The sequence below is a fragment of the Nocardia vulneris genome (assembly GCF_001613425.1).
Taxonomy (GTDB): Bacteria; Actinomycetota; Actinomycetes; order Mycobacteriales; family Mycobacteriaceae; genus Nocardia; species Nocardia vulneris.
This window is the reverse complement of the sequence record NZ_BDCI01000018.1, coordinates 1-55,951: the sequence shown is the minus strand read 5'-3', so window position 1 is coordinate 55,951 and position 55,951 is coordinate 1. Positions and strand designations below refer to the sequence as shown.

57 protein-coding genes (1 of these 57 cut by a window edge) are annotated in these 55,951 nt (G+C 68.0%); 36 read left to right on the top strand and 21 right to left on the bottom strand.

All coding sequences use genetic code 11. The features are described 5' to 3' along the window. Both NVU01S_RS20590 and NVU01S_RS20585 read right to left on the bottom strand, forming a co-directional pair. Positions 1-670: the 5' portion of an isocitrate lyase/PEP mutase family protein gene (locus NVU01S_RS20590; protein WP_043668887.1), read on the bottom strand. Its footprint begins 104 nt before the window's first position; only the first 670 of its 774 coding nucleotides appear in the window; the start codon lies at positions 668-670; the stop codon falls past the left edge of the window. Continuing rightward, positions 667-1,356 (bottom strand): hypothetical protein, encoded by a 690-nt coding sequence (locus NVU01S_RS20585; protein ID WP_082031991.1) that lies wholly within the window; start codon positions 1,354-1,356, stop codon positions 667-669. The genes NVU01S_RS20590 and NVU01S_RS20585 overlap by 4 nt, the downstream gene beginning before the upstream one ends. Positions 1,357-1,420: 64 nt before the next feature. On the opposite strand from NVU01S_RS20585, the gene NVU01S_RS20580 reads away from it, so the two are divergent. Then, positions 1,421-2,131: an ArsR/SmtB family transcription factor gene (locus tag NVU01S_RS20580; protein WP_043669079.1), complete on the top strand. Its 711-nt coding sequence runs from the start codon at positions 1,421-1,423 to the stop codon at positions 2,129-2,131. 1 nt (position 2,132) lies between these two features. On the opposite strand, the gene NVU01S_RS20575 is transcribed toward NVU01S_RS20580, so the two are convergent. The 4 genes from NVU01S_RS20575 to NVU01S_RS20565 all read right to left on the bottom strand — a co-directional run bounded on the left by NVU01S_RS20575 (position 2,133) and on the right by NVU01S_RS20565 (position 4,355). Continuing rightward, positions 2,133-2,333, bottom strand: a complete 201-nt coding sequence (locus NVU01S_RS20575; protein WP_043668893.1) for a hypothetical protein — start codon at positions 2,331-2,333, stop codon at positions 2,133-2,135. 44 nt (positions 2,334-2,377) lie between these two features. After that, positions 2,378-3,223, bottom strand: coding sequence for a class I SAM-dependent methyltransferase (locus tag NVU01S_RS20570; RefSeq protein WP_043668895.1), 846 nt, complete (start codon positions 3,221-3,223; stop codon positions 2,378-2,380). 283 nt (positions 3,224-3,506) lie between these two features. Beyond that, positions 3,507-3,668, bottom strand: coding sequence for an SDR family oxidoreductase (locus tag NVU01S_RS44905; protein WP_244467210.1), 162 nt, complete (start codon positions 3,666-3,668; stop codon positions 3,507-3,509). A gap of 66 nt (positions 3,669-3,734) precedes the next feature. Beyond that, positions 3,735-4,355, bottom strand: coding sequence for a TetR/AcrR family transcriptional regulator (locus tag NVU01S_RS20565; protein WP_043668898.1), 621 nt, complete (start codon positions 4,353-4,355; stop codon positions 3,735-3,737). Between the two features lie 131 nt (positions 4,356-4,486). Between NVU01S_RS20565 and NVU01S_RS20560 the strand changes: the two genes are divergently transcribed. From NVU01S_RS20560 to NVU01S_RS20540, 5 genes are all read left to right on the top strand, one after another. Further along, complete coding sequence (locus tag NVU01S_RS20560) at positions 4,487-4,927, top strand: hypothetical protein (protein WP_043668901.1); 441 nt, start codon at positions 4,487-4,489, stop codon at positions 4,925-4,927. Positions 4,928-4,975: 48 nt separating this feature from the next. Next, positions 4,976-5,557, top strand: a complete 582-nt coding sequence (locus tag NVU01S_RS20555; protein ID WP_156161531.1) for a winged helix DNA-binding protein — start codon at positions 4,976-4,978, stop codon at positions 5,555-5,557. Positions 5,558-5,591: 34 nt separating this feature from the next. Continuing rightward, positions 5,592-6,485 carry a LysR family transcriptional regulator gene (locus NVU01S_RS20550; protein WP_043668906.1) on the top strand — a complete coding sequence of 298 codons (894 nt, stop codon included), beginning with the start codon at positions 5,592-5,594 and terminating at the stop codon, positions 6,483-6,485. A 120-nt stretch (positions 6,486-6,605) separates the two neighbouring features. Continuing rightward, positions 6,606-7,151, top strand: coding sequence for a dihydrofolate reductase family protein (locus NVU01S_RS20545; protein WP_043668909.1), 546 nt, complete (start codon positions 6,606-6,608; stop codon positions 7,149-7,151). Between the two features lie 492 nt (positions 7,152-7,643). Beyond that, entirely contained in the window at positions 7,644-7,940 is a 297-nt protein-coding gene (locus NVU01S_RS20540) for a DUF4189 domain-containing protein (protein ID WP_244467211.1), read from the top strand. 848 nt (positions 7,941-8,788) lie between these two features. Here NVU01S_RS20540 and NVU01S_RS20535 read toward each other — a convergent pair. Then, on the bottom strand, positions 8,789-9,361 hold the full coding sequence (locus tag NVU01S_RS20535) for a hypothetical protein (RefSeq protein WP_043668912.1): 573 nt from the start codon (positions 9,359-9,361) through the stop codon (positions 8,789-8,791). Positions 9,362-9,388: 27 nt separating this feature from the next. Then, positions 9,389-10,093, bottom strand: a complete 705-nt coding sequence (locus tag NVU01S_RS20530) for a hypothetical protein (protein WP_156161532.1) — start codon at positions 10,091-10,093, stop codon at positions 9,389-9,391. 63 nt (positions 10,094-10,156) lie between these two features. On the opposite strand from NVU01S_RS20530, the gene NVU01S_RS20525 reads away from it, so the two are divergent. The 5 genes from NVU01S_RS20525 to NVU01S_RS20505 all read left to right on the top strand — a co-directional run bounded on the left by NVU01S_RS20525 (position 10,157) and on the right by NVU01S_RS20505 (position 12,990). Further along, on the top strand, positions 10,157-10,348 hold the full coding sequence (locus NVU01S_RS20525; protein ID WP_043668917.1) for a hypothetical protein: 192 nt from the start codon (positions 10,157-10,159) through the stop codon (positions 10,346-10,348). Between the two features lie 158 nt (positions 10,349-10,506). Further along, positions 10,507-10,806, top strand: coding sequence for a hypothetical protein (locus NVU01S_RS20520; RefSeq protein ID WP_244467212.1), 300 nt, complete (start codon positions 10,507-10,509; stop codon positions 10,804-10,806). Further along, on the top strand, positions 10,803-12,200 hold the full coding sequence (locus NVU01S_RS44900; RefSeq protein WP_082031992.1) for a WXG100 family type VII secretion target: 1,398 nt from the start codon (positions 10,803-10,805) through the stop codon (positions 12,198-12,200). Before NVU01S_RS20520 ends, NVU01S_RS44900 begins: the two co-directional genes overlap by 4 nt. Continuing rightward, positions 12,187-12,738, top strand: coding sequence for a hypothetical protein (locus tag NVU01S_RS20510; protein ID WP_043668921.1), 552 nt, complete (start codon positions 12,187-12,189; stop codon positions 12,736-12,738). The genes NVU01S_RS44900 and NVU01S_RS20510 overlap by 14 nt, the downstream gene beginning before the upstream one ends. 21 nt (positions 12,739-12,759) lie before the next feature. Next, positions 12,760-12,990 (top strand): hypothetical protein, encoded by a 231-nt coding sequence (locus NVU01S_RS20505; protein WP_043668924.1) that lies wholly within the window; start codon positions 12,760-12,762, stop codon positions 12,988-12,990. 12 nt (positions 12,991-13,002) lie between these two features. Here the strand turns inward: NVU01S_RS20505 and NVU01S_RS20500 are convergent, their stop codons facing one another. Continuing rightward, a complete protein-coding gene (locus NVU01S_RS20500) occupies positions 13,003-13,947 on the bottom strand; it encodes an alpha/beta hydrolase family protein (protein ID WP_052280490.1) in 945 nt (314 codons plus the stop codon). A 129-nt stretch (positions 13,948-14,076) separates the two neighbouring features. Here NVU01S_RS20500 and NVU01S_RS20495 point away from each other — a divergent pair, with 129 nt between their 5' ends. Next, positions 14,077-14,664: a TetR/AcrR family transcriptional regulator gene (locus NVU01S_RS20495; protein WP_043668927.1), complete on the top strand. Its 588-nt coding sequence runs from the start codon at positions 14,077-14,079 to the stop codon at positions 14,662-14,664. Positions 14,665-14,680: 16 nt separating this feature from the next. On the opposite strand, the gene NVU01S_RS20490 is transcribed toward NVU01S_RS20495, so the two are convergent. After that, the gene (locus NVU01S_RS20490; RefSeq protein WP_043668930.1) at positions 14,681-15,178 is read right to left on the bottom strand and encodes a hypothetical protein; all 498 of its coding nucleotides are present in this window, start codon (positions 15,176-15,178) and stop codon (positions 14,681-14,683) included. A gap of 325 nt (positions 15,179-15,503) precedes the next feature. Between NVU01S_RS20490 and NVU01S_RS20485 the strand changes: the two genes are divergently transcribed. Next, entirely contained in the window at positions 15,504-16,739 is a 1,236-nt protein-coding gene (locus NVU01S_RS20485; protein WP_043668933.1) for a hypothetical protein, read from the top strand. A gap of 81 nt (positions 16,740-16,820) precedes the next feature. On the opposite strand, the gene NVU01S_RS20480 is transcribed toward NVU01S_RS20485, so the two are convergent. Beyond that, complete coding sequence (locus NVU01S_RS20480) at positions 16,821-17,411, bottom strand: DUF6348 family protein (protein ID WP_043668936.1); 591 nt, start codon at positions 17,409-17,411, stop codon at positions 16,821-16,823. Positions 17,412-17,924: 513 nt separating this feature from the next. Here NVU01S_RS20480 and argC point away from each other — a divergent pair. From argC to NVU01S_RS20450, 6 genes are read left to right on the top strand one after another with little or no spacing between them, the layout of a single operon-like run. Beyond that, positions 17,925-18,998, top strand: a complete 1,074-nt coding sequence (argC, locus tag NVU01S_RS20475) for an N-acetyl-gamma-glutamyl-phosphate reductase (protein ID WP_043668939.1) — start codon at positions 17,925-17,927, stop codon at positions 18,996-18,998. Next, positions 18,995-20,221 carry a bifunctional glutamate N-acetyltransferase/amino-acid acetyltransferase ArgJ gene (argJ, locus tag NVU01S_RS20470; protein ID WP_043668941.1) on the top strand — a complete coding sequence of 409 codons (1,227 nt, stop codon included), beginning with the start codon at positions 18,995-18,997 and terminating at the stop codon, positions 20,219-20,221. The genes argC and argJ overlap by 4 nt, the downstream gene beginning before the upstream one ends. Continuing rightward, a complete protein-coding gene (gene argB, locus NVU01S_RS20465) occupies positions 20,218-21,144 on the top strand; it encodes an acetylglutamate kinase (RefSeq protein ID WP_043668944.1) in 927 nt (308 codons plus the stop codon). The genes argJ and argB overlap by 4 nt, the downstream gene beginning before the upstream one ends. Beyond that, positions 21,141-22,364: an acetylornithine transaminase gene (locus NVU01S_RS20460; protein ID WP_043668947.1), complete on the top strand. Its 1,224-nt coding sequence runs from the start codon at positions 21,141-21,143 to the stop codon at positions 22,362-22,364. Before argB ends, NVU01S_RS20460 begins: the two co-directional genes overlap by 4 nt. Next, the gene (argF, locus tag NVU01S_RS20455; RefSeq protein WP_043668951.1) at positions 22,361-23,329 is read left to right on the top strand and encodes an ornithine carbamoyltransferase; all 969 of its coding nucleotides are present in this window, start codon (positions 22,361-22,363) and stop codon (positions 23,327-23,329) included. The genes NVU01S_RS20460 and argF overlap by 4 nt, the downstream gene beginning before the upstream one ends. Then, entirely contained in the window at positions 23,326-23,814 is a 489-nt protein-coding gene (locus NVU01S_RS20450; RefSeq protein WP_014983524.1) for an arginine repressor, read from the top strand. The genes argF and NVU01S_RS20450 overlap by 4 nt, the downstream gene beginning before the upstream one ends. A gap of 6 nt (positions 23,815-23,820) precedes the next feature. Here the strand turns inward: NVU01S_RS20450 and NVU01S_RS43455 are convergent, their stop codons facing one another. Then, positions 23,821-23,985 carry a hypothetical protein gene (locus NVU01S_RS43455; protein WP_156161533.1) on the bottom strand — a complete coding sequence of 55 codons (165 nt, stop codon included), beginning with the start codon at positions 23,983-23,985 and terminating at the stop codon, positions 23,821-23,823. Positions 23,986-24,258: 273 nt separating this feature from the next. Between NVU01S_RS43455 and NVU01S_RS20445 the strand changes: the two genes are divergently transcribed. The 3 genes from NVU01S_RS20445 (at position 24,259) to argH (ending at position 27,858) form a co-directional block, all read left to right on the top strand. After that, positions 24,259-25,461 (top strand): argininosuccinate synthase, encoded by a 1,203-nt coding sequence (locus NVU01S_RS20445; protein WP_014983525.1) that lies wholly within the window; start codon positions 24,259-24,261, stop codon positions 25,459-25,461. Positions 25,462-25,522: 61 nt separating this feature from the next. Continuing rightward, complete coding sequence (locus tag NVU01S_RS20440) at positions 25,523-26,422, top strand: SAM-dependent methyltransferase (RefSeq protein ID WP_052280500.1); 900 nt, start codon at positions 25,523-25,525, stop codon at positions 26,420-26,422. 14 nt (positions 26,423-26,436) lie between these two features. After that, positions 26,437-27,858 (top strand): argininosuccinate lyase, encoded by a 1,422-nt coding sequence (gene argH / locus NVU01S_RS20435; protein ID WP_043668956.1) that lies wholly within the window; start codon positions 26,437-26,439, stop codon positions 27,856-27,858. Positions 27,859-28,021: 163 nt separating this feature from the next. Here argH and NVU01S_RS20430 read toward each other — a convergent pair whose 3' ends face one another. Further along, positions 28,022-28,705, bottom strand: coding sequence for a hypothetical protein (locus NVU01S_RS20430; protein WP_156161534.1), 684 nt, complete (start codon positions 28,703-28,705; stop codon positions 28,022-28,024). A gap of 66 nt (positions 28,706-28,771) precedes the next feature. On the opposite strand from NVU01S_RS20430, the gene NVU01S_RS20425 reads away from it, so the two are divergent. The 5 genes from NVU01S_RS20425 to NVU01S_RS20405 all read left to right on the top strand — a co-directional run bounded on the left by NVU01S_RS20425 (position 28,772) and on the right by NVU01S_RS20405 (position 33,947). Beyond that, positions 28,772-29,095 carry a DMT family transporter gene (locus tag NVU01S_RS20425; protein WP_014983529.1) on the top strand — a complete coding sequence of 108 codons (324 nt, stop codon included), beginning with the start codon at positions 28,772-28,774 and terminating at the stop codon, positions 29,093-29,095. Positions 29,096-29,422: 327 nt separating this feature from the next. Further along, positions 29,423-30,229, top strand: a complete 807-nt coding sequence (locus tag NVU01S_RS20420; protein WP_052280491.1) for an ATP-binding cassette domain-containing protein — start codon at positions 29,423-29,425, stop codon at positions 30,227-30,229. Continuing rightward, a complete protein-coding gene (locus NVU01S_RS20415) occupies positions 30,226-31,296 on the top strand; it encodes an ABC transporter permease (RefSeq protein WP_043668962.1) in 1,071 nt (356 codons plus the stop codon). Before NVU01S_RS20420 ends, NVU01S_RS20415 begins: the two co-directional genes overlap by 4 nt. A gap of 34 nt (positions 31,297-31,330) precedes the next feature. After that, positions 31,331-32,305: an ABC transporter substrate-binding protein gene (locus NVU01S_RS20410; protein ID WP_043668965.1), complete on the top strand. Its 975-nt coding sequence runs from the start codon at positions 31,331-31,333 to the stop codon at positions 32,303-32,305. A gap of 169 nt (positions 32,306-32,474) precedes the next feature. Then, on the top strand, positions 32,475-33,947 hold the full coding sequence (locus NVU01S_RS20405) for a M28 family peptidase (protein ID WP_043668968.1): 1,473 nt from the start codon (positions 32,475-32,477) through the stop codon (positions 33,945-33,947). Between the two features lie 195 nt (positions 33,948-34,142). On the opposite strand, the gene ilvA is transcribed toward NVU01S_RS20405, so the two are convergent. Continuing rightward, on the bottom strand, positions 34,143-35,378 hold the full coding sequence (ilvA, locus tag NVU01S_RS20400) for a threonine ammonia-lyase (protein ID WP_043668971.1): 1,236 nt from the start codon (positions 35,376-35,378) through the stop codon (positions 34,143-34,145). A 79-nt stretch (positions 35,379-35,457) separates the two neighbouring features. Next, a complete protein-coding gene (locus tag NVU01S_RS20395; protein WP_043668974.1) occupies positions 35,458-36,624 on the bottom strand; it encodes a serine hydrolase domain-containing protein in 1,167 nt (388 codons plus the stop codon). Between the two features lie 146 nt (positions 36,625-36,770). On the opposite strand from NVU01S_RS20395, the gene NVU01S_RS20390 reads away from it, so the two are divergent. The 3 genes from NVU01S_RS20390 to NVU01S_RS20380 all read left to right on the top strand — a co-directional run bounded on the left by NVU01S_RS20390 (position 36,771) and on the right by NVU01S_RS20380 (position 39,822). Further along, positions 36,771-37,493 carry a GntR family transcriptional regulator gene (locus tag NVU01S_RS20390; protein ID WP_014983536.1) on the top strand — a complete coding sequence of 241 codons (723 nt, stop codon included), beginning with the start codon at positions 36,771-36,773 and terminating at the stop codon, positions 37,491-37,493. 83 nt (positions 37,494-37,576) lie between these two features. After that, positions 37,577-39,085: an NCS1 family nucleobase:cation symporter-1 gene (locus tag NVU01S_RS20385; RefSeq protein ID WP_043669096.1), complete on the top strand. Its 1,509-nt coding sequence runs from the start codon at positions 37,577-37,579 to the stop codon at positions 39,083-39,085. After that, entirely contained in the window at positions 39,085-39,822 is a 738-nt protein-coding gene (locus NVU01S_RS20380) for an aspartate/glutamate racemase family protein (RefSeq protein WP_043669098.1), read from the top strand. The genes NVU01S_RS20385 and NVU01S_RS20380 overlap by 1 nt, the downstream gene beginning before the upstream one ends. 61 nt (positions 39,823-39,883) lie before the next feature. On the opposite strand, the gene NVU01S_RS20375 is transcribed toward NVU01S_RS20380, so the two are convergent. Then, positions 39,884-40,234 (bottom strand): hypothetical protein, encoded by a 351-nt coding sequence (locus NVU01S_RS20375; RefSeq protein WP_043668977.1) that lies wholly within the window; start codon positions 40,232-40,234, stop codon positions 39,884-39,886. A gap of 309 nt (positions 40,235-40,543) precedes the next feature. On the opposite strand from NVU01S_RS20375, the gene NVU01S_RS20370 reads away from it, so the two are divergent. Next, positions 40,544-41,068: a hypothetical protein gene (locus tag NVU01S_RS20370; protein WP_043668980.1), complete on the top strand. Its 525-nt coding sequence runs from the start codon at positions 40,544-40,546 to the stop codon at positions 41,066-41,068. Here the strand turns inward: NVU01S_RS20370 and idi are convergent. From idi to NVU01S_RS20355, 3 genes are all read right to left on the bottom strand, one after another. Further along, entirely contained in the window at positions 41,046-41,618 is a 573-nt protein-coding gene (idi, locus tag NVU01S_RS20365) for an isopentenyl-diphosphate Delta-isomerase (protein ID WP_052280492.1), read from the bottom strand. The genes NVU01S_RS20370 and idi overlap by 23 nt on opposite strands. Further along, complete coding sequence (locus NVU01S_RS20360) at positions 41,615-42,487, bottom strand: geranyl diphosphate 2-C-methyltransferase (protein WP_043668983.1); 873 nt, start codon at positions 42,485-42,487, stop codon at positions 41,615-41,617. The genes idi and NVU01S_RS20360 overlap by 4 nt, the downstream gene beginning before the upstream one ends. Before the next feature lie 123 nt (positions 42,488-42,610). Continuing rightward, positions 42,611-44,017, bottom strand: coding sequence for a family 2B encapsulin nanocompartment shell protein (locus tag NVU01S_RS20355; protein ID WP_043668986.1), 1,407 nt, complete (start codon positions 44,015-44,017; stop codon positions 42,611-42,613). Positions 44,018-44,549: 532 nt separating this feature from the next. Here NVU01S_RS20355 and NVU01S_RS20350 point away from each other — a divergent pair. Next, positions 44,550-47,486: an acyl-CoA synthetase gene (locus NVU01S_RS20350; protein ID WP_052280501.1), complete on the top strand. Its 2,937-nt coding sequence runs from the start codon at positions 44,550-44,552 to the stop codon at positions 47,484-47,486. A 116-nt stretch (positions 47,487-47,602) separates the two neighbouring features. Next, a complete protein-coding gene (locus NVU01S_RS20345) occupies positions 47,603-48,202 on the top strand; it encodes a class I SAM-dependent methyltransferase (RefSeq protein ID WP_043669106.1) in 600 nt (199 codons plus the stop codon). Here NVU01S_RS20345 and rffA read toward each other — a convergent pair. Both rffA and NVU01S_RS20335 read right to left on the bottom strand, forming a co-directional pair. Beyond that, a complete protein-coding gene (gene rffA, locus NVU01S_RS20340; protein ID WP_043668988.1) occupies positions 48,199-49,338 on the bottom strand; it encodes a dTDP-4-amino-4,6-dideoxygalactose transaminase in 1,140 nt (379 codons plus the stop codon). The two genes, NVU01S_RS20345 and rffA, sit on opposite strands and share 4 nt — an antisense overlap. Further along, on the bottom strand, positions 49,328-50,449 hold the full coding sequence (locus NVU01S_RS20335; RefSeq protein ID WP_052280493.1) for a glycosyltransferase: 1,122 nt from the start codon (positions 50,447-50,449) through the stop codon (positions 49,328-49,330). The genes rffA and NVU01S_RS20335 overlap by 11 nt, the downstream gene beginning before the upstream one ends. A gap of 330 nt (positions 50,450-50,779) precedes the next feature. Here NVU01S_RS20335 and NVU01S_RS20330 point away from each other — a divergent pair, with 330 nt between their 5' ends. The 3 genes from NVU01S_RS20330 to NVU01S_RS20320 all read left to right on the top strand — a co-directional run. Continuing rightward, complete coding sequence (locus tag NVU01S_RS20330; protein ID WP_043668991.1) at positions 50,780-52,939, top strand: membrane protein; 2,160 nt, start codon at positions 50,780-50,782, stop codon at positions 52,937-52,939. 57 nt (positions 52,940-52,996) lie between these two features. Next, a complete protein-coding gene (locus NVU01S_RS20325; protein WP_043669111.1) occupies positions 52,997-55,198 on the top strand; it encodes a membrane protein in 2,202 nt (733 codons plus the stop codon). A gap of 318 nt (positions 55,199-55,516) precedes the next feature. After that, positions 55,517-55,951, top strand: a 435-nt coding sequence (locus NVU01S_RS20320; RefSeq protein WP_156522228.1) for a hypothetical protein, incomplete at its 3' end; no start/stop codon positions are given.

The following is a 55,951-nucleotide window of genomic DNA, read 5'->3' as shown; positions in this document are numbered from 1 at the left end:
TGCGGTACAGCAGTGAACCGGTACTGACCCGGCGTACGCCGAGGGCGGCGAGGGTCGCCAGGGAAGGTCCGGTCGGCGAATAGAGGATGTTGACGGGCAGCGGGACGGCGGCGACGAGCCGTTCGATCGCGGCGGGATCGGTGAGGCCGGGGACGAAGATGCCGTCGGCACCCGCGGCGGTATACCGCGCGGCCCGGTCGAGCGTGCTGTCGGCGTCCAGACGCAACCAGTGTGTATCGACGCGCGCGTTGACGAAGAGCTCGGGCGCGTGCGCTTTGATCGCCGCGATCACCGCGGCCTGGTGTTCCGGTGCGGCCAGCGCGTTTTCGGCGCGGCCGTCCTCCACATTGATTCCGGCGATCCCGATCTCGGCCAGTTGCGCGACGTATTCGCCCACCGCCGTGGGGCTTTCGCTGAAACCCCCTTCGATGTCGACGGTCACCGGCACCGGTAGCCGGGCGAGTAGCCGGGCGAGCGCCATGGTGGCCGCGGCGGTGACGCCGGTACCGTCCGGCAGGCCCGCCGCGACCGCGACACCGAGGCTGGTGCTGCCGATCGCCGGAAACCCTTCGGCGGCAAGCAGAGCCGCGGAACCGAAGTCCCAGGCGTTCGGCAGCACCAACGGCTCGTCGCCGTGGTGCAGTCGGTGGAAGGTCTCGGTCTTGTTCATGCGGATCCCTCGATGATGCCTGCGGCGAGTGCGACGGCGTGCGCCCGGCCCGGACAGGCGTGCGGGCCGGCGCCGAAACCCAGTCCCGGGTGGCGCATGTCGAGTTCGACCAGTTCGCCGTCGACCACCCGGCGGGTCGAACGCAGCGGCGGATGTCCGTCCATGGTGCGGGCGATGCGCTCCTCCGCGCTGCCGTGCGGGTCCAACTCCCGGACGTGGCCAATGAGGGCGGAAGTCGCGGCACAGGCCTGTACCAGCAGGCAGATTCGCGTCGCCGTCGCGTCGTCGGGCACGCCGCCGCAGGCGGCGATCAATTCCGCGACCGCCGCATCGGCGGCGGCGTCGTCCGGCTCGTGCGGTTGATAGTGGGCGGCGACCAACGCCACCGCTTCCTCTGAGATACCTTGCAGTCCAAGCGCTTCCGCCAAAGCTCGGATATGCGGCAGGGCGCCGCCCGCCGCCCGAGCTCGTGCGCGCAGGTCGGCGGGGGAGAGGCGGTCGAGCTCGGCCTCGACCAGCGCGCGCAGACGTCGATGCTCGGCACCTTCGCGGAACCGGGGCACGTGTGCGCGCAACCACGCGACACCGATCGGTGCGTCCACCTGTGGTGCGACCGGCACCGGCGCGTCGATCAAGGTCTGCCGCACCAGATCGGGGTCGGTGAGCATGGGAGGTGTCCGAATCATGGCGTGACCGTATCCCCGCGACATTTCGGTCGCCGCCGAAACGATGGCGCGCCATGATGGGGTGGTGTCATCCCGAGGAGCCGAACTGGCCGGTCTCGCCGCCTTGCTCGCCGACCGGACCCGCGCCGATATGTGCCTGGCGCTGGTCGACGGACGGGCGTGGACCGCGGGTGAGCTCGCCCGGCACACAGGAGTGGCCGCGTCCACCGCGACCGAACATTTGAACCGGCTGCTCGACGGCGGCTTGCTGGTCGAACGGCGTCAGGGCAGGCATCGCTACGTGCAATTGGCCGGGCCGCAGGTCGCCGAGCTGCTGGAGACGATGGTCACCCAGCTCGAGCCGTCGCGCCCGGCCGTGACCAATTTGCGAACCGCCACTGTCGCAACAGCTTTGGCGCGCGGCCGGACCTGCTACGACCATCTGGCCGGACGCCTCGGGGTCGCGATCACCGACGCGATGACCGAGCGCGGGCTGCTCGACCAGGACGCCGGCTTCGCCCTCACCGAAGCCGGGCTGTCCTGGCTCACCGGCCCGCTGGGCGTCGCGCCCACCGACTTGCGCGGGACGCGCCGCCCGCTCGCCCGGCCCTGTCTCGACTGGACCGAACGGCGCACCCATCTCGGTGGTACCGCGGGTGCGCAGATCTGTCGTCGCCTGCTCGAACGCGGCTGGATCACCCGCGTCGGCAGTGGTCGCGCCGTCCGCGTCACCGCCGACGGCGAAACCGCCTTACACACGCTGCTGGCGATCGATCCGCCCACATTGCGGCGGTGAATCAGATCGGTTCGCGCAACTGTCGTAACCGATACGCCACCCGTGCGATCAACCCCGCCAGCATCCGCGCGGCAGCCTCCAGTCGATCCAGCAGATCCGACAGCTCCTCCTCGCTACCCCGCGCCACATCGAGGCCCCGCAGTCCAGCCAGCGCACCCTCCAGGGCGCTGAGCTGCTCTTCGTAAGCTCCGTTCGAACGCATGTTCTAATGCTACAGCATCATCTGGTCCGGCATGCCTGGCCCGCTCAGGTGACCTGTGCGGCCACGAGTGTCTCGAAGGTATAGGGCCGCAGGCCATCGGTGCGGCCGGCGAAGTACCGCTGCAGGAGGTCCGCATGTGTGGGATGGTCCACGACCTTCAGTCCGCATCGGTCGATCAGCCGCTCGATCTCGGATACCGGCCAGCCGGGCTGCAGCGGTTCGCCGACCGAAGCCGCGATCGGCGTGTAGATACGGGCGAATTCCCTCCCCACATCGTCGAGCGCGCAGTCCTCGGCTCGATAGGAGAACACCACCTCGGACCCGGGAGCGGCCGCCGCGATCGTGCGCAACCCCGACTCGATCGCCGGTGCCGTCAGATAGGGGGCCACGCCCGTCCAGCAGAACATCGCCGGCTGCGCCCAGTCGAACCCGGCCTGTCCCAGAGCATCCTGAACCGGTCCGGCCTCGAAATCGGCCGGCACGAATACCTGGGAGTCGCTGAGCGGCAGGCCGAGTTCCCCGACCCGCTCGAGCTTCCATGCCTGGGAGGCAGGGTGATCGACCTCGAACACCGTCAGCGAGCCGAGCAGATCCGGTCGCCGCCACGCGAACGAGTCGAGCCCCGCGCCGAGAATCACGTACTGGGTGAAGGCGCCGGCCGCCAACCGGTCCTCGGCGTACCGGCTGCGGGTGCAGACAGCCGCGCGGGATTCGCGACGCACCGGGCCGGGGAACAGCGGATCGAACCGGTCTCGCAGCTGCTGCCATACCGGGCCGACAAGCACCAGGGCCAGCACATCGTCCAGCACCCACGGTGACGCCGTCTCCAGCCGAAACAATCCACGCGACACGGCCGCGAACATCGCCGTTCTGCTCGGTGCGCTTTCCATGCATTCCTCCTCGCGGGCCAGAATCCAGCATGCCGACCCCGCTCGACCACTCTGCGCACTCATAGGATGCGCGTGAAACGCGGTGACGGCCATAGCTGGATCGCCCGGCCGCCACGATCTGCTCATCAGCAGCGCAACCGCCTGCCCGCCGACGCTGCGGGTGACACCTGTGGTGGTCGGTCACAACTGTGTGCCGCCACCGTCCACCACGAGTTCGGCGTCGGTGGTGTAGGTCGCGTCGAAGGCGAGGAAACGGCGGCGTGCGCCACCTCCTCCGGGGTTCCTATGCGCCGCATCGGAATCTGTGCGGCGAAGCCCGCCAACATTTCGTCCGCCACCTCCGCGGGCAGGCGCTTGTGCAGATGCCCGTGTCGATCGGCCCCGGGCTCACCGCATTGACCCGCACGCCGCGCGGCAGTAGTTCGCGAGCCAACGTTCGCGCCATCGACCGCAGCGCTGCCCCTGCTCGCACGCCGGCCGGTTGTTTCGCAGCGGGTGAGCGACGCCAGCATCACGTGGAGAGTCGGAGTGCGCCTGGGATGGCGTCGAAGGCTTCGTGCAGGCGGTTGACGAGGTCTGCTCGGCCGTCGCCGCCGTTGGCGGCGACCCAGCCGCGGCCGGCATGGCTCCAGGCTGTGGTGGTCAGTTCGGCCAGGATGCGGGGTCGTAGATCATCCTCTGCGAGGGCGAGTTTGACGGTGAGCTGCGCGGCAACCTGATTTTCCACGCCGGAGCGGGTGTAGTCGATGTGGCCGAGCACGCTGGGAGCGGTGAGGGCCAGTCGGCGGGTGGCGATGTAGCGCTCGTCCCAGTCGTCCGGAAGGGCGACTGCGGCGGCGATGAGGACATCGCGTAGTGCGGTGAGGGCGTGCCCGGTGAGTTCGCGCTCGGCCAGGGCGTCGAGATAGCCCGTCCAGAGCTCGGTTTCGGCCGCTATGGCGACGGCCTCCTTGGTGGGGAAGGCGCGAAAGAAAGTGCTGCGAGAGACCTCCGCAGCGTCGACCAGTTCCTCGATGGTGGTGGCGGCGAAGCCTTGCTGTGCGAACAGCCGCAAGGCGGTGTCGGCGAGCGTGCGGCGGGTGCGGAGCCGCTTGCGTTCCCGCAGCGGCAGGGCGCGGTCGTCGATGGGCATATCGGAACCCTAGCGCAAGAAGAACCTCCGGCTTGAAAGATACTAAGTTTCATTTGAGACTTGCGCACGTATGGAACTTAGTGCCATTATTGGCGGCATCACCGAGTACCACCCCGAACAAGGAGATCGCAATGAGCACCACCGCCCTCGGCACTCTGAACCCGGCGATCATCGGCCAGGCCGAGAAGCATCACACCGCGATCCTGACCCGCGCCCTGTCCGGCACCACGCTCAACGAGCAGCGCTGGATCACCCTGAACCAGGCCCTGGTCGCCGGCCCGGTCGAGCGCTCTGTCCACATCGCAAAGGTCGCGGGGATGACCCAGTGGGACACCGCCACTGTCGCCGCCGCCGTCACCGCCCTGGTCGAGGGCGGGCTGCTGGCCGAATCATCCGGCGACCAGTTGGACATGACCGAGGCGGGGCGCGACACGGTCGCTCAGGTGCGCGGCGCGTCCGGCAAGATTTTGGACCCCGCCTACAGCGCGGTCTCCGCCGAGGAACTGGCGATCGCAGCCCGCGTGCTGGTGACCATCACCGCGCGCATGGCCGAGGAACTGGCCCACGTCTGAAGTTGATCGATATCTGAAGAAGCACCTGAATCAGGAATGGGTTTCAAGATGTTCAACAGAACTGCCACCTTCAGCGTCGCGGCCTCGGCCATTGGTGCGGCGCTCCTGCTCGTCGGCTGCAGCGGAGCGACCGGCGACGCCGGGACGCCATCGAACACCACGGTCGCGGCTACGAGCACGACCCAATCGGCTCCGTCCGCCCCCGCTACGCTGAGCCCTTCGATCGTCGGCCAGGCGGAGAAGCACCACGCCGCGCTCCTGGCCCGCGCACTCGCCGGCACCACCCTGGACGAGAAGCAGTGGATCGTGCTGAATCAGACATTGGCAGCAACCGAGCCGGTCGAGCGGGCCGCCCACATCACCCGGATAGCCGGTCTCACTCGGTGGAATCCCGCCGACGTCGAGACCGCCCTGCGGGCACTGCTCGATAGTGGCCTGCTGCAAGTCTTTTCGGACGGTTTGGTCGAGCCCACCGCCGTCGGCAGGACCGTCGCCGACAAGGTCCGTGCCGAATCCGGCGCGATCGTGACAGCCGCTTACGGTGCGGTCGCACCCGAGGACCTGGCAATCACGGCCCGCGTGCTGACCGTCATCACCGCCCGCATGGCCGAGGAACTGGCCCGCGGCTGAACGGGGTAAGACGCTTCACGAAGTGGGTTTGTGCATGCTGGAACGTCTCGAACTGGAGGCATTTCTCACCCTCGCCGAGGAGTTGCACTTCGGCAGAACGGCCACACGCTTGTGCGTGACGACACCGCGTATCAGCCAGGCGATCCGAAAGCTGGAGCGCCGCATAGGCGTACCGCTGTTCGAACGCAACAGCCGCACCGTTCGGCTCACGCCGCTGGGCAAGCGGCTGCGCGACGAATTGCGGCCCGCCTATGACCAGATCTCGGCCAGCGTTCTCGCGGCACGCCGGGGCGATCATGTCAAACGTGCCATCACGGTCGGATTTTCCACACCCTGGTGCGGCACTCTGATCGCACAGGCAGCGAAGGCCCACCGGATCCGATATCCGGACATCGCTGTCGGCATCGAGGAGATCCAGCTGACCGATCCACTCGGCCGCATGCGTTCGGGCGCAGTGGATTTGCAGCTCACCGAGTTCCCGATCGCCGAACCCGACATCACCACCGGCCCGATCCTCTTCTCCGAACCACGGGCGATGCTGGTGTCTCGACAACACCGGCTCGCCACCCAGGAGTCGGTGTCGCTGGAGGATCTGGCCGACACGCCACTGGTCACCATCGCCGGCGAACTCGTCCCTCGATACTGGATGGACCACCACTTTCCACGGCGCACACCCACCGGGCGACCGATACCACGGGGACCCGCAGCGAACTTCTGGGCCGAGGTGCTGGTTCACGTCAGTCAGGGCGTCGGCGTCAGTACAGCGGCGCTCGCGGCCGCGACCTTTCACGCCTGGCCGCAGACGGTCGTCGTGCCTTTCCGCGACGCGCCCCCGATCGACTACGGCCTCATGCGGCCTGCTCTGGAGCTGAACCCTCTGGTCGAGCCGTTCCTGGAAACGATCCGCGACGCCGCTGTATCGCAGTGACGCACAAGTGTGCGGTCAGCGTTACGTGTCGCTTAACGCTGCGTTGCCCGAATACCGCTTGTTGCAGGAGTTTCGGCCAGTGATGCTGAGTCTGCATTCAACAAGATCGAAAGGTTGTCCATGCGTAAGATCATCGAATCCACCTTCGTCACGACCGACGGAGTTATCGGCGAACCACACCAGTGGGGCGGGCCGTACTGGGACGACGAGCACAGCGAGTACGGAACCAACCTGCTGTTCGGTGCCGATGCGCTCCTGCTCGGCCGCGACACCTATCAAGGATTCGCGCAAGTGTGGCCGACTCGCCCCGCCGCCGATCCTTACACGGCCCGGATCAACGCCATGCCCAAATACGTCGCGTCCCGCACCCTCGCACAACAAGACGCCACCTGGAATGCCACTGTCCTGCAAGGGGATATCGTCGACGCGGTGCGCGCCCTCAAAGAACAAGACGGTCGCGATATCCTCAAATTCGGCACGGGGTCGCTGTCCCACACCCTGCTCGAAGCCAAACTTGTCGACGAGTATCACTTTTGGATCTTCCCGGCCATCGCAGGCGCTGGCGACCGGCTCTTCGACGGTTACGCCGCTGTCACTCACCTCCAGTTACTCGGGACGACCACCTTCAAATCCGGCATCGTCGTACACCGCCTCGCCCCACGCTGACGTTCGTCAGCCGTCGGCGAGTCGGGAACACCGGCCACGGTGCCTTCTCAGCCCGTCGAGGCAAGGGAGTTTCGAGCAGCGTGGCCAGGGGATGTTCGGGGTCGGTGCGCGGGGCGGCCTGCAAGGCGATGCCTGGCCAGGGGCTCGTTGTCGCGGACAAAGACGCTTTAGCCGAGCAACGCTGCGGCCTCGGCGCGAACGGAACCCGACTGTGCCCGCGTCATCACCGACTACAACGCCTCGGCAGCGGGCCGCGTGCTCGTCGACGGCGAGCGCGAACATCGCATCACGTACCGACTTATCACGCAGGGCGACAGCCAGTTCCTTGACCACGTCTCCCATCGGCGCTGATGCACGCCCATCGTCGTAGTTGACCGCGTCCGTCGCTGCGCGAGGCATGGCAGCCGACGAGGGCGTTCCCGAGCTGAGGGCGACGAGATCGGTTTCGGCGGAACCGTCACGAACACCGCGGTCCGTGACGGTCTTTGCCGTGTGGGCAACGTCTACGCGTTTTCGGTCGACCACCCGACGGAAGCCGACGCCATCCGCGCCGCCGACCGCGCATGCAAGGGTCGAGGCATTATCGACTGCCGGATGATGGTGACGTTCGCGAACGGCTGTGGTGCAGTCGTCACGAGCCCGCTCTCGATCGTCGCAGGGTTCCCGATCGTGGGCTTCGGTAAGGGAACGACGCCGGGTGAGGCATACGCAGACGCCACCCGCAACCTCCCCACCGGCACCGGAAGCGTCGGCGCGTTCAATCGCGAACATGCCTGCACCCAGCCTTGATCTGGTTCCAGCACGATCCTCGGTATTTGCGCGTTGGGAAGTGCTGTCAGCCAACTGATTTGGGCGAATTACCGATGCGTGCCCAGTGGCTTGCGCGGATGCTTGCCTGGGTGCGGGGCATCCCGGTTTCATCGGCAGTCAGGGCAGCTTCGCCGAGTCGAGCATGCCCTCGGTGACTCACACCGGCACCCAATGCCGCGTCGGCGCACGCTTGGCCTGAGCGGAGCCCGGGCCGGGGCCTGCTGTCTACTCGGTCGGAGCCGGGCGGGCCGGTTTCGGCACGGGGACTCGACCGCCGATCGTTGCATAGACGACACGGCGGCGACCAGAGCGAGGAAGCCGAGGGGCAGGCCGACCATGCCGAATCCCTGGGCATACTGCAAGTATTCGGGGGAATGGCTGCCGGCGCCGTCTACGCCGAGTAGGCGGCCGGCCGGAGACTGCCAGGTGCGGGTGTCACCGCCGTCTGCTGCGAACCAGCAGAAGAGCGTCGAGCCCAGAGCGTACGCCCACAGCAGCAGCAAGATGCCGACTCGGGTGAATTGCTGCGCTTCGGCGAAAGTACTTGTGGGGGGAGAGTATTCCGCGTGCCATCCAGACCAGCAGGCCGACCCACCTTCTCATTCGATCCATCACCGCAGCCCTTTCGGATTTCGACTCGCGGTTTCGAGTGTTGATCGGATCGAGGTGCGGATCATGAGTATCCCTACCCGGAAGACCGAGTGGTTCCATGGAATCGCCTGGTCAGCTGCGCGGGGTGTTTCGGGCGGTGCCTCGCGAGCCTGTCAGTTCTAGCCCCCGCGAGCCATGCCTCGGCTCGCTCCGGCCGAGATCAGGTAACTCGTCCGCTATTCAGGCCGTCCCGGCCAGCTGTAGTCGTATGTCCGGGAGAACGTGCGGGTGATCCAGTCCCCGGTCGATTCCCCTGGCGCGGGCTTGGCGGCCGTCGTGATGATCTCTGCCCTTGTCGCGGCCACCGCCGCCGAGCAGTCCTGGGCGGTCAGTAGTTCCCCGGCGCGCAAGGTGAGTTCGTAGACCTGCTCGAACAACCAGGCCGGAGGAAATCCCATGTTCAGATACGGGCGGTTCGGGATGACGTCGGCCCCGATGAGCAGGCGGCCGGTGAAGGCCACTGGAATATCCAGCCCACGGTAATGGCAACTCGAGCCGTCTTTGTCCTGCTGTGGTGGTACACCCTCTAGCCGAGGTGGTTCATCCTCCGTCCTGATGTGGTGTTCCCGCAAGACCAACCGCTGCTCGACGACGGCGTAGTGGCAGATATATCCGCGGTAGCAGCCGGTATGGATCCACTTCGGCTCGAGACCGTGCGCGCCCGGGTCGAACAATCCCGTGCCGTCGATCGCGGTCACATCGAACGAATCCCCTTGGAACAGAATCGAATCGGGGAACTGCGCTGTCATAGTGCAAATACTGGACAAGAGTCGGCATCAGCGGGTTTTCGGCGGCAAAGTCTGCGCGACTTCCAGTCGGTCGCGATCGAAGGTCGTCGTCATGGGCGCACCGTCCTTCCATTCGGTGATGCTGATCGTGTTGTTGCCCGGGAAGTACACGCGCACTGGGCAATTCCCTTCGATGCGCTCCCATGCCAGGGTTTGTCTGCTGAACAATCCGTCGCGTTCGCGCAACAGCACGCGGCAGCACGGTTCGAAACCGTCCGAGAAGGCCTGGCTGACAAGTTCGTAGCGTCCATCCGGACTCACCTCGACGGCTTTGACGGTGCCGAGGCGGCTGCCGGCCGCGGAGGACAAGACGATCGAGATCGGCCATGAGATCAACGCCACCAGTACCAGGACGGCCCCGATCGTCAGGCGCAACCACTGCCTGTAGGGGAACAACCGCAAGGCAAAGTTGCTGTAGAGCCCCCACCCCAGCGTCCAGCAGAGTGGCAGGGCCATGACGAACACCTTGGTGGGAATACTGTCGACGCGATAGAACCGGGGAGGCGAGGTAGCTTCGAACCATGCCGCCACTCCTGCCGCGAACAACGCGACGACTGTGAGCGCCCACCCGATCTGTCGTAGCCGAAACGCGCGATCCGTCTCGCCCGGTTCCACTGCTCTGTCGTCAGTTACCTTGTTGTTCAACGCAATTCCTGCTCGCTCGAGGCGTGCCCGACCCTCCCGATCGAACACGCCGTCAGCATAGCCGGGGACGTGCGGCAGATTCTGGATGATTCGGCCGTAAGGTGTGGCCTCATGGAGCCGGACAGCGAACTGGAGGACTTGCGGTCGATGCTCTCCTGCGTTTTCGAGAAACTCGGCGCCGAGAGCCTCACCGAACCCGATCGGGTCGAATTGGAGGCGCGCGCCGAGGTGGTGCAGGACCAGATCGACGCGATCCAGTACTCCGTCGCCGCTGCCGATCTCGAGGGTGACGGTCACCGCTGAGCCGTAGCGTGGCGGTTCATTGTCTGGAAGTGGTTGCGCCACTGCGTTTTCTGTCGATCGCGGGGAATTTCGACCGTCGGCGGGCGACCCGGCCCCCGGAACCGGGGGCAAGATCGACAACCTGCCGGGCGATAGCATTGGCGGCATTTCAGGGATAGGTGGCACGGGCTGTGGGCGGGTTCGAGGTCGAAATCGGTCAGTTGCGGACGGCGGGCAACGCGGCGGGATCCGCGGCGAATCAAGCCCGGGAAGTGGGCCCGGGTACCGGGTTGGCGGCGATCGCGAGCGCTCTGCCCGGTGGGGACGCGGCCAAGCGCGCACCCACTCTGGCGTCCACGTTCAACGATCGCGCGCAGGGCTGGGCCGAGGAGATCGGCCGGTGGAACGATTCGGTGCAGGCGGCCGTGAAGTTGTACACCGAGAACGAGGCAGAGGCCGAAAGGGCTTTCCGGCGATGAGTGTCGGCTACGACGACGTCCGCAAATGGGACGCCACGGCGCTCGACACCGCGGCCACCAATCTGCGTGGGCGGCGCGACAAACTCATCGGGCTCCAAGACGAACTCGACGATGCCAGGCGATTACCGAGCTGGTACGGCCCCGCGAGCGAACGCGCCCGCAATTCGCTCGGCGATACCCGCAACAACGCCGAGATCCTGATCGCGGAATTGTCCGCGGTGGAACGCGCGCTGCACAACGCGTCGGATGACGTGTCCGCCTTGAAGACCCGGGTCGCCAACAATGACGCGCTCGCCGACTCCTACCTTTTCGGCATCACCGCCGACGGCGGGATCGTCGACAACAAGCCGCCCGACCCGCCGCCGAGGTCGCGCGTCGAGGCCGAAGATCGGGCCGAGGCCCGGCGGCACCGCGAAACCATCAGGCAGCAGCTGGTGCGGGAAACCAGGGCGATACTCACCACCGCGAAAAATATCGACGCTGCCATTGCCCTGGTCCTGCAACTCGCCCAGGATCGCAAGGTCAGTGACCACGGCGCGACCACCCTGGCAGGTGCGCAAAAGGGCGGGGAACTCGACGCCGAAGTGGCCGAGATGGAGCAGGCGCTGCGCGATGCCGGGCTGCTGACGGGGCCGCCCGTCTCCGGCTATTACCGGCAGTGGCTCGAGAACGCGGTGCGCCGGGGTGTTTCGATCGACACGATCAAGCAGATCGTCGCCGACCACCACATCACCCCGGCGGACTTCAAGATCCTGGAAAGACTGCAGGAAATCCGGGAGGACGAAGACGGCGACGGTATCTTCAAGTCGTATTTCCTGTTGCCGACCGATATCAGCGCGGCCGATGCCGCGAAGGCGGTGCGGATGACCTACATCTTGAACGCGGGCACCGACTACGGCACCGAAGGCGAGAGAACCGATTTCGAACCGACCCCGTACAGTTCCGACGAAGTCCGTCGAATCACCGACCGGCAACGCCAGAACTCGTGGAGCTACGACGAAGATGTGGCATTCGTGCACAACAACGGCGGCCGGTTGGCGACCACGCCGAACGGCATGATGATGGGCTTGGGCGGGAACGTCGTCCAGGACCGGTTCAGCACGAACGCGGGCACGACCTGGGGCGATACCTTCATGGTCGACATCGACGACCCGCAGGATCCGGCGCAGCAGATTCGCGAGATGGCGAGTTCGGGCCACGCCTGGTTCGAGGGCGACAACGGCCCGTACCGCGGACGGCTGGACCTGGACCGGCTGCTGCACCACGAGGAGCGCCACTCCCAGCAGTGGGCGCGCGAGGGGCACACCGGCTTCGTCGCCTCCTATATATGGGAGCAGGTCACCGGCGGTGACGAGACCGAGAAAGACGCGGGACTGTCCGATGGCGGGTACTAGCTGGCCGCGTGTCGTCTGCGCCGTGCTGCTCATGGCGGCGGCCACCGCGGCGTGCGACACCAGGGCGCAGTACGCGCCGTCGCTGCCGCCGGCCGCCGGGTTCCGCGTCGACGACGGTGTGCTGAAACTCTGGACGGGCACGCCGTGCACCGGCGTTACGGCACTGACCTTGACGTTCGACTCCGGTACCGGCAAAAGCACCGAGCAGGTGTGGACCGCGCCGCGGCCCGGCGTGCTCGTAGAGCACATGGACCTGCTGGGCTCCGCCGGGCGACCGGCCCCCGACACCGGCCCGCTGCAGGTCCGCACACCGCTGCCCGCCGACTACGACTGGACCACAGCGGGTTCGCTGCATTTCGCTGTCGACGGGCCACCGTCCTACGGGGCCAGGGTCGAGATCGACCGGCTGCTGCGCGAATCGACCCAGCACCCGTCCGCGAGTTACCTTTTCGGCGGGCGTGGGTGGATGGACGCCGCGGCGGTCCAGCGCGAGAATCGGAAATCGTTTCTGACCGTCTGCACGCCCGACCCGGAGTGACGCCGACCCCGCGGAGCGAACATGGAAAGAACGACCCGCTGGCGGACCGTGCTGCGCCGCCTCGTGCTGGGCGCGTTCGCCTGCACGGTCGCGGCGATCGCGGTGCTCGTCGGCGAAGTGGTGCTCAGTGTCACCGGGGTGCGCTTCGATCCGCACGGCTACGGGATGTACGGGGGCATCCTGTTCACGGCGGTCCTGACGCCGATCGCCTTGCTGCTGTGGTCGCTGTATGTGGCACTGCGCGAACCCTGATCGACGGTCCGGCTATTTGTTGTCGATGCGGCCGATCGGGTCGGCGGCTCGGGCGAGGTCGGACTGGATCTCGTGCCACGCGGTGGAATCGAGGGCCAGGGCGTCGCGCAGGTAGGCCCAGGCGGCCGTGCGGACCAGGGCGACACGTGCCGGGTGCTCGTCGGTGGTGTCGGCGGCGTGGTAGTTGTGGATGCCGCCCAGCATGTGTTCGCCGCCGAAGAGCGTGAGCAGGCTTCGGGCGCCGGGGCTGTAGGTGTACACGTCGGTGAACCAGTCGGGGCCGCGGGTCGAGAGAGCGGATTGGTCGTGGTCGCCCGCGATGACCAGAGTGGGTGTGCGCAAGTGGTCGAAGTCGGGGCTCATGAACGGGAAATTCTCGGCGGCGAACGGCGACAGGTCCGCGCCGCCCAGTCCGGTAGTAGCAAGCAGCACACCAGCTTTCACGCGTCGGTCGGTCAGGTCGGGGCCCGGGTTCCCGTCCGCGCCGATGACGCGGGCGCCGAGCAGCATGCCGACGGTCTGGCCACCCCACGAGTGCCCTGCGACGGCGATCCGCTCGGGATCGATGCGCGCGCCGAGCCCCGGCACGGCGGCGAGGACGCGGTCGAGGTCATCGAGCACGCGCCGCACATCCTGCACCCGGATCTCCCAGATGTGCTGGTAGCGCGCGTCTTCCGGGATGAGGCCGAGCGTGCGGGAGTCGAGGAATGTGGGCTGGACGACCACGAATCCGTGGGCCGCCCAGAAGTCCACCAGTGGGTCGTAGGAGGACATCGACTTGCCGAAGCCGTGCGCGAGCAGCAAGACCGGGAGGTCGGTGCCCTCGATGGGGGCGCTGATCCGTACCTGGAGGTCGTCGCCGCGGTCCGGTGCCGGCAGGACGACCGGCTTCACGCTGATGATCGGCGTGCTCAGCGCGGGGACGGCACTCGGAGTGGCCAGAGCTGGGGTGGGCATGGGGGTTCCCTTCGAACGTGTTGAGCCGCGTGCCCCGTGGCAGCCGATAGACTGGCGAAGCGGAGCACTGTTCCGAATATACGGAGCAATGTTCCGCTTTACAACTGCTGTCCTGGAGAGGTGCGTCGCGTGAGTGCTGGCGAGGAGACATTGCCGACCGAGACTTCGGCGAAACGTGCGGATGCACGGCGCAACGAGGGGGCGCTGCTGGACGCCGCGGCCGCGGTGTTCGTCGCCGACGGGGTGAATGCGCCGGTGCGCCGGATCGCGGCGGCGGCCGGGGTCGGCGTGGGCACGATCTACCGGCATTTCCCCACCCGCGCGGACTTGGTCGCCGCCGTCTATCGGCACCAGATCGACGCGTGCGCCGAAGCCGGGCCCGCGTTGCTCGCGAGCGTCACCTCACCGTTCGAGGCGCTGCGCCGATGGGTGGACTTGTTCGTGGACTTCCTGGTGACCAAGCATGGACTCGCCGCGGCACTGCGCAACGATCCCGACGGGTTCACCGCCCTGCACGCGTTGTTCCTGGACCGGCTCGTCCCGGTGTTCGACGAAATCCTCTGTGCGGCAAAAGACATGGATGAGGTAGCGGTCGACGTGAGCGCCTATCAGCTGCTGCGCGCCATCGGGGACATCTGCGCGGGTGCGGAGCGAGAAGATCCGAACTATGACGCCCGCATCACCATCGGACTGCTGCTCGAGGGATGTGGGCGGTGAACGCCGCCGGTCGCGGTCAGGCGGATTCGTCCAGCAGGTGGGCGTGCCAGACCGCCGCGGCCTGTTGATGGGAATCGACACCCGCGTAGAACGAGTCCGCCAGATCGCTGTAGTCAGGATCGTTAAATCCTTGGGTATCAATGAATTTCGGTCGGTACACGGCGAACTTGCCGGTGGGTGACTGGGGCCGGTACGGCACGGCCATGCGCAGGGATCGTGGTTGCGGGGTGTACTCGACCGCATCGATGATCAGTGCGTCGGTGCGTCCGCGTGGCAGGTGCAGGAAGGCGTCGACGATCAGAACCGCGCGCACCCAGTTCGGCCGGCCCGTCTGTAATCGCTCGCCGCCGATGCGGGCCGCCTCGGCAGCGTCGTCGGAGTGCAGGCGCTCCAGGCCTTCCGTTCCGTCGGTAGCCGCGTAACCGAGCAGCGGAGTGAGCATATCGCCGTCGGAAACACTCCAGATACCGTGCGCCGCATAGAAACCGGCACTTTTGGCAATCGCGTACACCATTGGCAGACAATATCCGGAACTACGCCGATCGGAGTGCGAAACGGCCACGCTCTCGTGTCTCAATCTCCGTGCCGTTGGAGTCTGAGACACGCTGCGCCACAAGACATCCGATGTCTCCTGATCCTTGACGTGTGCGGCAACGAATCCCCGCTGCTGACCAGGCATGTCGACCTTACCGATGCATTAACGGTCGGGTGAATAACCAGCGCTACAACTTTCGACTACTTGACACGGAAGATGTTGGCGGACACCGTATAAACCGAACCTCCGATGCTTCCCGGAACGCTCGCGCCGAACCCACCCATCGCCCACTATCGTTTGTCCCATGCCGATCTCTGTGCGCGCCTGGGCGGCGCACTTCGCCGCCCGGACCCACGTAGCTTGGATGGGGTTCTTCGGTGTCGCAGTGCTCGGTGTGTTCGGGCCGCTGGTGGTGTATACGAAAGCTTGCTTCGCTCTGGAATGCCGAGAAGCCGTGGCGCCGTTCGCACTCGGGGTGACGTGGGTCGGCGTCGGCATTTCGTTGCTGGTCGCCGGAATCATGCTCTACGTCGACGGGCGCGACGGCGGACCTTGGCTCGGCTGGGCGGGCATCGCGTTGATCGGTGTCCTCGTGTCGACTGTTCTGGGCTGGGGCGCCCAGCACGTGACCATGGACGACCGGCCGGTGCTGTCGCACGAGTCGCGGGATATCAAGACCGTGCTCGACGCCATGCCGGGGGTCGAGCGGGTCGGCACCGAGGCCGGCCGGACCTTCGCCACGCTGGTCGTGCTGACCGCCGACGCGACGGCCGAGCAGGCCGAAGCGGTGGTCGCGGCCTTCCGAAACCAAGTGCACCGGCCCGACTTCGACCGCTGGGAACTCGATCTGGAAGTCCGTCGTGGTGACACCGCGAGCTCAATCAAGGTGGGCAAGAGCGGCTTGGACGCAGCGTCGCCCCTCGTGGCGCGGTGGCTCGCGCTGCGCGACGCTTTTCCGGAGGACGAGGTGACGTGGACCTCGCGCACCTGGCGGTATTACGAGTACGGGTCCAGTGACAGCTCGAAGAACGCCGATGACGGGATCGGCGAGATCGCGGTGCGGTTGCGGCCCACCGCGGGTGCCGACGCGGTCGGCGCGGCATACCGAAAAGTGCGGCAGGAGTTCCCCGACCTCGAAGCCGCGCGGTGGTCGATCCGGACCACCGCGCCACGTGGTGCAGCGCTGGTCATGCTCAACCGGTATCCCACCGAGGCCGAGCTGGCGCTGTGGGATCGGTTGCACGACAACCTGTTGCCACCCCACGCGCTCGTGTTGCACTCCGTGGAGGGGATCACCGTGCAACCCCATTCGGACATCCGGGAGAACGGAAAAGTGCTCGCCGAACGTCACCTCCCGACCATCGAGCAATCGGGCCTCCGCATCCGGCACACGGTGGCCGATATCCGCGGTGACGACCCCTACTTCAAGTACTCGACCGAATATCGGCTGCTGCAGATCACCGCCGGTGCCTGCACCGCTCGGGGCAACATCCCCGGCCTAGTAGAGCGCCCCCTCGTGCTCCGCTATGAGAAGTGCTGAGCAAAGCCACCGCTGGACAAGCGATCACCAGGTAATGATGGCGGCGGCTACTCGGCCGATGCCGCGACCATTACCTGGTGATCATGCGACCAGATGGTCCGGGTGCGCGAGGAGGAAGGCGCGGGCGTACGCGGACCGGCCGAGTCGGGGCCAGTCCAGGGCGCCGAGGGCTTGTGACGCCGCGACGGCGACCGTCTCGTTGACTTGGACTTCGGCGATCTCTTCGCCCGCCGTGCCGCCGAACAGTAGCCGGATGCCGTTCCAGTTCGGCAGGGTGAGCGCAGGCGTGAGCGCGGCGGCGAGCGCGGGCAGGACCGGATGGTCGATCAGCCAGTGCTGGAGCGGGTCGGCGGCAATGCGGCCGAAGCCGATGGCGGGGCCGTGCACCAGATGAAACCCTGGCAGGCCGTCCGGATCGTCCGCGCCGTAGTGCGCGCCGAATTCATTACTCCGCATGAACATTTCGATGACCGTCGCGCCGACGGTCTGCGCCCAGGTGGTCGCGGCACGCTCGACCGCCTGCTCCACCGAGGTGCCGATACCGTGCACGTGGTCCCAGATCACCTCGGCGTCGGGTTCGGGGTCCAGGGTGAAGCCGATCCGCAGGATCTCCGGGCTGGCCTCGGCGTAACTCTCGTCGAGGATCACGGTGGTCCCGCCCGGTCCTTGCACGCCACTCGCGGTGACGGTCCATGGGCTACAAATCGGTCAGTTCCCGGGCGATCGTTCGAAGGGCGCGGTCCCGCAATGAGCTCACGCTGCGGAGGGTAGGGCTGTGTGACCGGATTGGGGAGACCGCATTCTCGGGGTCTGTGGGCGCGGCGGGGATGGTTCGGTCGATAGGTGCTGATTCGAGGGTTCGCATAGCTGGTCGCCGTCAGGCGGCTACTCGATCCGATCGCCGCAGTGCGGGTGGCGGTCGAGGCTGGGGTCGGCGTGCAGCCGCCGAGCCGCCTGTGTTCCGGTGGTTCGGGTCACACCCCTTCTTGCGGCGGGGCAGAACTTGCTGTTCAACGGGGGTCTTTCGGTGTAGAGGGCGGTGTTGCCGAGGTGGGCGGGCCCCGAGCTGGGCGGCGAATCGTTACGGTGGATGTGGTGCCACGCCGGGGGCTGTGATGACGGGCGGGTGGTGGGAAACCCGGCCCTGCCTATGAATGAGCTTGCATGGTCGTGCATAATCATCACATGGTTGATTCGGTGCACGCGCCGGCGTCGACCGCGCCCGCGCTGCGGGTGGCGGTGGCCGGGGCGAGTGGATACGCGGGTGGCGAAGTGCTACGCCTGTTGCTGGGGCACCCGGCATACCGCGACGGGCGCCTGGCGATCGGCGCGCTGACGGCGGGGGCGAATGCCGGGACGGCGCTGGGGGAGTTGCAGCCGCATCTGCTACCGCTGGCGGACCGGGTGCTCGGCCCGACGAGCGTCGACGAACTGGCCGGCCACGACATCGTGTTCCTCGGCCTGCCGCACGGCCAGTCCGCGGCGATCGCCGCCCAGCTGCCCGACTCGACGGTGATCATCGACTGCGGCGCCGACTTCCGTTTGACGGACGCGCAGGCGTGGGAGAAGTACTACGGCAGCCCGCACGCGGGCAGCTGGCCCTATGGCCTGCCCGAACTGCCCGGCGGCCGGGAGCGGCTGCGCGGCGCGCGCCGGATCGCGGTGCCGGGCTGCTATCCGACCGTGGCCAGCCTCGCGCTGGCGCCCGCGGTCGCGGCGGGCATCGTCGCGCCGCAGGTGAATGTCGTTGCGGTGAGCGGAACTTCGGGCGCGGGCCGCAAACTCGACGTGGGTCTGCTCGGCTCCGAGGTGATGGGATCGGCGCGCGCCTACGGCATCGCCGGGGCGCACCGGCACACACCGGAGATCGCGCAGAACCTGACGGCGGCGGGCGGCACCGATATCGCGGTGTCGTTCACTCCGGTGCTCGCGCCGATGCCGCGCGGCATCCTCGCGACCTGCACCGCGCCGACCACGGTGGATCTCGCGCAGGCGCGCGCCGTCTACGAAAAGGCTTACGCCGACGAACCTTTCGTCCATCTGCTGCCCGAAGGCGTACTGCCGCAGACCGGTGCGGTGCTGGGCGCGAATGCCGTCACCCTGCAGGTGGCGGTGGACACCGACGCGGGCCTGCTCGTGGTGATCGGTGCGATCGACAATTTGACCAAGGGCACCGCGGGCGCCGCGGTGCAATCCATGAATCTGGCCGTCGGATTCGACGAGACCGCAGGACTTTCCACCGTAGGAGTGGCACCGTGACGACATTCGCCGCAGCATCGAACGCGAACGGCAGGCTGGTACGCAACCAGGGCGTGACCGGACCGCTCGGCTTCCGTGCGGCCGGTATCGCGGCGGGCATCAAGGCGAGCGGAAAGCCGGACCTGGCCCTGGTTTTCAACGAGGGGCCCGAGTACGCGGCGGCGGGCGTGTTCACCAGCAACAAGGTGAAGGCCGCGCCGGTGCTGTGGTCGCAGCAGGTGCTCACCGGTAAGCGACTGCGCGCGGTGATCCTGAATTCCGGCGGCGCGAACGCTTGCACCGGCCCGGGCGGCTTCCAGGACACGCACCAGACCGCCGAGGAACTCGCTGCCGCCCTGAGCAATTGGGGTACCGAGACCGGTGCGGGGGAGATCGCGGTCTGTTCGACCGGCCTGATCGGTGACCGGCTGCCGATGGACAAGGTGATTCCCGCGATCACCGAGATCGTGCACGAGATGGGCGGCGGCCTGTCCGGCGGCCTGGACGCGGCGCACGCCATCATGACCACCGACACCGTGCCCAAGGAAGCGGCCTTCCATCACCGCGACAAATGGAACGTGGGCGGGATGGCCAAGGGCGCGGGCATGCTGGCACCCTCGCTGGCGACCATGCTCGTGGTGCTGACCACCGACGCCGCCGTCAGCGCCGACCAGCTGGATCAGGCGCTGCGCAACGCGACCGCGCGCACCTTCGACCGGCTCGACGTGGACGGCTCCTGCTCCACCAACGACACGGTGCTGCTGCTCGCCAACGGCGCGAGCGAGGTGAGCCCGAGCCAGGCCGATCTCGACGCTGCCGTGCTCGCCGTGTGCGACGACCTGGCCGCGCAGCTGATGGCCGATGCCGAGGGCGTCACCAAGCGGGTGCTGGTGACGGTGGCGGGCGCGGTGAGCGAGGACGAGGCGGTCGCCGCGGCCCGCACGGTCGCCCGCGACAGCCTGGTCAAGACCGCGCTGTTCGGCTCGGACCCGAACTGGGGCCGGGTACTCGCCGCGGTCGGCATGGCGCCGGTCACCCTCGATCCGAACCGGATCTCGGTGTCGTTCAACGGGAATCCGGTCTGCGTCGACGGTGCCGGCGCGCCCGGCGCCCGCGACGTCGACCTGTCCGGGATGGACATCGAGGTGCGCATCGAGCTGAATGTCGGTGACGCACAGGCGACTATCCGCACCACCGACCTCTCGCACGGGTACGTCGAAGAGAATTCGGCCTACAGCTCATGACCGGCCAACTGCACCATGAGCTTTCGGCGCTGGACAAGGCGCACGTGCTGGCCGACGCGCTGCCCTGGCTGCAGAAGTTCCGCGACAAGATCGTGGTGGTGAAGTTCGGCGGCAACGCGATGGTCGACGCCGAGCTCGAGCGGGCCTTCGCCGCGGACATGGCCTTCCTGCGCACTGTCGGCGTGCATCCGGTGGTGGTGCACGGCGGCGGGCCGCAGATCAGCGCGATGCTGAAAAAGCTCGGCCTGCAGGGCGAATTCCGCGGCGGTTTCCGGGTGACCACGCCCGAGGTGATGGACGTCGTGCGCATGGTGCTGTTCGGGCAGGTCGGGCGCGAGCTGGTCGGGTTGATCAACGCGCACGGTCCGTACGCGGTCGGCATCTCGGGGGAGGACGCGGGCCTGTTCACCGCGACCCGCCGCACCGTCGACGTCGAGGGCGTGCCGACCGATATCGGTCTGGTCGGTGACGTCAGCGAGGTGAATCCGGACGCGGTGCTCGACCTGATCGACGCGGGCCGCATCCCGGTGGTCTCCACCATCGCGCCGGACGCCGACGGCGTGGTGCACAACATCAACGCCGATACCGCCGCGGCGGCGCTCGCCGAGGGCATCGGCGCGGAGAAGCTCGTGGTGCTGACCGATGTCGAAGGCCTGTACACCGAGTGGCCGGACCGCTCGTCGCTGATCACCCGGATCGACACCGCGGCGCTGGCCGAGTTGCTGCCCCGCCTCGACGCGGGCATGGTGCCGAAGATGGAAGCCTGCCTGCGCGCCGTGCACGGCGGCGTGCCGACCGCCCATGTCATCGACGGTCGGGTCCCGCACTCCGTGCTGCTGGAACTGTTCACCGGAGAAGGAATCGGAACGATGGTGACGCCCGCCCCGGCCGGGGCCGGCTCACCGGACGGAACGAAACAATGAGCAAAGACCAGGAATTCCAACAGCGGTGGTCCGCCGCGATGATGAACAACTACGGCACCCCGAAGCTCACGCTGGTGCGTGGCGCGGGTGCGGTGGTCTACGACGCGGACGGCAACCGCTATGTCGATTTCCTCGGCGGCATCGCGGTCAACAGTCTCGGCCACGCGCATCCGGCGATCCTCGCCGCGGTCACCCAGCAGCTGGGCACGCTCGGTCATGTCTCGAATATCTATGCGAACGAGCCGGTCATCGAATTGGCGGAGCGGTTGCTCGCGCACTTCGGCGACGGCGCCACCGACGACGGGCACGCCGGACGTGCATTCTTCTGCAATTCGGGGACCGAGGCGAACGAGGCGGCGTTCAAGATCGCGCGGCTGACCGGCCGGTCCAAGATCGTCGCCTGCGAGGAGGCGTTCCACGGCCGCACCATGGGCGCGCTCGCGCTCACCGGGCAGCCGGCCAAGCGCACGCCGTTCGAGCCGATGCCCGCGGGCGTGGTGCACGTGCCCTACGGTGACGCCGCCGCGCTCGAGGCCGCCGTCGACGACGACACCGCCGCGGTGTTCCTCGAGCCGATGATGGGGGAGAGCGGCGTGGTGGTGCCGCCGTTCGACTACCTCGGCAAGGCACGGGAGATCACCGCGCGCCACGGCGCGCTGCTCATCCTCGACGAGGTGCAGACCGGCATCGGCCGGACCGGAAAGTTCTACGCGCACCAGGCCGTCGGCATCGTGCCCGACGTGATCACGCTGGCGAAGGGACTCGGCGGCGGACTGCCGATCGGCGCGGTGCTGGCCACCGGCCGGGCGGCGGAGCTGCTCACTCCGGGCCTGCACGGCACCACTTTCGGCGGCAACCCGGTCTGCGCGGCGGCGGCGCTCGCGGTGCTGCGCACCATCGACGAGGAGGGTCTGCTCGCGCACGTCGAGTCGGTCGGCAAGCGGCTCAGCGACGGCATCGAACTGCTGGAGCATCCGCTGATCGATCAGGTGCGTGGCGCGGGACTGCTGCTCGGCATCGTGCTCACCGACGCGATCTCGGCGCAGGTCGAGGCGCGGGCGCGGGCGGCGGGCTATCTGGTGAATCCGGCCAAGCCCGACGTCATCCGGCTCGCCCCGCCGCTGATCCTGACCGAAACCCAAGCCGACAACTTCGTCGCCGATCTGCCCGGGATCCTCGACGCCGCCACCCAAGACGCAAAGGAGGCTGCGGCGCAATGACTGCCACAGCTGCGGGGACCTCGGCCCCGATCCGGCACTTCCTCCGCGACGACGACGTGAGCCCGGCCGAGCAGGCCGAAATCCTCGCCCTCGCCGCCGAACTCAAGCAGGCGCCGTTCTCGCAACGGCCGCTGGAGGGGCCGCGCGGGGTCGGAGTGATCTTCGAGAAGAACTCCACCCGCACCCGGTTCTCGTTCGAGGTGGGCATCGCTCAGCTCGGCGGGCACGCGGTGGTGGTGGACGGGCGCGACACCCAGCTCGGTCGCGAGGAGACGCTCGGCGACACCGGTCGCGTGCTGTCGCGCTATGTCGACGCGATCGTCTGGCGCACCTTCGAGCAGGTCCGGCTCGACGAAATGGCCGCGACCGCAACGGTTCCGGTGGTGAACGCGCTGTCCAACGAATTCCACCCCTGCCAGGTGCTCGCCGATCTGCAGACCCTGGCCGAGCGCAAGGGCACCCTGGTGGGCCGCAATCTGGCCTACTTCGGTGACGGCGCCAACAACATGGCGCACTCGCTGCTGCTCGGCGGCGTCACCGCCGGATTGAACGTCACCATCGCGGCGCCCACCGGGTTCGAACCGCTGCCGTGGATCGTGGAGGCGGCGCGCAAGCGGGCCGCCGAGACCGGCGCCACCATCACGCTCACCGACGATCCGCAGGCGGCGGCCGACGGCGCGGACGCGCTGGTGACCGACGCCTGGACCTCGATGGGACAGGAGAACGACGGACTCGACCGCGTCGGTCCGTTCCGGCCGTTCCAGGTGAACTCCGCATTGCTCGGACGCGCCGACGCCGATGCCGTGGTGCTGCACTGCCTGCCCGCGCATCGGGGCGAGGAGGTCACCGACGAGGTGCTCGACGGTCCGCACAGCGTGGTGTGGGACGAGGCCGAGAACCGGCTGCACGCGCAGAAGGCGCTGCTGGTCTGGTTGCTGGCCAAGCGAAGTGACGGTGGGGCGTGACCGGTCCGGAGATCGCGCGGACCCGCGCCGGGCGCCAGTCGCGCATCGTCGAGCTGCTGACCGCGCACGCGGTCCGCAGCCAGACCGAACTGGCCGCGCTGCTCTCGGCCGAGGGCATCGAGACCACCCAGGCCACGCTTTCGCGGGATCTGGACGAACTGGGCGCGGTCAAACTGCGCGCGGCCGACGGCGGCGCGGGGGTCTACGTGGTGCCCGAGGACGGCAGTCCCATCCGCGGGGTCACCGGCGGCACCGACCGGCTGGCGAAGCTGCTCGGTGATCTGCTGGTCTCCACCGACCACAGCGGCAACATCGCGGTGCTGCGTACCCCGCCGGGCGCGGCGCACTACCTGGCCAGCGCGCTGGACCGGGCGGCGCTGCCCTATATCGTCGGCACCATCGCGGGTGACGACACCATCGCCGTCATCGCCCGCGAACCGTTCACCGGCGCCGAACTGGCGGCGAAGATCGAGGAGATCGCCTGAGCGGCGTCAGCTGAACGGGTATTGGCCACCGCCGCCGCTGCGCGGGGTGCCGCCGTGGTCGGGGGTGGCCACGTTGATGATGTCCTGGATGAGGTCGACCACCGCGCGCCCGACGTCGAGGACGCCGTTGCCGAGGGTGCTGAATTCTTGCCCGATGAGATGCAGCAGCATGACGTTCTTCCTTCTGCCTGGCCGAACGTTTCCGCCCCCAAGGGTCGCACAGGATCGGGCTCGCCCGCGGGGATTCGCTTGATGGGCAGAGACTTTCACCGCCGCGATGATGCGGTTCGGTAGCTGGGGCACCCCCGGTTATGCATGGGCTTGCATCATCATGCATAATCATTTGTAGAACGTGCGGGCCCCCGTGATCCCGAGGCGAACACCCGGGGCGGGCAGCCGCTCGCACTTCGCACACACGTACCGAAACCGAGGAGCACACAGACCATGTCCGAACGCGTCGTACTCGCCTACTCCGGTGGGCTGGACACCTCCGTCGCGATCAGCTGGATCGGCAAGGAGACCGGTGCCGAGGTGGTGGCCGTGGCCATCGACCTGGGCCAGGGTGGCGAGGACATGAACGTGGTGCGCCAGCGAGCGCTCGACTGCGGCGCGGTCGAGGCCATCGTGGTGGACGCCCGCGACGAATTCGCCGACGAGTACTGCCTGCCCACCATCCAGGCCAACGCGATGTACATGGGTCAGTACCCGCTGGTCTCCGCGATCAGCCGGCCGCTCATCGTCAAGCATCTGGTGGAGGCGGCCAAATTCCACGGCGCGAGCACCGTCGCGCACGGCTGCACCGGCAAGGGCAACGACCAGGTCCGCTTCGAGGTCGGCATCGGCGCGCTCGCGCCCGACCTGAACGTGATCGCCCCGGTCCGCGACTACGCCTGGACCCGGGAGAAGGCCATCGCCTTCGCCGAGGAGAACGCGCTGCCGATCAACGTCACCAAGAAGTCGCCCTTCTCGATCGACCAGAACGTGTGGGGCCGGGCCGTCGAGACCGGCTTCCTCGAAGACCTGTGGAACGCGCCGACCAAGGACGTCTACGACTACACCGCCGACCCGACCGTCAACTTCGAGGCGCCGGACGAGCTGATCGTGTCCTTCGAACGCGGTGTCCCGGTCGCTATCGACGGCCGCCCGGTCAGCGTGCTGGAAGCCATCGTCGAACTGAACCACCGGGCCGGACGGCAGGGTGTCGGCCGGCTCGACATGGTCGAGGACCGGCTCGTCGGCATCAAGAGCCGCGAGATCTACGAGGCCCCCGGCGCGATCGCGTTGATCACCGCGCACCAGGCGCTGGAGAACGTCACCATCGAGCGTGAGCTGGGCCGGTACAAGCGTCAGGTCGAGCAGCGCTGGGGCGAGCTGGCCTACGACGGCCTGTGGTTCTCCCCGCTGAAGCGGGCGCTGGACGCCTTCATCGGCGACACCCAGCAGGCCGTGACTGGTGATATTCGGATGGTGCTGCACGGCGGCAGCGCGGTGGTCAACGGGCGCCGCTCGGACCAGTCGCTGTACGACTTCAACCTGGCCACCTACGACGAGGGCGACACCTTCGACCAGTCGCTGGCCAAGGGCTTCGTGCAGATCCACGGCCTGTCCTCCAAGGTCGCCGCGCGCCGGGACCTGAACCAGAAGTAGGCGGCGCGCGCAGTAGCCTCGGACGGGTCGGCCCTGACCGGCCGGCCCGAAGGGAGCGATGATGCGGACCGACGACGACAGCTGGGACATCGTGACGAGCGTCGGCGCGACGGCGCTCGGCGTCGCCGCGGTGCGCGCGGGCGAGTCCCGGCGGCCGGACGCGCTGTTCCGTGATCCGTACGCCGAGGTGCTGGTGGACGCGGTCGATCCGGCCGCCTGGGCCCGGCTGAGTCAAGGCTTCGGTAAGGCCGACCCGGCCGCGACGCGTTCCTACGGGCTGCTCGCCGACCTCATCGTCGCGCGCACCTGCTACTTCGACGACTTCTTCGCCGCCGTGGTGGCCGCGGGCATCCGGCAGGTCGTGGTCGTCGCCGCCGGGCTCGACGCCAGGTCCTACCGGCTCGAATGGGCCGGCGGCAGTACGGTGTACGAGCTGGATCAGCCGAAAGTGTTGCAGTTCAAGGCTTCCGCGTTCGCGGCGCAGGGCATCGAACCGGCGGTCGAGCGCCGTGAGGTCCCGGTGGATCTGCGCGAAGATTGGCCTGCGGCCTTGCGGGACAAGGGTTTCGACCCGGCCGTGCCGACCGCGTGGCTCGTCGAGGGACTGCTGCGCTACCTGCCGGCCGACGCCCAGGACCGGCTGCTGACGGCCGTGACGGAACTCAGCGCGCCGGGCAGCCGGGTCGCGCTCAACATGACGCTGGCCGAAGCGCCCGACGCGGTGCACAGCGACGACGCCAGGGCGCGGATGCGGGCCGCGTTCGACGTCGATGTCGACGTGGGCACGCTGTGGTATCCGGCCGAAGGCCGCAGCGATCCGGTCGCCTGGTTCACCGCACAGGGCTGGTCCGCCACGCGGGCCGACCCGGCGACCGTGCTGGTCGAACACGGCCGCCCGGTCGCCGCGGAGCTTGCCGCGCACATGAGAACCCATCTACTGATGACCGCCATCCGACCCTGAGGAGACAGCACACCATGACGCAGAGCGGCAGCACGAACACCGGTGCGCTCTGGGGCGGGCGATTCGCGTCCGGACCGGCCGAGGCGATGGCCGCGCTGAGCAAGTCGACACAGTTCGACTGGGTCTTGGCGCCGTACGACATTCGCGCGTCCAAGGCGCACGCCCGCGTGCTGCACAAGGCCGGCCTGCTGTCCGAGAGCGACCTCGCCGGCATGCTGGCCGGGCTGGATCAGCTTGCCGCGGACGTGGATTCGGGCGCGTTCGGCCCCGCCGACTCGGACGAGGACGTGCACGGCGCCCTGGAACGCGGGCTGATCGAACGGGTCGGCGCCGAACTCGGCGGCCGGCTGCGGGCCGGGCGATCCCGCAACGATCAGGTGGCCACGCTGTTCCGGATGTGGTTGCGCGACGCGGTCCGCCGGGTCGCGGCCGGGCTGCTCGACGTCGTCGACGCGCTGGTGACGCAGGCCGGCGCGCACCCGGACGCGGTGATGCCGGGCAAGACGCACCTGCAGGCCGCACAGCCGGTGCTGCTCGCACATCACCTGCTCGCACACGCCCATCCGCTGCTGCGCGATATCGATCGGCTGCGCGACTTCGACAAGCGGGCCGCGGTGTCGCCGTACGGTTCCGGCGCGCTGGCCGGTTCCTCGCTCGGCCTCGACCCCGAGGCGATCGCCGCCGAACTGGATTTCGATGCGGCGGCGGCCAATTCGATCGACGCCACGTCGTCGCGCGACTTCGCCGCCGAGGCCGCGTTCGTGCTCGCCCTGATCGGGGTCGACCTCAGCCGCATGGCCGAAGAGGTGATCCTGTGGAGCACACCGGAATTCGGGTACATCACGCTGGCCGACGCCTGGTCCACCGGCTCCTCGATCATGCCGCAGAAGAAGAACCCGGACGTCTCCGAACTCGCCCGGGGCAAGGCGGGCCGGCTCATCGGCAACCTCACCGGGCTGCTGGCCACGCTGAAGGCGCAACCGCTGGCCTACAACCGGGATCTGCAGGAGGACAAGGAACCCCTGTTCGATTCGGTGGCGCAGCTGGAACTGCTGCTCCCGGCCATCGCGGGCCTGGTCTCGACCCTCACCTTCCACACGGAGCGGATGGCCGAGCTCGCGCCCGCCGGTTTCACCCTGGCCACCGATATCGCGGAATGGCTGGTCCGGCAAGGTGTTCCGTTCCGGGTCGCGCACGAGGCGGCCGGTGCCTGCGTGCGCGCCGCGGAAGCGCGCGGCGTGGGACTCGACGAACTCACCGACGCCGAATTCGCCGCTGTCGACCCCGCGCTCACCCCCCAGGTCCGCGAAGTACTCACTGTCGAAGGCTCCATCGCCTCCCGCAACGCCCGCGGCGGCACCGCGGGCACCCAGGTCACCCGCCAACTCGACGAAATCCGCACGGCCACCGCAGAAGTCCGCACCTGGCTGAGCTGATCCCGCAGGTCGCAGCGCCCGCGCCGGTCCCGCTGCGGCCCGTGCCGCGCCATCAGCGATCGGCGCTCGTTGAGTGTGCTGCGGCCATGACGCTGTGTCATTCGTGTTGGTGTCTACTGCGTTTCCGGTTGACGTGCGCGGACGGTCGACTGTGCGACGGGGTTCAGCGGGGGAACAGGGCTGCTACATGTAGAAGCGGGGCGGCCAGGGCGGGGATGGCGTTCGGGTCTTTCAGGCGGCCGGCACGGTAGGTGACCAGGTCGTGGTTGCCGACGCTCCAGTGCGGGACGGTGTTGTGCAGGTGGGCGGCGATCAGGTCCTTGCCGACGAGCCAGTGGGCGTATCGGGGGTCGGGCGAGACGATGCGGAAGCGGGAATCGAAGTCCGGATTGCCGGTGGCGGTGGGTTTGTCGCCGAACAGGGTGCGGCCGAGCTGGGAGAACAGGCCGCGGGTCAGCACGGCGACCGGTCGGTGCGGCTGGGGCAGGTGCACGACGATGACGATGTAGTAGTGCGTCGTCGTGCTGGTCGTGCTGTGCGAGGTCGAGGAGAAGTTGCTGGACGAGGTGGTCTCGTACGAATAGTCCGCGACGGTCACCCAGCGGCCGTCGAGCTGCCCCGTCAGCGTCACGCCCAGGCCGCGCTTGTTGCGCCCGGGCAGGCGCCCGGTCCAGTCCGCCCGGACCCGTTCCGCGTAGGACCAGCCGTGTGCGTGCGCCCAACCGGCCAGCGCGGCCTTGCGCCTGCGCTCGGCGCGAATCGACAGCGGGACAACCACAACGAGCACGAGCACGACGGCCACCACGATCGCGCCGATGATCAGCACCATCACGTCCACGCTGATCACCACATCTCGTCGCCGTTCGCCCCCCGCACCGCCTTGCCATTGTCCGATACTCGCTACGCTGCCGCCATGACCATGCTGCTGCTGGCCTTGGCCATCGCGTCCGAGGTGACCGCCACCGTTTCTCTGAAGCTGTCCGAGGGGTTCACCAAACTGGTCCCCTCGATCGTCGTGGTCATCGGTTACGGCGCCGCCTTCTGGTTCCTGTCCCAGTCGCTGAAGCGCGGCATGCAGATCGGTGTCGCCTACGGCATCTGGTCGGCCGTCGGCGTAGCCGCCATCGCCGTCATCGGCGTCCTCTTCCTGGACGAACGCCTCACCCTCATCCAGGTAGGCGGCATCGCCCTCGTCATCCTCGGCGTCCTCGCCCTGGAACTCGGTGGCCAGCACTGAACCCACGGCGGACTGCTTTCGGGACCGAACTGGTTCGTTTCACACGGTGACGACAGGAAAGGGTTGCGTCTTGTTCGACGCGGGGTCCGGTCGGGCGGTTCCGGTGAAACGGGGGATTTTCGGGGCGGGTGTCTGAGGCAATTGTTGGTGCACTACTCCATAGCTTGTTCGTATGGAACATTGAGTGCATTGTTTTCGGGGGTGGAAATATGGGATTGCGTTGGGGCGGACGCATTTTGTCGAAATCGTCCCATGAGATCGGGGGCGGTCGTAGCATCGGGCGATGGACTGGACGTTTGCTCAGCTGTGCGTGCGCGGATGTAGCCGATGACCTCGGATGATGCGGCGAAAACGGCCGATGAGTCCGCGGAATCGGCGGTCGCGTTGCGGGCCGAGGGACTGGTGAAGCGGTACGGCGGTGTCGAGGCGCTGCGCGGCGCCAACTTTCAGGTGAGCGCGGGCGAAGTCGTCGCGTTGATCGGGGACAACGGCGCGGGCAAATCGACGCTCGTGAAATGCCTTTCCGGCGCCGAACAGCCCGATTCCGGGCAGATTCTGCTGGACGGCAAGCCGGTGGTGCTGAATACCCCGACGGCGGCCCGCAAACTCGGCGTGGAAACCGTGTATCAGGATCTCGCGGTGGCCCCGGACCTGGATCCGGCGGCGAATCTGTTTCTCGGCCGGGAGTTGGTGCGCAAAGGCTTACCCGGCAAGCTCGGCATGCTCGATCGCACCGCGATGAGAGTCCAAGCGGTCGAACACTTCCGGCGGCTCGGCGTGACCCTGCAGAGCACCGACGTGCCGATCGGTTCGCTCTCGGGCGGTCAGCGGCAGAGCGTCGCGGTCGCCAGGGCGGTGATGTGGGCGAGCAAAGTGGTGTTCATGGACGAGCCGACCGCCGCGCTCGGCGTGGTGCAGCGGGAGCGGGTGCTCGACGTGATCCGCCGGGTCCGCGATCAGGGCATCGCCGTGGTGTTGATCAGTCACAACATGCCGGAGGTGCTGGCGGTCGCCGACCGCATCGAGGTGCTCCGGCTGGGCAAGCGGGTGGCGCGGTTCACCGCGGCCGACGCCACGCTCGAACAATTGGTGGGCGCCATGACCGGCGCGCTGTCACAGGAGGAAGCGGCATGACGCGCCCCGGCGGTTCCCAGGACGTCGCAGGCGAGGCGACCGGCAACGGCAACGGCGCGGTCGAGCTGCCGCAACGCACTGTCCTGCAACGGCTCATGGGCGCGAGCACGGTGTGGATCGGCGTGGTGCTGGTCGTGCTGTGCATCGTGTTCAGCGTGCTGCGCCCCGATGCGTTCCCCACCCGCTTCACCTTTCAGACGCTGCTCATCGAAACCTCGGTGCTGCTGGTGCTTTCGGTGGGCATGACGTTCGTGATCATCACGTCGGGCATCGATCTCTCGGTGGGCATGGTGCTGATCTTCGCCGGCGTGATCGGCGCGAAGGCGATGGAGGCGCTCAGCCCGGACCAGGACGCCACCAACGCGGGTTGGGGCATCATCGGCATCGGCTTCCTGCTTTCCGTTGTGGGCGGCGGGGTCTGGGGCCTGGTCAACGGAGTTCTGGTGGCCAAGGCCAAGATTCCGCCGCTGATCGTCACGCTCGGTTCGTTCGGCGCCGCGCTCGGTGCGGCGCAGCTGATCACCGGTGGCGTCGACACCCGCACGGTGCCCGAAAAGCTGCGCAACACATTGGGTTTCGGTACCACCCTGGGCGGTGTGCCGAATCTGGTCCTGGTCGCCACCGTGGTGACCGTGCTGGCCGCCTGGGTACTGCACACCACCCGTTTCGGTCGCTACACCTACGCCATCGGCTCCAACGAGGAGGCCGCCCGCCGCTCCGGCATCGCGGTCACCCGGCACCTGATCACCGTCTACCTGCTCACCGGGGTGCTGGCCGGGCTGGCCGGTTTCATGAACCTGGCCTACTTCGGCACCACCACGATCGGCGGCCACACCACCGACAATCTGGACGCCATCGCGGGTGTGGTGATCGGCGGCACCAGCCTGTTCGGCGGTGTCGGGTCGATCGTCGGCACGGTGATCGGCGTGTTCATCCCGTCGGTGCTGAAGAAGGGGTTCGTCATCGCGCAGGTGCCGGTGTTCTGGCAGCCGATCGCGGTGAGCGTGGTCCTTGTCGCGGCGGTCTGGTTCGACCAGCTCCGGCGCCGGGCCCGGGATCGGAAATAGGTATGGCAACAACAGAAATGGCGGAGGTAGCCGAATGAGGGTGGCGAAGCGGACCGCGGTGGTGATCGGCGCGATGGTGTCGGTCGGCGCGCTGCTGGCGGGTTGCAGTGGGCAGGTGAGTAATTCGGGCAGTGGCGACAGCAAGAAGCTGGTGCTGATCCCGGGCGTCGCGGACGAGCCGTTCTACATTTCGATGCAGTGCGGCGCGCAGGACGAGGCCTCGAAGCTCGGCTACAAGCTGGACACGCAGGCGCCGACCAAGTTCGACGCGGGCTCCCAGACCCCGGTGCTGACCGGCGTGGTGGCGAACAAGCCGGGCGGCATCCTGATCGCGCCGACGCACGCCACCGCCATGGCCAATCCGATCAAGCAGGCCAAGGACGCGGGCATCAAGATCGTCGAGGTGGACACCGCGCTGGACGACACTTCCGTTGCGCTGTCGTCGATTTCGTCGGACAACAAGAAGGGCGGCGCGCTCGCGGCGCAGACCCTGGCCAAGCTGGTGGGGGACAAGGGCCCGGTGCTGGTGATCAACACCAAGGCGGGCACGTCCACCACCGACGCCCGCGCGCAGGGCTTCGAGGAGGCGGTCAAGAGCTTCCCCGGTATCACCTCGCTCGGCGTGCAGTACAACAACAACGAAGCGGCACAGGCGGCTTCGATCGTCACCGCGACGCTGGCGGCGCATCCCGATCTCGCCGGTATCTTCGCCACCAACCTGAGCTCCGCCGAAGGCGCGGCCACCGGCCTGCGCAACGCGAACAAGCTCGGCCAGGTCAAGCTGGTCGGCTTCGACGCCAGCCCGAAGCAGGTCGAGGACCTGAAAGCCGGTACGGTGCAAGCCCTTATCGCCCAGGATCCCGCGGGCATCGGGGCGAAGGGCGTCGATCAGGCGGTCGCCGCGATCGAAGGCAAGCCGGTGACCCGGACGATCCAGACGGACATGATCGCCATCACCCAGGCCGATATGGAGGCCAACTCGAAGTACTTCTACAAGCGCAAGTGCTGACCACTGCCCGATGAGGGGCCGACCGGGCGCGCACGCGTCCGGTCGGCACGGGCGGGACAACCTGGCACACAGCCGCTTTCCCCACTATCAACTGGGGTTTCATCACAGTGACGCATCGGCTTAATCTCCGACCATCCGGGATTCATCCATCCCTTCTGGAGGAGCCGATATGCCCCGCATCTTCCCCCGAGACAGGGCCGGCCGCGTTATCGCCGCAGCCACCGCTCTGCCCGTCGTTTTCTCGCTCGCGCTGATGGGTTCCGCGTACGCGGAACCCGGCGCACCGCCCGAGCGGCAGCTGGCCGACTCGATCAAGGCACCCGCCGTGAAGCAGCACCTCGACCGGTTCCAGGCCATCGCCAACGCCAACGGCCGCACCCGCGCCGCGGGCACCGCCGGCTACGACGCTTCGCGCGACTACGTGGCCGGCGCACTGCGCCAGGCCGGATACCAGGTGACCTTGCAGCCGTTCACCTTCCAGTCGTTCCGGGAGCGGACGACGGCGGTCATGGAACGGGTCTCCGGCGGTGCTACCAGCTATAAGGCGACCCCGGCGGACCGCAGCCAGCTCGGTGATTTCGCCACCCTGACCTACTCGGGCTCGGGCGAGACGAAGGCCACGGTCCAGGGCGTCGACCTGGCCTTGTCGCCGCGCGGCGAGGCGAACGCCTCGAACTCCGGTTGCGAGGCAACGGACTTCGCGAAGTTCACCCGCGGCAATATCGCGCTGCTGCAGCGCGGCACCTGCACCGCGGCGGACAAGGCGCGAAACGCCCAGGCCGCAGGCGCTTCCGGCGTGATCATCTTCAACGAGGGGCAGCCGGGCCGCACCGACGCGTTCACCGAGGCGCTCGACGAAAAGGGCATCACCGTGCCGGTCGTCGCCACCAGCTACGCCGTCGGCAAAGACCTTGCCGGCCAGGCGAACTCGGTGGTCCGGCTCAAGACCGACACCGAGGCGCTGCCCGCCACGACGCACAACGTGATCGCCGAGTCCCCGCAGGGTAACGCGGAGAAGGTCGTGATGGCCGGTGCGCACCTCGATTCCGTGCGCGCGGGCGCCGGTATCAACGACAACGGTTCCGGCAGTGCGGCTTTGCTCGAGATCGCGCTGCAGATGGCCACGTCCACGCCGAAGAACAAGGTCCGCTTCGCCTGGTGGGGCGCCGAGGAACTCGGCCTGGTCGGCTCGAAGTTCTACGTGAACAACCTGTCTCAGGCCAATCGCAACCGGATCGCGCTCTACCTGAACTTCGACATGATCGGTTCGATCAACTACGCCTACAAGATCTATGACGGCAGGCAGGGGCCCGCGGGTTCGGCGGAGATCGAGCAGAACTTCGCTCGCTACTTCACCTCGAAGGGGCTGCCGTACGGGCGCACCGCGCTGGACGGACGGTCGGACTACGGCCCGTTCATGCGGGTGGGCATCTCGGTCGGCGGCCTGTTCACCGGTGCCGAAGGCATCAAGACCGCGCAGGAGCAGCGGCAGTTCGGCGGTCAGGCCGGACGGCCGTACGACCCCTGCTACCACCGTTCCTGCGACACGACCACCAACATCAGTGACAAGGCGTTGACCGACAACGCGGGCGCGATCGCCGACGCGATGCAGACGTACGCCGCAGCCGACGTGCTCCCCTGAACGAATATTGTTCGGTAACAGCTTGATTCGTTGGTACCAACCCGTGTCGCCGTCCTCGGCCGAGGACGGCGACACGGCTGCGGGCGGTACCCGAGCCGCCCCGCCGCGCACGTTTTGTCACCGCGCGTGCGTGTCCGTCGACCAACACGCGCGCGGGGGTGGCAAAAGGTGCGCGCCGGTGCGCCGGTCGGCTATCTAGTCCTCGACGCGCACGGAGTAGCCCGCGTTGGTCAATGCGGTGAGGACGTCGTCGCGGTGCGTGTGGCCGCGGGTCTCCAGGGTGAGCGAGACCTCGACCTCGTTGAGCGCCAACCAGGTACCGGTCCGTGAGTGCGCGACGTCGACCACGCTGGCACCGGTCTTGCCGACCACCGCGAGCAGCGCGCTGAGCCCACCGGGCCGGTCCGCGATCGTCACGCGCAGCGCGAGATAGCGGCCCGCGGCGCTCAAACCGTGGCCGATCAGCCGGGTGAGCAGCAGCGGATCGATATTGCCGCCGGACAGGATCGCGCACACCGGCCGGCTCAGGTCCAGATCCAGATCGGCTGCGGCGCAACTCATCAGGGCCGCGACCGCCGCCGCGCCCGCGGGTTCCACGATCAGCTTCGCGCGTTCCAGGCAGAGCAGCAGCGCTTTGGACAGCGAGTCCTCGTCGACCGTCAGCATCGTCGAAACATGCGCGGCGACATGGGCGAACGGCACCTGGCCCGGCTGGCCGACCGCGATGCCGTCGGCCATCGTCGACATCCGCCCGACCCGCACCGGCTTGCCCGCGGCCAGCGACCCCGGCCAGGCCGCCGCCTCGGCCGCCTGCACACCGATCACGCGCACCTGCGGCGCCAGCTTGTGCAGGGCCACCGCGACCCCGGCGATCAGCCCGCCCCCGCCGGTCGGCACGAGCACCGCGCCCAGGTCGGGGACCTGCTCCAGGATCTCCAGCGCCACCGTCGCCTGCCCGGCCACGATGTCCGGGTGATCGAACGGATGGATCAGCGTGGCGCCGGTGCGTTCGGCGAACTCCCTCGCGGCGTCCAGGGAATCCTCGATGGTCTCGCCGACCTGCCGCACCTCGGCCCCGTAGGCCTTGGTCGCCGCCAGCTTCGGCAGCGACGCGCCGACCGGCATGAACACCGTCGAGGTGAGGCCCAGCGAGGCGGCCGCCCAGGCCACGCCCTGCGCGTGATTGCCCGCGCTCGCCGCGACCACGCCGCGCGCCCGGTCCTCGGCGGGCAGATTGGCGATCCGGTTGTACGCGCCGCGCGGTTTGAACGATCCGGTGCGCTGCAAGTTCTCACACTTGAGCAGCACCTCGGTGCCGACCCGCTCCGAGAGCACCCGCGAGGTGACCATCGGCGTCCTGCGCATCACCGGCGCGAGCAAGGCCGCGGCGGCCTCGATCCGTTCCATACCGACCAACTCCATGCCGCACATGCTGCCACCTCGGCCGCCATTGCTCCCACGAATCTTCGGCCATTTCTCCTTTACACCGAACGAAGGACAACAGCGCGGGTCACCGTTTGGCGAGATTGTGCGCGAGCGCGCCGAGCCGGGCCAGCCGCGCGTCGCCGAGCGGGGTAATCCGGCTGCCGAGCCGGTTGGTGACGAAGGCGAGCCCCACTCCGGTGGCGGGGTCGGCGAAGGCACCGGAGCCGCCGAGCCCGAAATGGCCGAACGCCGAGATGGGTTCGGCCTTGGACGGCTTCATCGGCACGCCGTGGAAGCCGAGCGCCCACGGGATGCGCAGGGCGAGAACATAATCGGGGGTGAAGATCTGGCGTTCGGTCATCGCCGTGATGGTCTCCGGGCGCAGCAGCTGGAAGCCGTCGAGCGTGCCGTCGTTGGCGAGCGCGCCGTAGAGCCGCGCGAGGGCGCGGGCGCCGAAGACGCCGTTGACGCCGGGCATCACCGAATCATGCAGGCGCGGATCGGCGATCAGGTCCGCGAAGCCGGTCGGGGTGGTGTCCATGGCGGCGGCGAATCTGGTCCTGCGGGTGAGCCGGCGGCTGTTCTCCCAGCTCATTCCCGCCACGGTCAGCCGAGGGAAGTTGGTCGCGATGCGCCCGCGCTCGGCTTCGGGCACCCGGAACCAGAGTTCTTCGGCGCCGAGCGGTTCGGCGATCTCGGTGCGCAGCACGTCGGTGAACTTCGCCCCGCTCACCCGGCGCACCAGTTCGGCCACCAAATGCCCGAACGTGATGCCGTGATAGCCGCTGGTGACCAGCCGGCGCGGATCCGGCGTCCCCGCGGCCAGGGCCTCGGTCACCGCGACATCATCGAAGAAGCGTTCCACCGGCCCGGGCAGCAGGTCCCGCAGCCGATGCAAACCCGCTCGGTGCGTGAGCAATTCGCGCACAGTGATCCGATCCTTGCCCGCCGCACCGAATTCGGGCCAGTAGGTGGTGACCAGCTCGTCGTAGTCCAGCAGGCCGCGCTCGGCGAACCGGTGCAGCAGCGTGCTCGCGACACCCTTGCCGGTGGAGAACGCCATGGCCACCGTGTCCTGCGCCCACGGCACGCCGGGCCGCGCGAACCCGGCCCAGACATCGACCACGGGCTCGCCGTGCTGATAGACCGCCAGCGCACCGCCGCCGTCGGCGGGCCGGCGGAACAGCCGGTCGAACTCGGCGACCAGGGTGGCGAACCGGCGATCTACGAACTGTGCTGCCGAAACCGTCATCGCGAAACTCTCTGTCGTACGGATCGATTCCAGGATGGCATGCCCGATCGCAGCGCCCGCACACCCGTCGGGGTCCGCGGGGCAGACGTTTCCTGAGCGTCACAATGCCGACCGAGATCGCAACATGCCTGGTCTAGCGTGTTCGCATGCCCCCGAGACGACGTTCGGCGCTGCTCGCGCGGCTGGTCGCCGACACCCCGGGCCGCCCGCAGATCATCCTCGGCGAGCTACGCCGGGTGATCCTGGACGGTGCGGTGCCGCCGCGCACCGTCATCCCGCTGCGCGAGGTGGCGGAGCTGTTCGGCGTGAGTCATATCCCGGTCCGGGAGGCGCTCAAGACGTTGATCGGGGAGGGGTTGGTCACCCATCAGCCGCACGGCGGCTATGCCGTGGCCCAGCTCACCGCCACCGAGCTGCGCGAAATGTACATCGTGCGCGAGACCCTGGAGAGCGCCGCGCTAGCGGCCGCGGCGCGGCACGCGGACGCGGCCGACCGCGCCGAGTTGATCGCGGTCAACGTCGCGCTGGAACAGGCGATCCGGGACGACGATCCGGCCGCCTATCACCGCCGGTCCCGCGATTTCCATGTCGCGCTGACCCGGCCCTCACGCATGTTCCGGCTGTTGCAGATGCTCGAATCGGCGTGGAATGTCACCGAGCCGGTGCAGTCCATGGTGCACATCGGCCGCGCCGATCGGATCCGGCTGCACACCGACCACGCCCTGCTGCTCGACGCATTCCTGGCCCGCGATGTGGACCGTCTGCTCGGCCTGGCCGAACGGCATCACCGCAGGCTGGAGACCGTGCTCGCGACACTGCCGACCGATACCGGCCTGCTCGCACCGGAAGATATATCTGCCGCGCAATAGCCGGGAAATAACAACGCAACGGCCGGGCAATCGCGGCTTCCTACCGTCGGTGCGATCACAGATCCACCCGGATGGGAAACCTCATGACCGACGCACTCGTCCCGGCGGCGCCACTGTTCGCGCCGCCCGCTCGTCCCGCACCGGCGGGCAGCACACTGCCCGCCGAGTATCACCCCCGATTGACCAATGCCGATCTGGCGCCGCTGCGCGAGCAGAAATGGGGCGCCTACAACATCTTCGCGTTCTGGATGTCGGACGTGCACAGCGTCGGCGGCTACGTCACCGCGGGCAGCCTGTTCGCGCTCGGCCTGGCCGGCTGGCAGGTGCTCGCGGCACTGCTGATCGGGATCGGCGTCGTGTACCTGTTCTGCAACCTGGTGGCGAAGCCGAGTCAGGTGACCGGCGTGCCGTATCCGGTCATGTGCCGCAGCGCCTTCGGGGTGCTGGGCGCGAACATACCCGCGATCATCCGCGGCCTGATCGCGGTGGCCTGGTACGGGATTCAGACGTTCCTGGCGTCGGCTGCCCTGGATGTCGTTCTGGTGAAACTCTTTCCAGGCTTGGCACCCTTCGCCGTCACCGAAGACCACGGCTTTCTCGGCCTTTCGCTGCTCGGCTGGGGGAGTTTCCTGACGCTGTGGGTGGTGCAGGCGGCGGTGTTCTGGCGGGGGATGGAAGCCATCCGCAGGTTCATAGACTTCTGCGGACCCGCCGTCTACGTGGTGATGTTCCTGCTGTGCGGCTACCTGATCGCCGAAGCCGGTTGGGGCGCCATCGATTTGAACCTCGGCGCGGTGACCTACACCGGCTGGGACGCGGTGCCGGTGCTGCTCGGCGCCATCGCGCTCGTGGTGTCCTATTTCTCCGGCCCGATGCTGAACTTCGGTGACTTCTCCCGCTACGGCCGGACTTTCGCGGCGGTGCGCCGCGGCAATTTACTCGGTCTCCCGCTCAACTTCCTGGTCTTCGCGCTACTGGTGGTGATCACCGCCTCGCTGACCGTGCCGGTCTACGGTGAGCTGATCACCGACCCGGTGGCGACGGTCGCGCGGATCGACAGCACATTCGCGATCGTGCTGGGCGCGGTGACCTTCACCGTCGCCACGATCGGCATCAATATCGTCGCGAACTTCATCTCGCCCGCCTTCGACTTCTCGCACGTGCACCCGCAGCGGATCAGCTGGCGGGCCGGCGGCATGATCGCCGCCGTGGGCTCGGTGCTGATCACCCCGTGGAACCTGTACAACAACCCGGAGGTGATCCACTACACGCTCGAGGTGCTCGGCGCGTTCATCGGACCGCTGTTCGGCGTGCTGATCGCCGACTACTACCTGGTGCGCAAACAGCACGTGGTGGTGGACGACCTGTTCTCCATGGCGGAGTCCGGAAGATATTGGTACCGCAGGGGATACAACCCTGCCGCGGTGCTCGCCACCGTGTTGGGCGCGCTGGCGGCGGTGCTCCCGGTACTGGCCGGGGACGTCACCGGGATGTCCACGGCCGCACAGTACAGCTGGTTCATCGGCTGCGGATTGGGCTTCGCCGTCTACTACGTGCTGGCCACTCGAACGAAATGGGCGGTGCGGGCCTGATGTGGATCCGGGTGATCAACCCGAACACGACGCGGGCGATGACCGACGCGATCGAGCCGTGCGCGCGCGCCGTGGTCGCGCCCGGCACCCGGCTCGACGCGGTGACCGCCGAGCTCGGTCCCGCGTCGATCGAGAGCCATTACGACGAAGCCCTCAGCGTCCCTGGGGTTCTCGCCGCCATCCGACTCGGCGAGGCGGAGGGAGTGGACGGCTACGTGCTTGCTTGCTTCGGTGATCCGGGCTTGGACGCCGCCCGGGAACTGGCCCGCGGACCGGTGATCGGTCTCGCCGAGGCGGCCATGGCCACGGCGAGTCACCTCGGCGGTGGTTTCAGCGTGGTCACCACGCTGAGCCGAACCGTCGGCCGGGCCGCCGATCTGGTGGAACGCTATGGGTGGCACCGATTCTGCCGTGGTATCCACGCCTGTGAGCTGCCGGTGCTCGCGCTGGAGACCGACCCGGACGCGCGCAAGCTCGTCATCGAGGCCTGTCGCACGGCGGTCGACACCGACGGCTGCGATGCCATCGTGCTCGGCTGCGCAGGTATGGCGCGGCTGTGCGCGGATATCAGTGCCGAGATCGGGGTGCCGGTCGTGGACGGCGTCGCGGCGGCGACGCTGACCGTGCAGTCGCTGCTCACCCTGGGAGTGCGCAAGTCGGGGCGGGGCGAGTTCGCCACGCCGCCACCCAAACCCTATGCGGGACTGCTCCGTTCGTTCGGCAGTCCCGCGGGCTGACCGGGCCGGAGCATGCCGATGCCCCGCACGCGTGGGGCGTGCGGGGCATCGGGGGGAGGGGTTATGCGGCTACCGCGGTGTGCAGCAGGTGGAGTGCGGTGTCCGGGTCGTCCACGTCGACGACGAGACGGGTGAACGCGGCGCCGGAGAGTTCGATGCGCAGTGCGCGGCCGTCGAACCTGGTGTCCCAGAATTCTTTTCGGCCTTTGCCGCGGAAGGTGCCCGCGGCGATCACGCCGGGGAAGAAGGTGCCGGGCGTACGCAGCCACGGCGGGCGCAGGTCCACCTCGGCCTTGGTCACCGCGGTGATATCGGCTAGATCGAAGGTGATCTGCTCACGTAGCGCGAGGACCTGATGCCCACCGAGCACCTGGATCGTCACGGTCGTACCGGTGACCTCGACTTCAACCATTGCGCACCTCACTTAGCCGACAACTTGCTACGGCTCCCAGGATGCAAGACCGACCTGGTCGTAGCCTGTGCCGTTCCTATGATTTCTCTCAGGATTGTGAACATGCTCCTACGTAGATATGCGCATCTAGACATTTGATCCGTTGTGGGCGGCCGATCGCCAATGCCCGTGTGGCGGGATAAAAACCGCAAGGGCGGTATGAGATTCTCGTCATGCTCGTGCTCCACCCGCTCCGCGAAAGGTCCAGCCCGATCGGCGACCGGTGGGTAGGTCGGTGCTCGGGGTCCGCCCGCGAGAAGAGGTGCCGCGGTGTTGCTGCTCAGCAAGTTCACCCTGACGGCGGCGGTATCCGCCACGTTGCTCGGCCCGTTCTGCCCGGGCCCGGCGTCCGCGCTGCCCCCGGCGGGCACCTGCGCGGGCGGCGATTTTCGCTGGACCGCCGTCGACGGTGCGATCGATATGTCGCCGAACACGCTGACGTTCACCTCGGTCGGCGTGCTGCGGGACTGTTCCGGCGGCCCCGAGGGCATCACCGGCGGCACGTTCACAGGCACGCACATCGCGACCTCGGACTGCATGCATCCGGCGGACGGGCCGATCACCGTCGACGTGCTGTGGTCGAACGGGGAGACGAGCAGGCTCTGGGGCCAATGGCCGGTCACCATGCAGCAGCCGACCGTCGGGCCGCTGGCGGTGGTGGCCGGACTCGGCCAGGGCAGCACGGTCCGGATCACCGCCGACTACGAGATGATGACCCCCGAGATGATCGGCGGCTGCCTCGGCCCGGGCCTGCGCACCGGCGTCGGCCGGCTCAGCGCGGCGACGTTCCAGTGACCGCCTGCTCGGCGACATCGAGGACGCCCGCGAGCCACGGCGTGTAACTGCCGGGGTCGGCGATCAGTTTCTCGCGCAATGCCTCCGGGTGGATCCACGCGTAGTCGGCGACCTCGGCCGGGTCCGGGCGGGGCGCCCCGGCGGTGAGCTTGCCGACCAGCACGTGGTCCCATTCGAATTCGACGCGTCCGGTGGCCGAGTCCTCGGCGTGGTAGCGATAGACGCCCACCTCGGTGAGCGCGGTGGCCAAGCCCATCTCCTCGGCGAGGCGCACCGCGGCTCCGGCCTCGACCGGTTCACCCGGGGCGGGATGCCCGCAGCAGGTGTTCGCCCACTGGGCCGGGAAGCGGGTCTTGACCGCCGCCCGCTGCTGCAACAGCACCCGCCCGTCCGCGTCGTAGAGCAGCACCGAGAACGCGCGGTGCAGCCGGCCGGGCGCCTGGTGCGCCAGCGCGACCGAGCACGTCCCGACCGCGTGACCCGAGTCGTCGACGAGCTCGACGAGTAGGGCCTCGCGGTCGGTCAGCGGCTGGTCGGCAGAGTTGGTCACCTGCCTACCTTATCGGCGGCGATCAGCAGGTACTGGAAGCTGCCCTCCTTGTACGCGGTCAGGAACGGCTTCTCCACGCCGGTCGCGAGCTCGGATTTGGTGCGCAGTTCCCAGTAGGGGATGGTCGCCGCGGTGAGATCGGTGACCCCGATCGGCACCAGGCCGTTGTCGGCCATGGCCCGGAAGTATTCGCTGCGCGGATGGATCATGCAGCCGTAGTGCGCGTCGATCCAGCTGACCGACGACGATCGCCCGCCGGTGAGGTCGTTGGAGCAGCCGGTGATGCAGACATAGCGGCCGCCCGGTTCCAGCAGGCGGGCGAATTCGCGGAACAGATCGAACAGGTCGACGTACATCGTCGTCTCGTTCGTCCAGATGGCGCGCCTGGACCACGGCTCGAATCCGGTTTCCAGCATGTTCCGGAAGTGGAACTGCACCTTGTCGGCGACGCCGCGTTCGGCGGCCTGCTCGTTGGCGAAGCGCACCTGATATTCGGAGATGGTGACGCCGTCGACCGCGCAGCCGAACCGCTGGTTGGCCATGAAACTCGTCCCGCCGCGGCCCGATCCACCGTCCATCAGCCGGTCTCCGGGCCGGACGTCACCGAGGTGGTCGAGCAGTAACTCGGCCTGCGCGGTCTCCAACCGGTGCAGTTCCTTGACGATGCGTTCCTGCCGGGTCTCCTCGGGCCCGGTCAGGACCGACAGATCAGGTGCGCCGATACCGTAGTGATGGTGGTAGAGCCCGTCCACCTCACCGAGTTTCGTGTTCACCCGGTCGTCGTTCGGGTTGTTGTTCCAGTAGTCGGCGACCGACTTCTGGTAGCTGGTGCGGAGCACGGTGTCGGTGTGCGGGTTCAGCGTGGTCATGCGAGATCATCCCCTTTGGTCACGGTAGGGCTCACATTGCGGGACTGCGTCTTTCGGGTTGTCGGGGCGGTGGTCAGGTGTTGCGGTAGCGGCTGCCGCCGGTCGGCGTGGCGGCGCACCCCATCAGTCGGCCTGGCGGGCGACCAGGACGTTGTCGAGCACGCCGAGCGCGTCCGGGACCAGCACGGCGGCGGAGTAGTAGCAGCTGACCAGGTAGGAGATGATCGACTGGTCATCGATGCCCTTGAACCGCACATTGAGGCTGGGCTCGTACTCGTCCGGGATGCCGATCTGATGCAGGCCGATCACACCCTGATCTTTTTCGCCGGTGCGCATGGCCAGGATCGAGGTGGTCGCGGTATCGCTGACCGGAATCTTGCCGCACGGGAAGATCGGCACCCCGCGCCAAGCGGGCACGCGGTGGCCGTCCACGTCCACCGGATCCGGATACAAGCCGCGCTTGCTGCATTCGCGCCCGAAGGCGGCGATGGCTTTCGGGTGTGCGAGAAAGAGTTTCGTGCTGCGGCGCATGCTGAGCAGTTCGTCCATGTCGTCCGGCGTGGGCGGGCCCGACTCGGTGGCGATGCGCTGTTTGAGATCGCAATTGTGCAGCAGGCCGAAATCGGGATTGTTGACGAGGTCGTTCTCCCGGCGTTCGTAGAGCGCCTCGACGGTCAGGCGCAGCTGCTGTTCGACCTGGTTCATCGGATCGTTGAACAGGTCCGCGACCCTGGTGTGCACCCGCAGCACGCTCTGCGCCAGGCTGAGCTCGTACTGTCGCGGCGCCGAGTCGTAGTCGACGAAGGTGCCGGTGAGCATCGGCTCCCCGGCGTGCCCGGACGCGACTTCGATATCGGCCTCGCCCTTGTGATTCTGCGGCTGGGTGGACACCGCGGCGACGCGTGAGAGTTGCTCGCGTAGCGCGGGTGCGTTCTCGGTCACTTCGTCGAGGGCTTGCCTGGGCAGCACGAGAACCGTTGTCCGCGTGACGGTTTTGACGGTGGCCGGCCAAATGGCGTCCGGATCGGTGAGCGTTTGTTCGCCGAAGAAATCGCCGCCCGCCAACATGCCGAGTTTGGTCTGTTCACCGTATTCGCCGGAGCCGAGTTTGCTCAGTTTTCCGTGCACGATGAGGACGACCTGATGCATCGGATTCCCGAATTCGGCGACCACGGTGCCCGGTTCCAGATCGCGCTGCTCGAAACGGTCGGACAGCGCGCGCAGCACTTCTTCGTCGTCGAAACCGCGCAGCGGCGGAAGTTCTTGGAGTTCCAAAGGAATGACGCGCGCCTGTGACCCGTCGACGATGAATTCCACCTCGCCGTTGCCGACGGTGTGCGTGAGGCGGCGGTTCACCCGGTACACACCGCCGTTGACCTGGGTCCATGGCAGCATGCGGGTGAGCCAGCGCGAGCTGATGCCCTGCATCTGCGGTTCGGATTTGGTGGTGTGCGCCAGTTTGGCGGCGGCGGAGGTACTGAGGCTCTTGCGGACATTGTTTTCCGTGTGGACTGGCATTTCGATGGTCATGCGTGGTCCTCCCCTCGAGATAGGGCACCGAGACGATCAGATCGAAGACGGCTTTACTGCACCACGAATAAGCGGGCAGGAAACCCGCGAAAGCTACGGTGGACGAACGAAATGTCTTACACGACAGTGTGTTCCAGACGGCCCGAGTTTAGTCCGGGCGGTCGGGCCCGCGCAGCGGAATATCGCAGATGCCCGTGCCGTGATTCGGATGGTCACGACACGCGACCGATCGAAACAACGCCGGATAACGTTGTGTACACGAACGGTGATTCGGCGTACAGATCGCGCAGCGATAGCTACCCTCGCGCGCCGCGAACGGCGCGCGACCGGCATGGATCGGGTCACAGCAGCCACATAATGGACACTTGGTGTGGGAAGCTCGACGGAACATGTAGTCGGCGTACTTCTCGGGGACCGGAAGGGACTCCTTTTCGGCGGAGTGCGCCGGTCATGTGTGCCACGTTCTAGGGTAGGGCCAGGAGCGATTGTGAAGTTCAGCGCGAAGGATTTGGTCGGGTCGGTGCAGCGGTTGATGGCAACCGCGCAGAACGGCCTCGAGGTCATCCGCTTCGGCGGGTTGACCCATGATGTCGAGTCGTCCCCGTTCGAGGTGGTCGAGCGCCGGCGCATGTACCGGCTGCGGCACTACTTCCCGGACGACACGACGCCGAACCGGCCGGTCGTCCTGCTCGTGCCGCCCTTGATGGTGAATGCCGACATCTGGGACGTGAACGCCGAGGACGGCGCCGTCGGCATCCTGCATCGCGGCGGAATCGACTGCTGGGTGGTGGATTTCGGCTCGCCCGCGAAAGAAGAGGGCGGCTGGGAACGCGACCTGGCCGATCACGTGCTCGCGGTGAGCAGCGCGATCGACGCGGTGACCGAGGCGACCGGCAGCAGTGTGCACCTGATGGGGTACTCGCAGGGTGGCATGTTCGCTTACCAGGTCGCCGCCTACCGATATGGCAAGGGCGTGCAGAGCATCGTGACGTTCGGCAGCCCCGTCGACATCGTCGCGGGCATGCCGTTCGGCCTGCCCTACGGCATGGTCTCCGATGTCGCCGATTTCCTGGCCGACCACGTGGTGACCCGGCTGCCGATCACCGATTCGATGGTGCGGATCGGTTTCCAGATGCTGGATCCGATGAAGACCGCGAAGGCCAGGCTCGACTTCCTGCGCCAGCTGCACGACCGCGAGGCATTGCTGCCCAAGGAGCGCCAGCGCCGGTTCCTGAACAGTGACGGCTGGGTCGGTTATGCCGGTCCGGCCGCCGCCGATCTGCTCAAGCAGTTCGTCGCGCACAACCGTTTGATGTTGGGCGGCTTCGTGATTCGCGATCACCCGGTCTCGCTCGCGGAGCTGAAGTGCCCGATCCTCGCGTTCGTCGGCGAGGTGGACGACATCGGTCAGCCCGGCGCGGTGCGGGGCATCGTGCGCGCCGCGCCGAACGCGGAGGTCTACGAGGCGACCCTGGTCGCCGGGCATTTCGGTCTGGTCGCGGGCAGCACCGCGACCAACCACACCTGGCCACTGGTGCGTCAGTGGGTCGATTGGCTGGAACGCGACACCCTGCTGCCGCCGCAGATCCATCCGATGGTCGATCAGGTCGAGGCGAACCGGCCGCGTTCGGCGGCCACCCGCGTGGTGCACACCGCGGCCTCGCTGGCCGAGGCGGGCGCGGGCGTCGGCAAGGCGCTGGAGGGCATCGCGAACAACACCGTGCGCGGCTCGGTGGAGCTGGCGGGGGAGGCCGCGCGGGCACTGCCCCGGCTGACCCGGCTCGGCATGATCCAGCCGCACACCCGGATCTCGCTCGGCAGGCTGATCGCCGAACAGGGCCGGCGCGCCCCGCTGAAGGATCTGTTCCTCTTCGATGACCGGGTGCACACCAACGCCGCGGTCAACGTGCGCATCGACAACGTGGTGCGCGGGCTGATCTCGGTCGGCATCCGCCCGGCGATGCGGGTGGGCGTGATCATGGAAACCCGGCCGAGCGCGTTGGCGACGGTCGCCGCGCTGTCCCGGCTCGGCGCGGTGGCGGTGCTGCTCGCGCCCGGCAGCGAACTCGTCCGCGCGCTGGAACTGACCCACGTCGACACGGTGGTCGCGGACCCGGAGAACCTGCGGCACGCGGCGGGCACCGGGGCGCGGGTGCTGGTGCTCGGCGGCGGGGACAGCAGGCAGCTCGATCTGCCCGCCGACGGCCAGGTGATCGATCTCGAGCAGATCGATCCCGCGCAGGTGAAGCTGCCCGGCTGGTATCGGCCCGACCCCGGGCTCGCCCGGGAGCTGGCGTTCGTGCTCGTTACCGGCACCGGCGACCGGCTCGAGACCAAATACATCACCAACCATCGCTGGGCGCTGTCGGCCTTCGGCACCGCGACCACCGCCGACCTGAACCGCAGGGATACGGTGTACTGCCTTGCGCCGCTGCATCATTCGTCGGGCCTGCTGGTCAGTCTGGGCGGTGCGATCGCGGGCGGCAGCCGGATCGCGCTGGCTCGCTCACTGGATCCGGCCCGGTTCGCCGAAGAGGTGCACCGCTACGGCGTCACGGTGGTCACCTACACCTGGACGATGATGCGCGACATCCTCGACGCCGAGGTGTTCCCGGCCGGCCCGTATGCACCCGGCCCGAATGCCAACCACCACTGGCATCCGATCCGGCTGTTCATCGGCTCCGGCATGCCCGCGGGGCTGTGGCGGCGCACCACCGAACAGTTCGATCCGGCGCGGGTGGTCGAGTTCTACGCCTCCATCGAGGGTGATGTGGTGCTGGCCAATGTGCAGGGTGCCAAGCGCGGGTGCAAGGGCAGGCCGGTCCCCGGCACCGCCCGGGTGGAACTGGTCGCCTACGACCCGGTCACCGAAAAGATCCTGACCGACGAGGCCGGTTACGCCCGGCGCTGCGCGGACAACGAGGTCGGTCTGCTGATCGGCAAAGCGTCCGAGGGCATCGACATCTCCGCGGGCGGGCTGCGCGGCGTCTTCGCGCCCGGCGATTCGTGGATGCCGACGGAGAATCTGTTCCGCCGCGACAGCGACGGCGACTACTGGCTGATCGACCGCACGGACACCGTCATCCACACCGCGCGCGGACCGGTGTTCGGCCAGCCGATCGTCGACGTGCTCAACGATGTCACCGCGATTGATATGGAGGTCGCGTACGGGCTGGAGACGGGCAAGAACTGCATCGCGGTCGCCGCGGTGTGCGTGCGCAAGGGATTCCGGTTGGAGCCCAAGGACGTGACCGAGGCGTTGCGTGCGCTCGATCCGGACCAGCGGCCCGACGTGGTCCACGTGGTGGCCGAGATCCCGCGCAGTGCCTCCTACCGTCCGTCCACCCGCGCGGTGCAGGCGGCGGGCCGCCCCGAGCCGGGGCCGGACACCTGGTGGTACAACCGGGCCTCGGACGCCTACGAAATCCTCACCGAGGAAGACGCGGCCGCCGTGCTCGGCGACCGATAGCCGTTCGCGCGCCGCCGAATTCACCGGCTCGAGCCGCCCGCATGTGCGGGCGGCGGCCGCGCGCCGTAGCATCCCACGCTGACGTTGCTGTCCGATTCTGTTCACAGGGGTATTTGGTGCGATCGAGCCTGATCTACCGCAACGCCACCGTCTACGAGCTGCTGATGCGTGCGCTGTACGGCCGGCACTACGCGGCCCGGTACCGCGCCGTCGAGGCGCTGGTGCCGGCGGGCGCGAGCGTGGTCGATCTGTGCTGCGGTCCGGCGACCCTGTACACCCGGTATCTGCGGCAGAAGTCGGTCGACTACACGGGATTGGATCGCAACGACGGCTTCGTCGCGAAGCTCACCGCGGCGGGCGGGCAGGGGCGAGTCTGGAATCTGAATTCCGACACACCGCTGCCTGCGGCGGACTATGTGCTGATGCAGGCCAGCCTCTATCACTTCCTGCCCGATCCCGCGCCGGTGCTGGACCGGATGCTGGCCGCGGCGCGCAAACAGGTCATCATCGCCGAACCCGTGCGCAATCTGGCCAGCAGCGACAACCGGGTGCTCGCGCTGCTCGGCCAGCGTTTCACCGATGCCGGCGACGGCGCACAGGCACACCGCTTCACCGAGGCGACGCTGGACGAGTTCTTCCGGCGCTACGCGGCCCGCATCGACCGGCAGTCACTCATCGCGGGCGGCCGCGAAAAGCTCTACGTCCTCGACGCTTAGACGATGAACTCCGTGACCGCCGCGACCACGCGGCCGATCTGATCGTCGGTGAGGTCCGGCCAAAGCGGCAGGCGCACAACGGTTCCGGAGAACTGCGCGGTGCGCACGCAGGGCTGCGGGGTGCGGCCGAGTTTCAGCCCGGCCGGGCTGGAATCCAGTGGCACATAGTGGAACGGCGCCACGATGCCCTGGCCGCGCAGATGGGTGATCAGGTCGTCGCGGCGGTCCTCGTCGGGCACGCGCAGGTAGTAGAGGTGCGCGGTGTGCTCGCGATCGCCGGGCACGGTCATCAGCCGAACATCGTTGCGGGCGGCCCAGTCCGGCAGCGCGGCGGCGTAGGCGTCCCACACCCGGTGCCGTCCGGCCTGGATGGTGGCGAACTCGTCGAGCTGCGCGTCGAGCACGGCGGCGTTCAGTTCGCTGGGCAGGTAGCTCGAGCCGATGTCCTGCCAGGAGTACTTGTCCACCGCGCCGCGCAGGAAGCGGGCGCGGTCGGTGCCCTTCTCCCGGATGATCTCCGCGCGCGCCATCAGGATCTCGTCGGTGAGCAGCAGCGCACCGCCCTCACCGCAGTGCACGTTCTTGGTGTCGTGGAAGCTGAGCGTGCCGAGCGCGCCGAGGGTGCCCAGCGCGCGTCCGCGCCAGCGGCCGCCGAGCCCGTGCGCGTTGTCCTCGACGATGGCGAAGCCGTGCGCGTTGGACAGTTCGAGCAGCCGCTCCATGTCCGCGGCGACACCGCCGTAGTGGATGACGACGACGGCCTTGGTGCGGTCGGTGAGCGCGGCCGCCACCGATTCCGGATCGATGTTGCCGGTCTCCGGATCGATATCGGCGAACACACAGGTCGCGCCGCGCAGGGCCATCGCGGTCGCGGTGGAGGTGAAGGCGAAGCTCGGCACGATGACCTCGTCGTCCGGGCCCAGCTCCAGCAGCAGACCCGCCATCTCCAGCGCGGAGGTGCACGAGGTGGTGAGCAGCGCGTGCGGCGCCTCGGTGATGGTCTTCAGCTTCGCGGTCGCCGACGCGGTGAACGGTCCGTCGCCGTGACTGTGATCCGAGCCGAGCACCGCCGCCAGATTGGCCAGTTCGCGCTCGGCCCGGAACGGGCGGCTGAAGATGATGCGGTCAGTGGTCAACCCGGTCGTTCCCCCTGTTGGCAGTGGTGGTCAAGGTCCGCAGTTCGGCGGTCGCGGCGGCGGGGTCCTCGACTGCGGAGGGTAGTGCCTGCGGCCGCGGTGTCGGTGAATCGACGGTCAGGTAGAGCGGTTTACCGACCAGAATGTGCAGCGCCACGCCGAGATACTCGGCGATGAGCCCGAGCGAGAACAGGATGGCGCCGGACACGAGCAGCAGCACGACGATCATCGACGCCCAGCCCTCGGGCGCCCAGTTGTCGGTGGTGAGCGCCTCGTAGACGATGAACGCGGCGAGCAGCCCGCCGCCGAGCGCCAGCGTTACGCCGAGCATGCTGACCAGGCGCAGGCCGCGAGTTCCGCTGCACAGCACCATCTTCCAGAACAACGAGAACAGCCGGCGGTAGTTGTAGCCGGACTCCTCGCGGCCCTCGGCCCGCAGCACCACCGGCACCTGCGCGACCTTGCCGACCACCCAGGTGAGCGCGACATCGAGATACACCCCGTTGGACGCGACCTCGGCGAGCTGACGGCCGATGGCGCCACGGATCAGCCGGTAGCTCTCGAACCGGGTGGAGTCGGGGAACGCGAACAGCGTCGCCAGCACCAGCTTCGCGCCGCGCGAGGTGAGGTTGCGCAGGAAGCCGTGCGGGCGGGTGTTGCTCGGCTTGGAGTAGACCAGTTCGGCGCGTTCGGTCAGCGCGGCATCGAGGAAGGTGCCGATGAACCGCGGATCGTGCTGGCCGTCCTCGTCCATGGTGACGATCCAGTCGCCGTTCGCCGCGGACATGCCCGCGATGGTCGCGGCGTCCTGGCCGAAATTGCGGCTGAGCCAGATGGTGCGCACCTCGGGGTAGGCCCGCTCGAGTTCTTGCAGCACCACATCGGAGCGATCGGGTCCGTGGTCGTGCACGAGGATGATCTCGTCGATCTGGAAGGTGACCCCACCCGCGGTGGTGCTGGGGCGGGTGAGTTCGTGGAGTTCGGCGACCAACTCGCCGACGGTGTCCTCACCCCGGTAGATCGGCACGACGACGGAGATGCCGTGCGATCGGGCGGACCGGCCGTTCGGTACGACGGCGGAACGGGGCGTCTGATTGGACGGAATCGGCATCAGCTTGATCGACTTTCGATGACGGTGCGTGCCGGTAGCTCCCGCGGGACAGCAGGGCCCGAGCCGTCCAGAACTCTAGCATGGTGCGGGTTTCCGATTCCGGGGCAGCACATCCCCCCATCATCATCGCGGCGGCGGGCTGATGCCAAGTGCCACACCGCTGTGTAGGGTTTGGAACTCGTGACGGAAAGCGCAGTGTCGAGGGTGGTGCTCCCCGGGTCCGCCGAGGTCAACACGGCTACTTCTGCCGAGCCGCCTGCGCCTGCCGGATCGGACGCGGCCGCGTCGGCACCCGAGCCCGCGGCAGACGATCGTTCCGCTCGTCGCGAGGTGTACCGCTGGGGCGCGAGCACGGTCGCCGGCGTGATCCTCGGCTATGTCGCGGTGTTGCTCGCCAACGCCAGGCACTTCTATACCGACGACACCGAATCCCAGTACACCGGACTGTGGATCGGGCTCGGGCGCGCGTTACGCGACGGCACCTTCCCGGTGCTGGTGCCCGAGCGGTGGATGTCGGGCAACAACACGATGGACGACGCGGGTCTGTTCAACCCGCCGCAGTTGCTGATCGATCTGATCGCGCCGTCGGTGGACAATATGGCGCTCTACGCCACCGTCGTGAAACTGATCTTCGCGATCATCTCCGCGCTCGGCGTCTACCGGATCTGCCTGGCCTACGGCGGCCGGCCCGCCTGGTCGGCGGTGGCGGGCATCGCGTTCCCGCTCTCGGGCTTCTTCCTGTTCTTCGACGAGGCCAGCTGGATGACCGCGCTCACCGGCACGGCCTGGCTGGTGCACGCCTGGGCGTCCTCGGTGCGCTACACCCGCGGGCAGGGCGGGCCGATCCCGGTGTTCGTCTATCTCTATCTGACGATCTCCACCCAGTACATCTTCCCGGCGGTCGAGGCGGCGCTGATGCTGCTCGCGGTCGCGGTGGGCGAGCTTGTGTACCAACGGAAATGGCTGCCCGTGCTGCGGCTGGCGATCGTCGGCGGCTGTGCCGGACTGGCCGGGCTGCTGACCTTCCTGCCGAGCATGCTCTCGGCCAAGGTCACCTGGCGCGGCACCATGGAGATCAACAACGACCAGTTCCTGACCGTGCCGTGGTCGGAGTCGCTCAACGCCAGCCTGCCGAGTTCGATGCCGGCCTTCACCTCGTGGTGGGGCTATGTGCAGCCGATGCCGGTCACCTACATCGCCTGGTTCCTGATTCCGGCGCTGGCGTTCATCGACTGGCAGCGAGCCCGGCAAGCCTGGCGGGAGCTCACCGGCGTCGCGTTCTTCGCGGTCGTGATGCTGATGTGGGCGGCCGGGCCGGGATCCATCGGTCCGCTGCGCTGGCCGGTGCGGGTGCTGCCGATGCTGGCCATCGGGCTGCTGGTGCTGGTGTGCGTGCTGCTCGGGCGCTATGCGACCACGCGGGATCTGAAGCACCGGACGATCGCCGCGGGCGTGCTGATCTTCCTGCTGTTCGTGCGGACCTTCTCCGCCGATCCGCATCAGGTCGGCTGGCATGTGCTCGCGGTCGCGGCGGTGGTCGTGCTCGGTGCCGGCGTGCTCTGGCTGGATCGGACCAAGGGCACGGCCATGGCCTGCGCGCTGGCGATCGTCGCGATGTTCCCCATCGCCTACCTGCAGGTGAACGCCGCGCAGCCGACGCCGATGACGTGGAACCTGCCGACCAACCGCTCCGAGGCCCAGGCCGCCTTCCCGGATTTCCCCGGCACCACCCTCCAGCTCGCCGAGCGCGGTTTGGTGCAGCCGGGGGACAAGAGCCTCGAAGGTGCCTACGGTTCCCTGGTTTTCGGTAACTACGCCAAGTCACTGGACCTGAGCTACGTCAACGGCTACACCCCGACCGGCCACTTCTATTTCGGTGAGCTGCTGTGCATGCGCTGGGACAGCAGCGTGTGCCCGGACGCGTTCCGGCGCATGTTCGCCCCCGAACCGACCACCGGGCGCAACCTCGCCGACCTGATGAAGATCGACCGGGTGGTGTTGCAGCGGGCACTGTTCCCGGACGCGCGCAATCAGCCCGCACCGGACGGCTGGAAGTGGGTGGACTACCCGGGACACGAGCAGTTCATCTCGGTGCTCGAACGCGTCGACGGGCCGATCTCGACGGTGAACGGACGGGTCTCGGCCACCAAGAACGCGACGGCGACGTCGATCTCGGAGACCGACACCACCAGCCGGGTCCGGGTGAGCGCGCCCGCGGGCGGCAAGGTGGTGTTCGCGCGCCTGGGCTGGCCCGGCTATCGCGTGACGCTGGACGGCAAACAGATTCCGATCACCACCGTGGCGAAATCGTTTGTCGCCGTAGACCTTCCCGCGGGCACCCAGAACGCCGAACTGGTGCTGACCTGGCGTCCGCCGGGCTGGAAGATCGGCATCGCCGCGCTGGCCGCCGGTATCGTCGGCACCGGTGTGCTGCAGTGGCTGTACGTGCGCTCGCGGCGACGGACAGGGGAGCAGCCCGCCGCGGTGTGATGCCTGTAGGGTCTGGGACTCGTGGTGGAAAGCAGCAGCGCGCTCGCCCGGCGGGACGTGTACAAGTGGGGTCTGATAACCGCACTCGGCGTGATCGCCGGATACGGCGCCGTCCTGCTGGCCAACGTCCGGCACTTCTACACCGACGACACCGAGTCGCAGTACGCCCCGCTGTGGGTGATGCTAGGAAATCGCCTGCGCGACGGGCAATTTCCCATGCTGGTCCCCGAACACTGGATGGCGGGCAACTACACCATCGAAGAGGCGGGCCTGCTGAATCCGCCGCAGCTGCTGATCGATCTGATCGCGCCCTCGGTGGACAACGTCGCGCTCTACGCCACCGTGGTGAAACTGCTCTTCGCGATCGTGCTCGGCCTCGGCGTGTACCGGATCTGCCTCGCCTACGGCGCGAAAGCCCCGTGGGCGGCGGTCGCCGGCGTCACCATGCCGTTCACCGGCTGGCTGCTGTTCTTCGACGAAGCCAGTTGGTACACCGCGTTCGTCGGCACGGCGTGGCTGACGCACGCGTGGGCGTCCGGGGTCCGCTACGCGCGCGGGCTCGGCGGCAGCGGTCGGTCCGGATCCAGCGGGCCGATCCCCACTTTCGTGTTCCTGTACCTGGCGATCTCGGTGCAGTACATCTTCCCGGCCGTGGAAGCCGGGCTGATGATCGGCGCGGTCGCCGTCGGTGAGGTTGTCTACCAACGCAAATGGCGTCCGTCGCTGTGGCTGCTCGCCACCGCCGGCTGCGCGGCACTGGTCGGGCTGGCCACTTACCTGCCGAGCATGCTCTCGGCCAAGGTGACCTGGCGCGGTACCGCTCAGATCAACAACGACCAGTTCCTCACCGTGCCCTGGTCCGAATCGCTGAACGCCAGCCTGCCCAGCACGCTGCCCGCCTACAACTCCTGGTGGGGTTACGTGCAGCCGATGCCGGTCGTCTACATCGCGTGGTTCCTGATCCCGGCGCTGGCCTTCATCGACTGGCGCAAAGCCCGGGAGAACTGGCGGGAATTCACCGCGATCGCGTTGTTCGCGATCATGGCACTGATGTGGACCGCCGGACCCGGCGCCATCGGCCCGCTGCGCTGGCCCGCGCGAGTGCTGCCGATGGTGGCGCTCGGGCTGCTGGTGCTGGTGTGCGTGCTGCTCGGGCGCTACGCCACCTTCGACGGCTGGCGGCGGCGCGGTATCGCCGCGGGCGTGCTGATCGGGTTGCTGTTCGTGCGGTCGTTCTCTGCCGCCCCCCGCGAACTGGGCGGGCATGTGGTCGCGGTGCTCGCGGTGACCGCGCTCGGGGCGGCCGTGGTCTGGCTCGGACGCAACAAAGGCACGGTCGCCGCCTGCGCGCTCACGCTCGTCGCCGTGTTCCCCATCGCCTACGTCCAGGTGTGGGCCGCGCAGCCGACCCCGATGGGCTGGAACCTGCCGACCAACCGCTCCGCGATGAAAGCCGCGTTCCCCGACTTCACCGGCACCACCCTGCAATTGGCCGATCGCGGACCCATCACGCCCGGCGAGCGAAACCTGAAGGGCGCCTACGGGTCTCTCGTCTTCGGCAACTACGCCAAAGATCTCGAACTCACCTACGTCAGCGGGTACACGCCGAACGGCCACTACTGGTTCGGCGAGCTGCTCTGCATGCGCTGGGACACCAGCGTGTGCCCCGATGCCTTCCGGCGTGCGTTCGACATCGAACCCGGCACCGGACGCACCATCGTCGACCTCATGAAGGTCGACCGGGTCGTGCTGCAACGCGCGATGTACCCCGACGCCCGCAACCAGCCCGCGCCGCCCGGCTGGAAATGGGTCGACTACCCCGGCCACGAGCAGTACATCTCCGTGCTGGAACGCGTCGACGGCTTGCTCTCCACCCGCAACGGGCGCGTCGCGGCCGCTCTCGGCGTCACCGCCACCTCGGTCGCCGAATCCGACCGCACCAGCAAGGTACGGGTCAGCTCCGACACCGGCGGCCAGGTCGTCCTCGCCCGCCTCGGCTGGCCCGGCTACCACGCCACCCTCGACGGCAAAGACCTCCCCACCCACCTCGTCGCCAAAACCTTCCTCGCCGTAGACATCCCGGCCGGCACCAAAAACGGCGACCTCGAACTGACCTGGCGACCCCCCGGCTGGCAAATCGGCGCCGCCGCCATCGCCCTCGGCCTCGTCGGCGCCGGCATACTCCAGTGGCTGTACACCCGCCGCCGCCCCGAAGAACTCGCCGAACCGTCCCCCGAACGCGACCTCGCTGCGGTGTGAGGTTGTGCGCATGTCGGTGGTATCAGCGGGTCGCTGCCGGTTCGGGTGAGCCGGGCCTGAGGAGGGTGGCAAGGAGCGGGTCTCCCCGCGCAGTGTGGGGCGTGCCTGATGCTGGGCGGATGGTCGCCGCGGTCCTCAGTGAACTGCCGGCGTCGGCTTGCCAGCTGGGGCGGCCGGCGTGCTTACGGCAGAGTTCCGTGCGGTTCGCACCCGGTTTCGGGGGTGGATGGGCGGGGAGTTGGCGCGCGGGCCGGGGTGGTCGTCGAGGAATCGTGCGGTGGCGACTAGAGTGCCCAGCGCGACAGGAGGTGCCGCCTGGTGGATTTCGACGATGACCGGAGCGTGGCTTCCGCACGCACCGAGGAGGTGATCCGCGCGGTGCCCCGAGGCCCTGTCCGCGACAACTACGACCTGCGGCCCGACGCCGCGAACCACCAGGTGCCGCCCGCGTCGCCTACCGAGACAGATCTAGGTCTTGCACAGCAGTCGGGCGATTCGCCGCAGAGCGCAGCGCAGTTCGCGCCCGACGGAGAGAAGTTCCCGACTGCTGGTGGCACGGGCGCGACAGCCCCAGACCTGGGTCAGGGCGAATACGCGGCGGCCGACATAACCCGTAATGCCTTGGGGGACAAGGATGTTTCGCCGTCCGGGCCAAGCGCGCTGGGGTCGGAAGCAGTCGCCGCTGCAGGCGGTGCAGTTTTGACCGGTGCCGCCGATGACGTGGTGGCTGGCGCGGGCGCTGAGGGTCTGGCC

Coding starts and splice junctions, on each gene's coding strand:
- NVU01S_RS20445 (WP_014983525.1), top strand. CDS start 24,259: ATGTCCGAACGCGTCGTACTCGCCTACTCCGGTGGGCTGGACACCTCC.
- NVU01S_RS20500 (WP_052280490.1), bottom strand. CDS start 13,947: ATGCCCACCCCAGCTCTGGCCACTCCGAGTGCCGTCCCCGCGCTGAGC.
- NVU01S_RS20420 (WP_052280491.1), top strand. CDS start 29,423: ATGACCTCGGATGATGCGGCGAAAACGGCCGATGAGTCCGCGGAATCG.
- NVU01S_RS44900 (WP_082031992.1), top strand. CDS start 10,803: ATGAGTGTCGGCTACGACGACGTCCGCAAATGGGACGCCACGGCGCTC.
- NVU01S_RS20395 (WP_043668974.1), bottom strand. CDS start 36,624: ATGACGGTTTCGGCAGCACAGTTCGTAGATCGCCGGTTCGCCACCCTG.
- NVU01S_RS20390 (WP_014983536.1), top strand. CDS start 36,771: ATGCCCCCGAGACGACGTTCGGCGCTGCTCGCGCGGCTGGTCGCCGAC.
- NVU01S_RS20360 (WP_043668983.1), bottom strand. CDS start 42,487: ATGACCACGCTGAACCCGCACACCGACACCGTGCTCCGCACCAGCTAC.
- NVU01S_RS20375 (WP_043668977.1), bottom strand. CDS start 40,234: ATGGTTGAAGTCGAGGTCACCGGTACGACCGTGACGATCCAGGTGCTC.
- NVU01S_RS20380 (WP_043669098.1), top strand. CDS start 39,085: ATGTGGATCCGGGTGATCAACCCGAACACGACGCGGGCGATGACCGAC.
- NVU01S_RS20560 (WP_043668901.1), top strand. CDS start 4,487: ATGAGCACCACCGCCCTCGGCACTCTGAACCCGGCGATCATCGGCCAG.
- ilvA (WP_043668971.1), bottom strand. CDS start 35,378: ATGTGCGGCATGGAGTTGGTCGGTATGGAACGGATCGAGGCCGCCGCG.
- NVU01S_RS20535 (WP_043668912.1), bottom strand. CDS start 9,361: ATGACAGCGCAGTTCCCCGATTCGATTCTGTTCCAAGGGGATTCGTTC.
- NVU01S_RS20525 (WP_043668917.1), top strand. CDS start 10,157: ATGGAGCCGGACAGCGAACTGGAGGACTTGCGGTCGATGCTCTCCTGC.
- NVU01S_RS20355 (WP_043668986.1), bottom strand. CDS start 44,017: ATGACCATCGAAATGCCAGTCCACACGGAAAACAATGTCCGCAAGAGC.
- NVU01S_RS20385 (WP_043669096.1), top strand. CDS start 37,577: ATGACCGACGCACTCGTCCCGGCGGCGCCACTGTTCGCGCCGCCCGCT.
- argB (WP_043668944.1), top strand. CDS start 20,218: ATGACCGGCCAACTGCACCATGAGCTTTCGGCGCTGGACAAGGCGCAC.
- NVU01S_RS20425 (WP_014983529.1), top strand. CDS start 28,772: ATGACCATGCTGCTGCTGGCCTTGGCCATCGCGTCCGAGGTGACCGCC.
- NVU01S_RS20350 (WP_052280501.1), top strand. CDS start 44,550: ATGGCAACCGCGCAGAACGGCCTCGAGGTCATCCGCTTCGGCGGGTTG.
- NVU01S_RS20405 (WP_043668968.1), top strand. CDS start 32,475: ATGCCCCGCATCTTCCCCCGAGACAGGGCCGGCCGCGTTATCGCCGCA.
- NVU01S_RS20575 (WP_043668893.1), bottom strand. CDS start 2,333: ATGCGTTCGAACGGAGCTTACGAAGAGCAGCTCAGCGCCCTGGAGGGT.
- argC (WP_043668939.1), top strand. CDS start 17,925: ATGGTTGATTCGGTGCACGCGCCGGCGTCGACCGCGCCCGCGCTGCGG.
- argF (WP_043668951.1), top strand. CDS start 22,361: ATGACTGCCACAGCTGCGGGGACCTCGGCCCCGATCCGGCACTTCCTC.
- NVU01S_RS20565 (WP_043668898.1), bottom strand. CDS start 4,355: ATGCCCATCGACGACCGCGCCCTGCCGCTGCGGGAACGCAAGCGGCTC.
- NVU01S_RS20570 (WP_043668895.1), bottom strand. CDS start 3,223: ATGGAAAGCGCACCGAGCAGAACGGCGATGTTCGCGGCCGTGTCGCGT.
- NVU01S_RS20335 (WP_052280493.1), bottom strand. CDS start 50,449: ATGCCGATTCCGTCCAATCAGACGCCCCGTTCCGCCGTCGTACCGAAC.
- NVU01S_RS20410 (WP_043668965.1), top strand. CDS start 31,331: ATGAGGGTGGCGAAGCGGACCGCGGTGGTGATCGGCGCGATGGTGTCG.
- NVU01S_RS20510 (WP_043668921.1), top strand. CDS start 12,187: ATGGCGGGTACTAGCTGGCCGCGTGTCGTCTGCGCCGTGCTGCTCATG.
- NVU01S_RS20490 (WP_043668930.1), bottom strand. CDS start 15,178: ATGGTGTACGCGATTGCCAAAAGTGCCGGTTTCTATGCGGCGCACGGT.
- argH (WP_043668956.1), top strand. CDS start 26,437: ATGACGCAGAGCGGCAGCACGAACACCGGTGCGCTCTGGGGCGGGCGA.
- NVU01S_RS20505 (WP_043668924.1), top strand. CDS start 12,760: ATGGAAAGAACGACCCGCTGGCGGACCGTGCTGCGCCGCCTCGTGCTG.
- NVU01S_RS20485 (WP_043668933.1), top strand. CDS start 15,504: ATGCCGATCTCTGTGCGCGCCTGGGCGGCGCACTTCGCCGCCCGGACC.
- NVU01S_RS20585 (WP_082031991.1), bottom strand. CDS start 1,356: ATGATTCGGACACCTCCCATGCTCACCGACCCCGATCTGGTGCGGCAG.
- NVU01S_RS20545 (WP_043668909.1), top strand. CDS start 6,606: ATGCGTAAGATCATCGAATCCACCTTCGTCACGACCGACGGAGTTATC.
- NVU01S_RS20440 (WP_052280500.1), top strand. CDS start 25,523: ATGCGGACCGACGACGACAGCTGGGACATCGTGACGAGCGTCGGCGCG.
- NVU01S_RS44905 (WP_244467210.1), bottom strand. CDS start 3,668: ATGGCGCGAACGTTGGCTCGCGAACTACTGCCGCGCGGCGTGCGGGTC.
- NVU01S_RS20460 (WP_043668947.1), top strand. CDS start 21,141: ATGAGCAAAGACCAGGAATTCCAACAGCGGTGGTCCGCCGCGATGATG.
- NVU01S_RS20555 (WP_156161531.1), top strand. CDS start 4,976: ATGTTCAACAGAACTGCCACCTTCAGCGTCGCGGCCTCGGCCATTGGT.
- NVU01S_RS20550 (WP_043668906.1), top strand. CDS start 5,592: ATGCTGGAACGTCTCGAACTGGAGGCATTTCTCACCCTCGCCGAGGAG.
- NVU01S_RS43455 (WP_156161533.1), bottom strand. CDS start 23,985: ATGCTGCTGCATCTCATCGGGCAAGAATTCAGCACCCTCGGCAACGGC.
- NVU01S_RS20415 (WP_043668962.1), top strand. CDS start 30,226: ATGACGCGCCCCGGCGGTTCCCAGGACGTCGCAGGCGAGGCGACCGGC.